We start from the raw sequence: 54,766 nt of genomic DNA on the forward strand, positions 1-54,766 counted from the left end.
CCACGCGATGCTGTACCGCGATGGCTTGACGGCCGTCATGATCGAACCGCGCAGCAAGCTGAACGACAGGCTGCGCCGCGAACAGCTGCTGCTCCTGCCGATGGGCCTGCTGATGGCCGCCTTCATCGTCGGCATCGTCGTGTGGCTGTCGCGCCGGCGCCTATCGCTGCGCGGCGAACTGGAAACGGCGGTCGAGCGGCGCGAATTCTTTGTCCATTATCAGCCGATCATCGCGCTCGACACGGGCGTGTGCGTGGGCGCCGAGGCGCTGATACGCTGGCGCCGTCCCGACGGCAGCATGATACGGCCCGACCTGTTCATCCCCGTGGCCGAGGAAAGCGACCTCATCCTGCCCATCACGGACCAGGTGATCGCCTGCGTCATCGCCGACATGCGCGCCGCGCTACTGGCCGACCGCGAGCTGCACATCGCCATCAACCTGTGCGCCAGCGACATCGAGACGGGGCGGGTGCTCGACGTGCTCGAACGCGCCCTGGCCGGCACGGGCATCGAGGCGCAGCAGATCTGGCTGGAAGCGACGGAGCGGGGCTTCATCAACGTGGAAGCGGCCCGCGCCACCATCGAAAAAGCCAGGGCGCGGGGCCACGCCGTGGCCATCGACGACTTCGGCACCGGCTATTCCAGCCTGTCGAGCCTGCAAAACCTGCCGCTCGACGCCTTGAAAATCGACAAATCCTTCGTCGACACCATCGGCACGGACGCGGCCACCAGCAGCGTCACGCCGCACATCATCGACATGGCCCGCACCCTGAACATGCTGATCGTGGCCGAAGGCATCGAAACGCGGCAGCAAGCCGATTATTTATTGGAACGCAAGGTCGAATTCGGCCAGGGCTGGCTGTTTGCGAAAGCGCTGCCGGCCTTGGACTTCCTCGCCTTTTACGCAAGCCGCCGCCTGCCATCATCCACATGAAACAGCCACGCTTTCCCTATCCATTGCAGCCGCTGCGCGTCCCGGGCGGCTGGCACATCACCGTCAACACCCTGTTCGAGGTGGAGCCTGGCCGGGATACCATGCAATGGTTCAGCAGCGCGCTGCTGCTGTGGGGCAGCTGCCGCGACAGCGGTTACTGCTTCAATTCGCACTTCGAGCCGGAAGACGATCCCGCCGGCGAATTCGTGCTGGAAATGGGCAAGGTGGCATACGACCGCCACGGCAAGATCGTCCAGGGCAGCGACGCCTTCCTCGGTGAATTCCGCACGCGCAGCAAGGCGCAGTTCGTCGCCAGGGTCGAGCAATTCATGCTGGACCCGGCAGCCTAGGTTTTACTGCTTGCGCGGCAAGACCACGTCCTGCCCGCCTTGCGTGAGCACGGCGCCGGCGATCTTGCCCGCCGCATCGCGCGTAAACGCCAGGTCCGCCTCGATGGCGCGGAAGAAAAATGCGTCTTTCGCGCTGGCGAACAGGGCGGCCGAACCGACGCCCGTGCCGGCCGCTTCCAGGCCGTGCTTGCCCAGGCTCACCGTCAACGTGAAATCCTTGTCCAATGGATACTCGCCCACGTACTCGGCCAGCGCGGCGCGCGGCAGTTCGATGGCCGCTTGCGGTTTTTTCAGCGGCGGCAAGGGCGTGCCCGGCAGCAAGGCGGACACGCCCAGGGCGTCGATATCGCGCGCCGCGTTCGTCAAGACCACCACGCCCCGCTTGCCATCCGTCGTGAACGCCGCATAGCTGGTGTAGCCGCCCGTCTGGCCGCTGTGCCAGGCGTAGCTTTGACCCTGCCGCTGCTCCAGCAGCCAGGCCAGGCCGATTTTCGTCTCGCTGTCCGGCGCCAGCGCCCGCTGCGGCTGGATGGCCAGCGCATACGGGCGCAGCGGCTTGAACATGTACGCTTGCAGGTAGGCGACCATGTCGCGCGCGCTCGAATACACGCCGCCGGCCGGCGCCACCACGTTCAAATCCCAGGCGGGAGTCGGCTCGCCCGACAGCAAGTGGCCGGGCGCCAGGCGCGCCAGCATGCCGTGCGTGGGCGTGTTCGAGGTCGAGCGCATGCCCAGCGGCACGGCGATGCGCTTTTGCAGCAGCGCTTCATAGCTGATGCCGCCCTGTGCCGCCAGGGCCGTGCCCAGCACGGCATAGCCGATGTTCGAGTAGTCAAATTTGGTGCCCGGCGCGCGGGGCAACTGGTAGGCGGCGAGAAACTGCCGCTGTTGCGCTTCCGTGTAGTCCGCATACGGATTGGCGGGGTCTTTCGGCGCGAAGTTGTCGGGCAGGCGCGGCAGCGAGGAGTAATGCGTGGCCAGGTCGAGCAGGCTGATCTGCTTGCCGTCGAAGGCCGGCATGGTATAGCCGGGCAATACAGTCGCCACCGGCTCGTCGAGCGTCACCTTGCCTTCGACGACGGCGTCGGCCAGCAGCAAGGCCGTCATGGTCTTGGTGACGGAACCGATCTGGTAGACGGTGTCCGCGCCCGGCTTGGTATTCTTGCCGGCATGCACGCTGCCAAAACCGTAGATGGCGCTGGTCTTGCCGTCGATCACGGCGATGACGATGCTGGGGAGCATGCCCGTGCGCGTGAGTTCCTCGGCGCGCTGGCGCACGGCGTCGTCCAGGACGGGCGCGGCCAGGGCGGCGCCGCCGAGCAGGCAAAGGGGGAGAAGGGCGAAATTGGGTGTCATGGGAAACCTTGTCCAGGGTGGGCCATAGGCGCCAGCGCCTGGATAAGGCGGCTGGCATGTCAAGTAAAGGATACGGCGCCAACATGAAGGTTGCCTGAGTTTTATGTTTGCTGGTATGGCAACGCTTGCGCTTGCTCAATGTTCAGCCAGCAGGCCCGCCAGCTGCGCGCGCATGCCGGTGGCCATGCCGAGCAGCAATTCGCCGCGTCGGCGCGCATCGGCGCGTTTCTTTGATGCTACCCCGGCCAGATCCGGCACGCGGTAGGCCGCGCAGGGCAAGTGATAATTGCCGTCGCGCATGCGCAAGGCATGCAATTCCTGCCACGCCAGGTCGTAATCGGCGGCGATATGGCGGCGGCGCCGGGCATTCAGGGCGATGCGGTTGTCATTGCTGATCAAGAACAGGTTATTGCAAGCGAAAAAATCGCCGAAATCGCGCAAGGCCGTCACCATCAGGTTTTTCGGACGGCAACCGTGCAGCGCCCGCGTGGCGTCCTTGACGGCCAGCTTGCCTGCTTCCGAGCGCAAGCCTTGCAGCGCGCCCAGCTGCAAGGACACGCCATCGGCACGGGGCAGGAACAGAAAGCTGGCCAGGTAGATCGCTTGGCCGCCGCGCGTCAGGCGCAGGCACAGTTCGCCCTCGCGGTAGCTGTCGTGGATGGCCGTCAGCTGCAAACGGAATTGCGCCCCATCCTTGCCGTCGAACGCGGCCAGCACCACGGCTTCGCGCGCGGCCCGTTCGACCAGCGCGCGCGCACCCGCTTGCCACAGGAAGCGGTAATGTCCTTCCAGCAAGGCCAGGCGATCCGCGCAGCCCAGCTGCCGCGAGGCATAAGGGCGGTAGATCTTGAAGCGCAGGCAGGGATGCAGCTGCGCCAGCGAATTCAGGCCCGGCATGCTGCCGAGAAAAGCTTGCCAGCGCGTGCGCTGGCGGGGAAAGAAGAGGGCGCCCAGGGCCGCTTTCAGGCGGTGCCCGCTGGCGTGAGGTCGTGGCACGGCGGCGCCGTGGTGCAAGGTCAAAGCGATATCATTCATGGTTCTGCGGGAAAATGGCAGGCGCTGCACACTGAGGGCCTTGCCAATTTGAATGCTACGCGCGCCAGGTGAATTTCATATTAAGACGCTATTCCCAAGGGAATGTAAAGGATGAGAACTAATCATTTGCCTTATAGCAAGATTGACGGTTATCCTGCCAGTACCTAGGCCCGATGACTGATACCGCCCCATGAAACTCCGCCATTTGCTTGCCATCCCGATGCTGCTCGCCGCGCAGTGCGCCCACGCGCGTCGTCAAGATGGCGGCGGGGGAGCGGCCGGTATCGACGGCCGACGGCTATCGGCTGATGTTGTTCCGCAGGAGCCGCTTGCCCCTCGTGAATCTGAAGATCGAGCGCAGCGCCGCAGGCCAGTTTGCCGCCGACCGCGAGACCATCGTGGCCTACATGCAGGAGATGTCGGCCAGCAGCAGGCCGCCGTGCGCGCGCTGATCAAATTGGCCGTAAAACTCACCTTCGCCAAGGGCGCCGCCTTGCCCGATCCGGCCGGCCTGTTCAATTCCAGCCTGGACGGCAACACGCGCCGGGCCATCGACATCCACGAAGGCGAGCATCTCGATGCCGCGGCGTTCAAGGCGCTGATACGCGCCGCCGTGGCTTTGAATACGACACCCAAACCGAAACGAACGACCACTTGAGACATTATCTGTATATCTGGCACGACCCGGCCAAGCGCATGCTGGTCGCTTCCGGCATCGAATTCAAGGATTTTCTCCCGGCCCTCGGCGAGTCCGGCGGCATCGTGCTGCGCAAGGGCCGCGCCGGCACAATCAAAAAGCCTGCCGCCTGGCAGACCTTTACGCGACAACAATTGGCGGCCTTGGCCCAGGAAGACCTGTACGCCTGCGGCAGCCATGCCTGGGCCGATTGGCAAGACACAGCACCCGCTTTGCATGACGCGGACGTGGCCGCGATGCTCGACCACCGTGGCGCGCTCACGCCGCCTGCCGCCTTGCGTGGCCGCTTTCTCGCCTTTGCCCACGACGACGGCTGGTACCTGAAACTGCTGTATGCGGCATGGGACGATGCGGCGGCCTTGCTTGCCGGCGTCATCCCGCCAGCGCTGGGCACGCTCGACATGGGCGCGCTGCAGCGGGGAGGCGACGGCTACTGGCTGCAGGACGGCGCGGTTCAGGTCGAGCTGAAAACCCACGATATCGACAGCGTGCTGAACCGCCGCCTATGAGCATAGGTTCGGACGCGGCTCCCGGCCCGTCTGGGACCATCATATAGATCCCACACCATGTAGACGGGGTTCAAACATCGCGTTTCCCCTTGTTGTGCAACGCCAGTCGCGCGGCCATGCCGGCATTGTCGCGCAGCAAGCCGTCGCGTTCCAGCGCCAGCGCTTCGGCGCGCTGCTGCGCCGCCTGGGTATTTTCCGTCAGCATGTCGAGCTGGCGGTCCTGTGCAGCCAGCGCCACCTTGGCGTCGTTCAGCGCCAGCAAGGCCGTATCGAGCTTGGCCAGCAGGGCGTCGGCCGAGGCGGCCGCCTGCAGGTATTGAAATTCAAACTGGTCGCGTTCGGGGCGCACGGTGGCCAGCGCCGCGCGGTCCGCGGCCGCCTCATCTGCCAGGCGCGCGTGTTCCGCCTGCATCTGTGACAGGCGCATCTCTTGCTGCACCAGGGTCGCCTGCTGTCCTTGCAGGCGCTGCTGCAGCTGCGCGTTGTCCTGCTCCAGACGGCTGATCCGTTGCTCCGCCTGGGCCCGCTCCTCGCTGCGCTGCGCGGCGGCCGCTTCCTGGTAATGGTCGAACTGCGAGCGCACCTGCGCCAGTTGGCGGTTCAGGGCCGCGATTTCCTCGCCGCGGTCGGCCAGGCGCTGCGTCAGGCCTGCGTTATCGCTGTGCAGGGTCGCCAAGGTGACGGCGCGGAAATGGTGTTCTTCCTTCAGTTGCGCCAGCGCATGCTGGGTGGCGCGTAATTCCTGGGTGAGGGCGGCGCGCGCCTCCGTCAGTTTCAAGCGTTCGCTTTCCGTCTTCTTGAGTTTTTCCAGCGCCGCGTCCAGTTCGGCGCGGTTCTGCTGCATGCCCGTTTCGAGCTGCTGCGCCACGTCGCGCTGCTGCTTCTCGTACACGCCGCGCATCGCTTCCATCAGTTCGGCCGGTAGGCCTGACTCCGTTTTCACGGCGCCCGCGCCCTGGAACTCTTCCTTCCAGCGCTTGAGCAGGGGCGCGATCGTGCTCTTGCTGCCCGTGCTGCCCAGCGCTTCGCGCACATTGTCGACCGTGGGATTGCGCCCATCGGCAGCGACGATTTGGGCTGCTTTCATAACATCAGAGTACAAAATACCGGTGCGGGCCATGAAATCACCTATGAGCGAAATTTAGTAACGTATTACATGATACGTAATATCCCATAATATTACGATATAAATTTTGATGGTTATTGAAAAATATAACTCACGATAAGATTGCTTATCGCGTGTTATGGGGGTGTTTGGCATGCTATTCTGTGACCCTCCCAGTACAAAACCGCGATTTCGCTGCCGCCATGCCCGATTTGCCCCTCCTGAAACGCCGTGTTGGCGTGTCAAAGAACGCCGCGATCGCTGATGCGCCGTTACACGGCGCCCTCGTCGATGCCGAGCTGGCCGCGCGCCACCAGGCGTTTCTTGCCGCCGCCACGTCCGACAACACGCGCCGCACCTACCGTTCCGCCATCCACCACTTCCAGGCCTGGGGCGGGGCGCTGCCCGCCGAGGAGTCCACCGTCATCCGCTACCTGATGGCGTATGCGGACAGCCTGAACGCGCGCACCCTGGCCCTGCGCCTGACGGCCCTGTCGCAATGGCATGTGTACCAGGGCTTTGTCGACCCCGCGTCCACCCCCACCGTGCGCAAGACCCTGGCCGGCATCGCCCGCCTGCATGGCAAGCCGAAAAGGAAGGCGAGGGCGCTGCCCCTGGAAGACCTGGAACTGATCGTCGCCAGGCTGGCCGCCCTGGGCACCAACAAGGCCTTGCGCGACAGCGCCTTGCTGCAGCTGGGCTTTTTTGGCGCTTTCCGCCGCAGCGAACTGGTGGGATTGAGGCTGGAAGACATCAGGTGGGAGCCGCAAGGCCTGGTGATCACCTTGCCCCGCTCGAAAACGGATCAACTGGGGGAAGGTATCGTCAAGGCGATCCCGTTCGGCGACGGCGTCTGCTGCCCTGCCACGGCCTTGCGCGCCTGGCTGGGCGTGGCGGGCATCGCCAGCGGCCCGCTCTTGCGCACCGTCAACCAGTGGGGCCATGTGGGCGGAAAGGGATTGCACGCGAGCAGCATCAACACAATACTGGAAGGCTGCGCCCGGCTAGCCGGACTCGATTACGTGCCGGAACTATCGAGCCACAGCCTGCGCCGCGGCATGGCCACCAGTGCGCACCGCGCCGGCGCCGATTTCCAGGCTATCAAGCGCCAGGGCGGCTGGCGCCACGACGGCACCGTGCATGGCTATATAGAAGAGGCGGGGCGGTTCGAGGAAAATGCGGCGGGGAGTTTGTTGAAGGGGAAGAGGAAGCCGGTGGGGTGAGGCGAGCGATAACGCCTTGCCGGACACCTTCAGCGCGTCTGCATTCGCCCCGAAGCAGGCATAGATCTGACGCATTCGACATATGCCACCGCAGCAGATTAAGGGTCGTGATAAACAACGCCGTATGTGTCGAACATAGCTCCAGCTAGCTCGACCATGCTTAAGCCGCTGCGCTCCCAAAAAAACAGAAAGTACTCCAACTTGTCGTAAGGTGCTTCAGCGTCCATGCCGTGCAGCGCACAAATCGTGGTTCTGATACGCAACACCTCAGGGTCATCCGACATATCGCGTCCTCGGATGGTCTCCCAAAGCCTCACCCGGACAGCTAAGGCCTCGCTATCCGTTGCCGCGCCCTCAAGATATCGTTTAGCAGCCAAAACAGAAGACTGCGCGGTAACGGGTAGACATTCGATCACCCGAGCCAGGGCGTTAACCATAAAGCGTTGAGCATCACCGTGCGCTACCGGATCATCCAGATCAACGGTGGATGAAATAACATCAAAAGGATCACGGTGAGACATGCTGACTTTCTGAGTAAAGCTTAATTGGTCAATTGCCGACTGTCCGCTTCTGGCCGAAAGCAGACGGCCAGGATGAACCAGGCTTCGGCCATGGCGCCGATCAATATCAAGCGGCCGCTTGCTCCCGCGGCCGGATGATCATGCAGGTGGCCGTCGCGTGCGCGTACACTTTGCCGGCTTCGTCGCGGATTGTGCCTTCCGAAATAACCAGGTTGCGGCCCGCATTGATGACCTTGCCTTCCGCAAAGACCGTCACGTTGAAGGGCAGGGGACGGCACATCTTGATGTTCAGGTCCGTCGTGCCGTAGCTTTCGCCGGCCGGCAAGACCGTGTGCGTGGCGCAGCCCGTGACCGTGTCGAGCACGGTGGCGGCGAAACCGCCGTGCACGCCGCCCATGGGATTCGTATGGTTTTCATTCGCCGTCGCCGTGAAGATCACTCTGCCGTGCTCGATCGTGTGCGCATCCATGGGCATGGTCTTGGAAATGCCGGGCCGGGGGAACAGGCCTTGCGCGAATGCTTGCATCAGTTGCAAGCCTGTCATGTCTTTCGGGTGCATGGGTAACTCCTGTGGTGGTGATGTGGGGATAAGTCAGACGTCCTGCGCAAAACGCAGGCGCGAGGCGTGCAGCAGGAAGCGGGCGACGATGGCCAGTTCTTCCTCGCTGAAACCGGCTTTCAGTTGTTCGTTCAGGCTGTCGAGCAGGGGCAGGGCATGAGCCAGCACCTCGCCGCCCTTGGCCGACATGTGCAGGGTGCCGGCGCGCGCGTCGAGTGCCGACTGGCCGCGCACGATCAGGCCGTTTTCTTCCATGCGCGTCACCAGGCCTGTCACGGCCGAGTTTTTCAGCTGCAGCGCCCGCCCCAGATCCTTCAATTGGCAGCCTTCCTCGCCCTTCAGGGCAAACAGGGCGACGACTTGCGTGCCGGAAAAGCCCAGTTCACTGCTAAACACGGCGTCGGCCGAGCGGAACAGGTTCTGGCGCGCCAGGTTGAGCAGGTTGAACAGGCGCGGCGAACGCTCGCCCAGTGGGCAGGCGGCGGCATCGGGAAGGTCTGGCTGGGGGGAGGTATTGGTACGCATGCGAAGTATACTACTACGTATGCGTAATAAATCAAGCGCCTATTTTCAGTCGCGCTGGTGGCGCCCCACGTAGCGGGCGCGGGGGCGGATCAGTGCCGCGCTGGCGGCTTGCTCGGCGGCATGCGCGATCCAGCCGGCCGAGCGGGCCAGCGCAAACACGCTCAATGCCGCGCCCTCGGGCCAGCCGAACGCCAGTTCCATCGCGGCCAGCGCCAGGTCGGCATTCGGCCTGGTATCGAGCAGCTCGCTTGCCGTGGCGCAGACGGACAGAATGGCGGCCAGATGCGGGTACCCGGGCGACAGCGCCGACAAGATTCCCAGCAGATATGCGGCGCGCGGGTCGCCGTCTGGATACAAAGGATGGCCAAAGCCGGCAAATTCCGGCGCGACGGTCTTGTAATAGGCGACGATGGCGGCCCTGGCATCCGGCGCGGCCAGCGCCTGCGTCAACATGCGCCGGGCCGCCGCGCTGCCGCCGCCGTGCTTGTCGCCAGACAAGGCCGCCAGCCCGCCCATCAGCGCGGCGGGCAGGCTGGCGCCCGTCGAGGCGACGCAGCGCACGGCAAAGGTCGACGCGTTCAATTCATGGTCGGCCAGCAAGACGAGCGCCGCGCGCAGCAGTTCCGTTTGCTCTACATCGGCTTGCCACGCTTGCGCCAGCTGCAAGTGCAGCGGCAGTGCGGACGGCGCCGTCCGGAGCAGGGCGGCGGCCAGCAGGCGCATCAAGGCGGGGCCGGATTGCGGCGAGTGCGCCATGTCCGCCGTCGTCAGCATGGCCATGGCGAGCATGGCGCGCGCCAGCGGGGCCGCATCGGGCGCGCCAGCCAGCCCCTGCTGCAGGGCAGGCGCGTCCTGCTGAAAATGGTCGATGGCGCCATCGTCCCACAGCAGGCCGGCGGCCAGCTCCAGCGTCGCGTGCTGGGCCAATGCCGTCGCATCGCAGCCCCGGTACAGCAGTCGTCCATCGAGAATGTGGGAAATTTGCGTCTCCAGCACGGGCAAGCCCCAGTGCATGGCGGCCACGGCCGTCTGACCACCGCGCTTGGCGTCGTTCTTGCGGGCCGCCAGGCGCAGCACGTCTTCCTGCGGATAGCGCTTGCGGCGCGATGCGCCATTGCTGACGGAGGCCAGCAAGCCTCGGCTCACATAGGAATACAGGGTGGGCAGGCTGACGTTCAAGAGGCGCGCAGCCTCGGCAGCGGACAGATCGTTGTTCATGGCGGCCATTGTAGCGGCTGTCGCTTTATATTGATTGATGGAATCAAGATTGACGGGCCGGGCGGCGCATCACTAGACTCATGCCTTTCCAGGAGTCTCCATGAGCACACACACCATTCGCACCCTGCGCCCCGGCGATGCCGCGCCCTTGCTTGCTTTCGAGCAAGCCAACCGGGCCTGGTTCGAGCGCCATATCGACCGGCGCCCCGACGATTTTTACAGCGTCGACGGCATTGCCGCGCACGTCGCGCAATTCCTGGACGAACATGCACAGGGACGCTTGCACCCCTGCATCATCTTGGACGAACATGGACAATTGATCGGGCGCGCCAACCTCAAGGATATCGACGGGCAGACGCAAACGGCCGAAGTCGGCTACCGCATCGGCGAGCAGCAAGCGGGCAAGGGCCTGGCCACGGCCGCGCTGCGCCATTTGATTGATCTGGCGCAAAACGAATGGCAGCTGGCCAGCCTGTGCGCCTACGCCATCGACGGCAATGCGGCGTCGATCCGCGTGCTGGAACGCTGCGGTTTCGTGCAGGGAATGGCCGTGCCCGATATTGCCCTGGTGGAAGGCAATGTTGTCGATGGCCATGCCTATGCGCTGGAGTTGCGGGCGGCTGGGGTAGACTCTATCCTGTGATAAATAAACAAAGTTGGCAGAGATGAATCAGGAAAGCCCCAAACGTCCAGCACGCATCATCGTCATCGGCGCCGGCATCGTCGGCGCGTCGCTCGCCTACCACCTGGCCAGCAAGGGAGCACAAGTCACCGTGCTCGAGGCGGGCGGCATCGCGTCCGGCGTGACGGGCACCTCGTTTGCCTGGATTAACACGTCCTGCGCGGGGCCGGACCCCATTGCGGCCCTGCGCGGCGACGCCATCGCCGCCTGGCGCCAGCTGGAAACGCAGGTGCCGGGCTTGACGGTACGCTGGCACGGCGCCTTGTCGTATGGCACGCAAGATGGGCGCGTGTCGCCCGCATCCATCTTGATAGACCGCTCGCGCATCGCCCGGCTTGAACCGCAACTGCGGCGGCCGCCGCAACAGGCCGTCCACGAACCGGAACAGGGCGCCCTCGATGCCGTTGCCGCGACATACGCCTTGCTGGCAGCGGCCGAGGCGCTCGGCGCGACGGTCCGCACGCACACGCCCGTGCTGGGTTTTACCGTCCGGGACGCGCAGGTGACGGGCGTGGAAACGGCTGCGGACCTTATCGAGGCTGATATGGTCGTGCTGGCGGCAGGCACGGGCACGGCCAGCCTGGCGGAAAAGCTGGGCGCCAGCCTGCCGATCCACGCCTCGCCCGCTATCTTCCTGCGCTACCAGGCGCCGCCGGGCCTCGTGCGCGGCATCATTTCCAGCCATGCAATGGAAGTGCGGCAAGCCGAGGACGGGACCATGCTGGCAGCGGAAGATTACGTGGACGACGCGCCGGAAAACCAGCCGGCCGCCATCGCGCTACGCACGGCCAGCGCGATCCGGGAAGAACTGGAGGGGGCGGAGGCCATCGCGCCGGAATTCGCCTGCGTCGGCCTGCGCCCCATGCCCGCAGACGGCGTGCCCGTCATCGGCTCTCTGCCAAATATCAACGGAGTGTACGTATGCGCCATGCATCCGGGCGTGGTGCTGGCAGCCATCGTGGGCCAGCTGGCCAGCGGGGAAATTGTCACTGGCGAGCCAGCGCCGGCCCTGGACGCTTGCCGGCCCGCGCGTTTCCTGGCGTGCTGACTGTTAAGGCACAGCTACCGCGAAAACGGGCAGGACGAACGGCGCCGGCTCCTGCGCGTCGCAGTCCTCCGACGGCGCCTGCATATAATGCTCATTGCGCCAGTCCCCGTTCACCACGCGCTCGGCGATCAGCGCCAGATCCTGCGTTTCGCGCAGCGTGCAGCGAAACGGCAGCCGCCCATGCGAGCGCGACACCAGGCTGAAGCGCAGCTGGCGGCATTGCGCGTCGTGCCAGCAGTAAAACAGCATGTCTTCTCCATGGAGCGCGCTGCGGCGCGCCGCGATCACCTCACCGATGAAGGCAACGATATCGGCCGCATGGATCTGCGGCGTTTCCTCGTCCGTGGGCGAAAAGCTCCACATATTGGTCCTGGCTTCGTGATTGATGTCGTCGGGATCAATCTCGACGGCATCGTCTTTTGCCATGGTGAGCCAGTTGCTTACGACGGTTGAGTGAATCATGTAAAGCCTTCAGTGCTTATCAATATTTGTTTATTTACGTATCACCGGCTTGATTATGTCGGCGCATCCATTCATCCGCGACATCGCCCATGTTTTTGACGGCGCCATCGCATATCCAGGCCATGAAATCACGGCCCAGCTTGAATTCGGGGCCACACTGGTGAACTAGGAAGCGTCTGACGTTTTGCGTGTTCCGGTAGTTGTCATCAACGAGTGTGTGCCGGGTAATGACGCCGCCGTGCCAATTGAAGTCCATGCTGTGCTCCTTCTCGCTGTAACAGTAATGCCGACGTGCAGTGCAAGCTTGATGCCGACAGAGAGGTGAGATGAGATAGCATTGTATGCCGGCATCATCCCATTCAGCAATTTTTAGGACTAATCTTATATATGACAGAAATTATTCGTTTTAGGATAAAAGCAAGCGACATGCCCGCGTATCGATGACTCATCGTATCAAACACTCTTGAATATATATGAAACATTTTGATAAGAGTATAATTATTTCAGTAATTTTTTTCTCGACATCTATTGCTCTGCTATTTTTCCTATTGAGTGAATGTGCAATGATTTCTTACTGGTTGCTTGATTTTTCAATGCGCAATCCTTTCATTTTCAACGGAGTAATTATATTTTCAATCTTCTTGGCCTTTGTTTTTTTATATATTTACAAATCAAGAAAGAGAAAGGTTGAACAGGTAGAGCAATAGCCGCACTATCAAACAGATAAATTCATCTGCTTCTGGTATTCCTCGGAAATGGGGGACGCCCGCAAGCTATCGAGCAGACAGCTCGCGGCCTGTCACGGATGCCGCATTTCACCCCCGCGGCCCATCCGCCAGCAACTCCGCCAGCCTGTTCGTCAGCCACAAACTCGTCTCGCTCAGCTTCTTCCCATGGATCGATAGCCGCCGCACCGGCAGCCTGGATAAAGCCAGGGCAGGGCAGGGCACTTCCTGCAGATACCCCTTGTAGTTGTCGTAATTGGCGATGTTGAGCGGCAGAATCGCCCAGCCCAGCTCGTCCGCGACCATTTCCGCGATGCTGTAGAAACTGTCGGAAAACCAGACGGCGGGGCTGAAGGCGTGTTCGCGGTTCAGCTCGGAATCCATGATCAGTTGGCGGTAGCGGGTCAGCTCGTTGCGGCTCACTTCCTGGCCGTGCGCCATGGGGTGGCCCTTGGCCACGAACACGCCTTGCGCCACGCTGCCGATGTGCTGCTGTTCCAGCACGGGAGAAATCGGGCCGCGGTCGAAGTGAAAAGCCACGTCGGCCTGCTGCTGCTCCACGTATTGCGCCACCTCGGACGCCGTGGCGTTGAGCATCACCAGTTCCAGCGCCGGGTAGCGCGCCGCCAGCTCTTTTACCAAAGTGCCGATGGCCAGGTAGGGCAGGGCTTCGTCCAGCGCCAGGGTCAGCTGCGCTTCGGGCGCTTCGCTCAGCAGCTGGGCGCGCAGCTGCAAGCGCTCGGCCTGGCGCAGCAGTTCGCACGCTTCCAGGTGCATCACCTTGCCCGCCTCCGTCAGCACGGCGCTGCGGCGCGAACGGTCGAACAGTTCCACGCCGAATTCCGCTTCCAGCAAGCCGATCGAGGTGCTGACCACCGATTGCGCGCGGCCCAGCCGGCGCGCCGCGCCCGAGAAAGAACCGGCCGCGACGGCCGCCTCGAAGTAGCGCATTTGTTCCAAAGTCCATTGCATGGCATCCACCTATCTGTTTTACAGATGGATTTTAACTTGAATGCCATTCAGGGGCGACATAAAATGCTTTTACTAATTCAATAACACGAGATCCGCCATGAAAAACGCCCAAGCCCATACCCCCGCCATCAGCTTCAGCTGGTGTCACGACGCCACCGCCGAAGATGCGCTGTGCAAGCTCTATCTTGACAACGTCAGCGCCGACTATATCTCCCATTCGGAGCTGCAGGGCGAACGGGCCGATGCGCCCGGCAACTGGCGCGCGGACTTGCCTGAAGTCATACGCGGCGAAATCCGCGCCGCCCTGTCGCACGACTGGGCCCATGGCGATTCGACCCTGCTGGCCGTCGTCACCGCCGGCGAGGCCATCGTCGGCATGGCCCTCGTTTCCATCGACACGCGCCAGCGCGCCTCGAAATCGTTCGCCGCGCTGGACGACTTGGTCTTGCTGCCTTCCGTGCGCGGCAGCGGCATCGGCAGCTTGCTGGTGGAGTGGGTGGCCGATGAGCTGCGCGGCCACGGCATCGCCCGCCTGTTCCTCGAATGCGGCGCGCACAACCTGACGGCACAACAATTCTTCCAGGGCCGCGGCTTCAAGCAGGTGTCCGTCGTCATGCTGCGCGAACTCGACGCAACTGCAGCGAGTGCCGCCGTGGATGACAAGGATGGCGACCGTGGCTGACGCCCGCCGCCCCCGACAAGGCCAGGCCCGTGGCAGCCTGGAACGTAAATATTTGCGCAGCACCCGTTTCATCCAAACCGACAGTTGTTAAATAATACATGAGTTGTTTATGCATCCAATGAAAAAATGGCTGACGCTGGCCATCGTCTCCAGCGCCCTGTTCCTGATCGTGGTCGACATGACCGTGCTCTACACCGCCTTGCCCGCGCTGACGCGCGACTTGCAGGCCACTTCCTCGCAAAAACTGTGGATCATCAACGTCTACGCGCTGGTCGTCTCCGGACTGTTGCCCGGCCTCGGCACCCTCGGTGACCGCTTGAGCCACAAACCCGTTTTCCTTGCCGGCCTGGCCGTGTTCGGCATCGCCTCGCTGTGCGCCGCGTTTTCGCCGGCCGCCGAATGGCTGATCTTTGCCCGCGTGCTGCTGGCCATCGGCGCCGCGCTGATGATGCCGGCCACCCTGTCCATCATCCGCCTGACCTTTACGGACAACCGCGAGCGCTCGTTCGCCATCGGCGTGTGGGCGGCGATCGCCTCGGGCGGTGCCGCGTTCGGCCCCGTGCTCGGCGGTTTCCTGATGGAACATTACTGGTGGGGTTCCGTCTTCCTGATCAACGTGCCCATCGTGCTGCTGACCTTGGTCCTGGCTGCCGTCGTCCTGCCGAAACGGGCCGGTAACCGCGACAAGCCGTGGGACTTGAAGGGCTCGCTGCAAATCATGATGGGCCTGCTTGGCGGCGTGTATGCGATCAAGGAACTGGGCAAGTCGCAGCCGTCGTATGCGCTGGCCGCCGCCTCGTTCGCCGTGGGCGCCTTCTTCATGTTGAAATTCGTACGCCGCCAGAAGCGGCAAGCCAAGCCGCTGATCGACTTCGCCCTGTTCCGCGAACTGCCGTTTTCCAGCGCCGTGGCCGCCGCCATGGTGGCGTCCGCCGCCCTGATCGGCATGGAACTGGCGCTGAGCCAGCACATGCAGCTGGTGCGGGAATTGTCGCCGCTGGAAGCGGGCTTGCTGCTGTTGCCGCTGCCGCTGGCGTCCGTGTTTGCCGGTCCGTTGACGGGTTTCATGCTGCCGCGCGCCGACAAGGCCAAGGTCTTGTGGGGTTCGCTGCTGCTGTCCGGTATAGGCATGGCGTCGTATCTGCTGCTGCATGACGCCGCCGTCTCGGCCCAGGTGGCCAGCCTGGTGATCCTGGGCCTGGGTCTGGGCGCCGTCATGACGGCCGCCTCGAGCGCCGTGATGCTCAACGTGGCTCCCCAGCAAGCCGGCATGGCCGCCTCGATCGAGGAAGTGTCGTACGAGCTGGGTGCCGTGATCGGCGTGACGGTGCTGGGCACCATCATGTCGGCCGTCTACAGCGCCACCCTGGTGATCCCGGAAAGCGCGGGCGTGTTGCCGAACGTGCATGACACCTTGGATGCGGCGCTGCTGGCCGCCGAGCAATTGCCGGCCGAACTGGGCTTGCAAGTGTCGGAACTGGCCCGTTCGGCCTTCGACAAGGCGTTTATTGTCGTGCTGGCAACGGCTTCCGGCATCCTGATGGCGGCTGCGGCCACCATCCGCCACCTGCATCTGCGGGCGCGCCGCGCGGTCTGATTATTCAGCGCTTCAGCAGCGGCGCCACCTGCTCGCGCAAGACCGTCCATTGGGCGTCGTGCACGGCCTCATTGGGGTCGTGTCCGGCCCGTTTCACTACCGTAAAACCCTTGGCCGGCGCCGTGATGCTGTCGAAATACGTGCGCGCGATGGCGGGCGAGGTCAGCAGGTCCGCTTCGCCCATCACGAAAAACACGGGCAAGTCGAAGCGCGTACCCAGCGCGGGCAGGTCGACCTTGGCAAACATGCCGTCGCCGCGCAGGCCGATGAACTGGATGTACGAATAATCATCGGCTGCCTCAGCGGCGGCCAAGGCTTGCGGCGTGGCGTAGAACGGCGCCGGCTGCCACCAGTGCTTCGGCGGCGCATCCGTTGCCAGTGCCTCATATTTGCGGTCGAAGCGGCGCAGGATGCCGAAGTTGCGCGGATCGGTCCATGGCGGTGCACCGAGCGCCGTCAGCTTGTCCACCGTGGCGGTATCGCCGGCCGCTTGCGCCAGCGCAAGCACTTCGCGGTACATGCCGGCCTCGTTGTCGCGCGCATTGACCACCTGCGCCGTGCCGATGTAGGCGTGGAATAGCTCCGGCTGCGCCTTGGCCATGTGCACGCCCAGGATCGAGCCCCAGGAACTGCCCATCAAGATGAGCTTGTCCTTGCCCAGGCGCTGCCGCAGATAGCGGGCCACGGCGATGCCGTCGTCGCGCATCTGTTCCACCGTCAAGGGCACGTCTTCCGTCGGACGCTGTTTCGCATACGTCATGCCCGCGCCGCGCTGGTCCCATTGCACCAGGGTGTAATGGCGTTCCCAGCCCGCATAGATGGCCTCCGCGTAGGGACTCAGCGCGTTGCCGGGGCCGCCATGGATGAAGAGGATCACGGGATTGCCGCAGGCGGCGCCCGTGACCGTGATCCATTGTTCGATGCCATTGATGGGCACATAGCCCTGTTCGCGCACGGCTTGCGCGGGCGAGGCGCAGATGGACGGCGCGGCGGGCGCCGCCGCTTGTGCCACGCCGAAACAGCTTAACAGCAGCAATGCCAGGCCTGTGATGCGCATATCATCCTCTTCTATATAGTAGGGGGGAACTACAGCGTGCAATCGCGCGCCGGTTTGCCGGCAATAAAACGGGTAGTGGCTTGCTCAAAACAGGCCGGCGCCGTCCACAGGATGAAATGCGGGGCGTTGTGCACGGTGGCCAGGGCCACCTTGCCCGCCTTGCGCTGCGTCAAGGCCTGCACTTGCGCCTGCGCGCCCGCGTACGGCGTCTTCGGGTCCAGGGTTCCCTGCAGCACCAGTGTAGTCGGCACTTCTGCCGGCAAGGCGCCGAAATAGGCGTCGCGCGGGTAGGTGGGCAAGCCGCCGCCCAGCAGGATGCGGGGCAGGGGACTGGTCAACAGCAAGTCCGCCTCTTCGCGCTCGAGGTCGGCGGCCGTCCAGCCGGGGCGCAAGGAGGGCTGCAGATTGTTTTCCGAATTGCTGATGATGCTGACCAGCGGAATCGACAGCGGCGACTGGGGATAGCTGCCCAGGCCGGCCGCCGCCTGCGTCAGGGTGGCGCGCACGGACGCCAGTTCCGTCTCGCCGCCCCGGTCCAGGTCGTGCAGCAGATACGGGATGCGGGCGCGGGCGGCCGGCACGTCGAGCATGCCGCCGACGAAGTTTTTCAGGTTCTTGCCGGGAATCTTCGCCAGCAGGGCAGGATCGGCTTGCGCCTTCTCCAGCACGCGGCGGTACAAGGCTTCGGCCGGCTCGCCCAATGCCGCATGGCAAGCCGCATCCGCGTCGCAACGGGCCAGCACCTGCAGGCCGACCTGGTTGACCACGTGCGAACGCTGGCTCAAGTCCCAGCGCGCATCCGTTTGCGGCGGCACCAGCGAATCAAAAATGACGCCCTGGACGGGCAGCGGCCCCAGCTGCAAGGTGCGCAAGACCAGCTGCGTGCCGTACGACACACTGTATACATACACGGGCGGCTGCTTGCGCTTGCTCTTGCCCCGTTCGCCCTCGATCAAGGCTTTCAAGTCGCGCGCGGCCGTGGTGATGGAAAACTGCGCCGCGTATTCGGGCATCAGATTGATGCCCTTGAAGCAGCTGGCCCATTCGGCGCCGGCCAGGGCGCGGCCGCCGGGACTCTGTTCCGACTCTTCCACCTTGCACAGGCGCGACGAGTGGCCTGTGCCCCGATGGTCAGGAATGAGGAATTCGAAACCGGGAAAGCTGCGGCGCAGGGTGGGCAGCAGGCTGTAGAACGAAGCGCCCGATTCGCCGGGGCCGCCCGCCACCAGCCACACGGTGCCCTTGGCGGGCTTGCCTGCAGGCACATCGGCGGCAAACTTGCGCACGAAGACGTGCATGGCATCCGCGTCGCCGACGGCGCGGCCCTGGGCATCGTAGCTGCCGGGCACGTTCAAGCCCGAGCACAGGCTACCGGGGGCGGCCGTATCGGAGCAGGGCGTGAAAAACATCGGTTCGGCATGCAGGGAGGTGCCAGCCAGCAGGGCGGCCAGCAGGGGCAAACGGGGCAGTAAGGTCATCGGCTACTTTGGCGGCGGTGGGAACAGCCGCCAAAGTAGCGTTTTTTACACCAATTGTCCAGATGGAAATATTTCTGCGCGAGACTATGCCTGCTTGTTATTGCGCAACAAGCGCAGCCCGTTGGCCACCACCAGCAGGCTGGCGCCCACGTCGGCGAACACGGCCATCCACAAGGTCGCCGTGCCGGCCAGCGCCAGGCCGAAGAACACGGCCTTGATGCCGATGGCAAAGCTGATGTTTTGCACGAGGATGCTGCGCGTGCGCTGGCTCAGGCTGATGAATTCAGGCAACTTGCCCAATTCATCGTCCATCAGGGCCACGTCCGCCGTTTCGATGGCCGTGTCGCTGCCGGCCGCGCCCATGGCAAAGCCGATGTCGGCCTGCGCCAGGGCCGGAGCGTCGTTGACGCCGTCGCCCAGCATGGCGACCACGCCAAACTGCTGCTGCAAGGCCTTGATTTCATCGAGTTTGTTTTCCGGCAGCAATTCCGCCTTGACCAGGCTCACGCCCACCTCGGCCGCGATGCGCTGCGCCGTCAGCAGATTGTCTCCCGTCAGCATCACGGTGGTCACGCCCAGCGCATTCAGGCGGGCGATGGCGGACGCCGCCGTGGGGCGCAGCACGTCGGCCACGGCGATCACCCCCAGCGCACCGGCCGGGGTGGCCAGCACCATGGCCGTGTAGGCTTGCTGTTCCAGCCGCGCCAGGATGGCTTGCAGTGCCGGCGTCAGCACGTTCAACTCCGTCATCAGGCGCGCATTGCCCAGATAATAGGTCTGGCCATTGATATTGCCTTGCACGCCGCGTCCATGCAGGGCGGCAAACTGGGTGACGGGCAAGTGGCTGCCGGCGGGCGGACCCGCCTTGACGATGGCGGCGGCCAGCGGGTGGGCGGAATTGGCGTCCAGGCTGGCGGCCAGCAGCAGGATGGTGTCGCGGTCGCTGCCCTCCATGGCAACCACGTCCGTGACGGCCGGTTTGCCCATGGTCAAGGTGCCCGTCTTGTCGACGGCGATGGCCTTGATGCGGTAGCCGGTTTCCAGGAATTGCCCGCCTTTCACTAAAATGCCGCGCCGCGCGGCCGCCGTCAGGCCGCTGACGACCGTGACGGGCGTGGAAATGACGAGCGCGCACGGGCAGGCGATCACCAGCATCACCAAGGCCTTGTAGACCCACGCCATGAAGGGCTGACCCAGCAACAAGGGCGGCAGCACGGCCACGAGGATGGCGAAGACGACCACGGCGGGCGTGTAGTAGCGGGCAAAATTGTCAACAAAGCGCTGCGTGGGCGCCTGTTTTCCCTGAGTTTCCTCGATCACCTTGACGATTTTCGCCAGGGTGCTGTTGCCGCTGTTGGCCGTCACGGTAACGTCGAGCAAGCCCCGTTCATTGATGGTGCCCGCATACACGACGTCGCCCACGGTCTTGTCCACCGGCATGCTTTCACCGGTGATCGGCGCCTGGTTGACGGACGATTCGCCGCTGGCCACCACGCCGTCGAGGGCGATGCGCTCGCCCGGTTTCACGCGCATGGTCGCGCCGATGGCCACGGTGGCGACGGATACTTGCTGCCAGGCGCCGCCGGCGTCGGCGACGGTCGCCGTGTCCGGCGCCAGCTGCATCAGGCTGTGCACGGCGTTGCGCGCGCGGTTCAGGGACAAGCCCTCGATCAGCTCGGCGATGGCGAACAGGAAGATGACCATGGCCGCTTCCGGCCACTGGCCGATGGCGATGGCGCCGAAGACTGCCAGGCTCATCAGGAAATTGATGTTCAGGGTGAAGGTCTTCAGGGCAATCCAGCCCTTTTTCAGGGTCGGCCAGCCGCCCGTGGCGATAGACAGCAGGGCCAGGGCGATGACGAGGGGCGAACTGTCTGCATGCGTGGTCCACGCCAGCGCCTCGGCACCAAACGCGGCCAGGCCGGAGACCACCAGCAAGCCTTTTTGCAGGCCGGGCAGATTGCCTTCGTTCGGGTCGCGCGCGACGGCAGCGTCCGCTTCCATGGGAATCGCCTGCATGCCGATGCCGTGCAGGGCCGCTTCCACCGTGGCCAGCGAGGCCAGGGTGTGATGCACGTCGAGCACGCGGTTCATCAGGTTGAAATCGAGGCCCACGACGCCCGCCATATTGGCCAGCTTGTTGCGGATCAGCCGTTCTTCCGTGGGGCAATCCATGTTGGCGATACGGTATTTGGCCGTGTTGGCGCCGGCGACGGGAGTGCTGGGCAGGGCTGGCGCAGCATTGACTGCAGGTGTGGACGAGCACGCATGCTGGCTGGAACAGCAGCTGGCCGCCTTGGGTGCATGCTCATGCTCATGGTCGTGCTTGTGCTCGTGGGTATGATCGTGGCTATCGTGCGGCATCGCATTCGTCCTTCCGGTTTGGTGTATGCTTCCATTAGAAACCCTGTAGCCGCTACAGGGTCAAGCGGAATTTGCAAGTTGGAATGAAAAAGGGGATGCCATGCGTATCGGAGAACTGGCCAAACGGACAGATTGTGACGTGGAAACCGTGCGTTACTATGAAAAGGCGGGCTTGCTGCAGGAACCGGGCCGCAACAGCGCCGGCTACCGCGAATACCGCGAAGAACACCAGGAACGGCTGCAATTCATCCGCCATTGCCGCTCCTTGCAGATCGGCTTGACGGATATCCGCGCCTTGCTGGAATTTAAGAACAATCCGGCCGAAGGCTGCCAGAGCGTCAACGAATTGCTCGACCACCATATCCTGCGCATCGCCGAGCAGATGGCGAATTTGCAAACTCTGCAGCAGCAGCTGGTAACCCTGCGCCACCAGTGCGACCAGCCGCAGCCGTCGCAAGACTGCGCGATTCTGCAAAACCTGTCCGAGGCGGCCAGCGGCCACGACTGCGCCTGCCATACCGAACTTCATTGAACCGATTGCTGCATGCTGAAACTGTTGCCTAAAAAAACTTTACTCACCTTGTCCCTGCTGTCGCCGCTGTGCCATGCGGCCGATGCGCCGGCCGCCGCCGGCCATTACCTGACCCTGTACGCCGTGCCCGGCGTGCCGCAAGACGATGATCCGTACACCTGGAGCACGGCGGGCGGCAAGCAGCTGACAAAGGGCGTGACCAAAGCGGACGGCCGCGCCTATCTCAAAGGGGAAGAGGGCGAAGAAAACTATATTTTGAAAACCGTCAGCATGCGCTGGCAGCTGAAGGTGCCGGCCCGGTGCTGGCAGGGCGCGCCCGAGGCTTTCCTAGATTGCGTCAAGCTGGCCAAGACCACGAGCCGCTATGACGAGGAGCAAGAGGCGCTCAAGCTGGCGGAGCAGCAGAAAGAATTGAAAATGCAGGCCAGAATCGCCGCCTATGCGGTGGAAGCCCGGGCCAACGACGATGCGCTGGCCTGGCTGGGCCGCCTGCCTTCGAGCTGGACCCTGGACGGCTATGGCAAGCGCCTGCTGGGCATCGGCGACAAGGTCTCCCGGTACATCGCCGACGAGTTCAAGGAGGACGGGCCCGACACGCGCCAGTTCGTCTGCCGCGCACCCGCCTACTATGGCCCCGTGCCGGACCAGGCAGCCGTCGAGGCCTGGCTGGGATCGCCTGACGAGGTGGCCAAGGTTCGCACCGGTCCCGCCTGGAATGCGCTGGTGGCGGCAGGCGAAAAGGGCAACTGGATGGCCCGTCTGGAGCTGTATTACGCCCTGTCCGGCGCCAATGTCAGCGAGCTGAGCTTGCTGGAACAGTACCGCATCGTGCAATTGATGGAATGGCTGCACAAGAAGAAGATTAGCGGCCTGTACAGTTATTTCATCGGCGCCATGCCCGTCGCTCCCGGCAGCAACTACAGTGCCGTCTGGCGCAGGCGGGATCAGGTTTTCCTGTATGCCGCCATGCTCGGTGATTACCATCAACAATTCCGCATGGGCAATGTCTTGCGGCGGGAAACCGACACCGCGCTGGTCAAGACAGGCAAGGCCATGCAAGCCTGTTCCCGGGCCGCCATGCCGCAGCGGTACTAGCGCGACTAGCGCGGCAGCAGCGGCGGGCCGCCGTCGCCCAGGCGGAAGGCGTCGACCACGCGCAATAGATCATGCGCCTGATCCTGCATGCTTTGCGCGGCGGCGGCCGATTGCTCGACGAGGGCGGCATTGCGCTGGGTCAATTCGTCCATTTCCGTGATGGCATTGTTGACTTCCTCGATGCCCTTGCTCTGGCGCTGGCTGGCCGCCGTGATGTCGTTCATGATTTCCGTCACCTGCTGAACGGAGGCGACGATATCGCCCATGGTGCGCCCGGCGCTGTCGGCCAGCTCGCTGCCTGTTTCTATCCTGGCAACGGAATCCTCGATCAACTGCTTGATTTCGCGCGCCGCCGTGGCCGAGCGCTGCGCCAGGCCCCGTACTTCCGTGGCGACGACGGCAAAACCGCGCCCCTGTTCTCCCGCGCGCGCCGCTTCCACGGCCGCGTTCAAGGCAAGGATATTCGTCTGGAACGCGATGCCGTCGATGACGGCGATGATGTCGACGATGCGCCCGGAACTGGCCTTGATCGAGCCCATCGTCTCGACCACCTGGCCCACGACGCGGCCGCCTTCCAGCGCCACGTTCGAGGTCGACAGCACCATCTGGTTGGCCTGGTGCGCGTGGCTGGCGTTTTCCCGCACGGTATCGGTCAGCGCATGCATGGATGACGCTGTTTCCTGCAGGGAATGGGCTTGCGACTCCGTGCGGGCCGACAAGTCCGCATTGCCCAACGCAATTTCACTCGCTTCCACCGTGATGGTGGAGCCCGCCTGACGTATGTCGCCCAACAAGGTGTTCCAGTTTTTCAAGACGGTGGCCAGCGCGCGCGACAGCTTGCCCACCTCGTCGTCGCCCCGCGCATCGATGCGCATGGTCAGGTCGCCGGCGGCCAGCGACTCGGCGGCACGGCAGGCTTCATCGATGGGCCGCACGACGGAACGGGCCACCCAGGTGGCGATCAGGGCCAGCAGGGCAAAGCCGATGGCCATGGTGCCCAGCGACAGCCAGCCGGCGCGCTGGCCCGCGTTTTTTGTCTCCTGCAGCGCGTCGACGGTGCGGTGGTCGAGGTTGAGCAACACCTGGCGCAGCTGCCCCCGCACTTGCTGGTAGTGCGTGGCGGCATTTTGCATCGCCGCCACGCCCGTATTCGGGTCCATCGAGGCCAGGTCCAGCGCCTGCGCCACGCTGGCACGGTAGCGCTCGAGGCCCGGCAGGGCCTGGTCCGCTTCCGTGGCGGCGCCCGAGAATTGCTTGAGTTCCTTCAAGCCTTGCGCGATGGCATTGAGCTGGCCATCCGTTTGCGCGCCGAATTGCTTGAACTGTTCGTCCGACAGGCTGGCGGCGATGGCGATCTTCGCATATACGTCGGCGTGGACTTGGCCCAGGGCAATGGCTTGCTGGTTGGCAAGCCGCTCCGCCGTCAGGGTGACGTCTTTCAGTTCGCGCATGCGGCTTTCGTTTTGCTGCATGGCGAAGTAGGACAAGGCCCCCATGGCCAGCAGGCAAGCCAGCGCGACCACCGGGACGATCAACATCTTTTGTGCGATTTTCATCGGAACCCATATCGTCAAGAGAGCGGAAAACCATCCCGGCGCGGCGGCTGGCTACAGGTAGATGCCGCCGCAGACGACGGTTTCGGCGAGTTTCTCGCAATACATCACCTTGGGCTCGATCTTCTTGGTTTCCGGATTCGTGAACTTGTATTCCTGCCAGAACGTCCCCTTGCTCTTGGCCAGGTCGACTCTCTCCTTGACGAAGGCCTTGCCGTCGATATCCTTGAGTTCGATCAAGTTCTTGCCCACCATTTTCGGGTTGGCGCCATGCGCGACCACCGTGCCGTCGAGTTTATACACGACCAGGTACAGGTCGTGCAGGATGAATTGCGGCGACTTGGCCGTGATCTCGCCATACGCCTTGGCGTCGCCGGCGCTCTTGATGTAGGACACGCCTTTCTTGACCATGGCTTCGGCATCGGCGCGCGTGGCGCCGCCTTCGGCAGCGCTGGCGATACAGGGCAGCATGCCGACGGCAAGCAGGAGCGGCAGGCAAATGGCAGGGGCGAACTTGGGCATGAGAATCTCCTTCACATTGCGGCAGGAAAGCCGGCGGGAAACCGGTGCGGTTGGGGGCGTGCTGACGGTTCATGGTAGCGCGATGCCAGTGGACATGCGCTGGTGCAACAGATTTTTTTTGAGTGGGGCGTTTTTGCAACGCCACGCGCACTTGGCCGCAATCGCGTTTACAGAGTGAAAAGCAGGGGCCAGGCTATCGTGGCGATAGTTTGGCGTCCGCGCCGCGCTACCAGTCGGACGGGTCTTCCGCCGCCGCCCTGGCCAGGTCGTCGGCCCAATCCTGCCGGACCAGCCGGTAGATATCGGCAAAGAAGGCGCGCGGATCGGCCATCTCATCCCACATGGCGGGCAGGGCGTGCGTGCTTTCGGGATCATGCTCGAGGATGGCCTGGAAATCGTAGCCGGGGTCTTGCAGCGCCTGCGCCAGCACGGCCACCAGCGCGTGGCGGTGGCGGTAGCTCAGTTCCTTGTATTGCGAGGTGATGTCGCGCCGTATCAGGGCCGCGCGCTGGACCGGGTCGTTCATGTCCCAGCTGTCCAGCTCCACACCCATGGTTTCTTCGCGGTCATACACGTCGAAAGGGCCGAGGAAATAGTGGAGCGTGGGGAAATAGGGAGCGTCGCTCCAGGGGCCTCGCAGCATGGGAGTCTTTCGTTTGATTGCTAAAGGGTTACGCGCATTCGGGCAAGGTCCAGCCTTCGTCGCCCATGTCCGTCGGGTAGATGGCGCGGGTCTGGTTCTGGCCCCAGCGCGCATGGTCGAGGATGCCGTCTTCATGCATGTCCAGCACCCATTCCGTGCTTTCCAGCAAGGTGCCATCCTTGTGGTAGACGCGGAAAAACGTGGACGTGCTCAGTGCGCGCACGATGTTCTGCGGCACGCCGTCGCCGTAGTGGGGCACATAGGTCTTGATGACGCACGTGCGCTGATCGTTCCATTCCTGGGCGTACACGGTGGCATTGCGGGCCGCCGCCACCTTGATGAACAGCCAGGCGGCCAGAACGATGGAGAACAGGAGGGCGGCGGCAATCAGGCCGGTTTTCTTGAGTAGCTGCATGAGGTCATGGCGGAGCCTGAAACTGAGTGAGCCGCATTGTATGCCAAGAGCGGAAATACTTGCTGTACAGCACGTACGGCAAGTATTTTCCCGTTTATTGCTGTATATGGCGATCTATTTCGGCAAGGCCGCCCGCAGGGTATTGGCCATTTCCAGATGGTGTTGCAACGCTGGCAAGGTTTTTGCGGCAAAGGCCTTGATATCGGGATCGCTCGCCTTCTGGCTGGCATCCGTGAACAGTTTCACGGCCTCCTTGTGCGCCGCCACGCCGATGCTGGCCGCATATTCCGTATCGAATTGCTTGCCTTCCAGGCGGCTCAGCTTGTCGATCTGCGCCTGGTGCTTCTTGCCGGGCTGGTCGCTGACCTCGATGTGCTTGCTGCTGGCCAGCTGTTTCAGCTCGTCGGCCACTTTCGTGTGGTCCGCCACCATGGCATCGGCGAATTTCTTCACTTCCCCATTGCTGCTTTTGCTTTGCGCCACTTTGCTGGCGGCAATTTCCGTGCTGCCCGCGTCGGCCGCCTTGCTGAGGAATTGCTTGTCGTACGCACCTGGCGCGGCGGCGGCGATACTGTTGATGGCGATGCCGCTGAGCAACGCCACGGCGGCGCCGATGGCCACGCTTTTCAGGGAGGGCGCGCGGGAACTGGTGGTAGGGATAGGCATGGAAACTCCTTTCGGGTGTGGTTTTTTCTGCAAGCTGATGACAATGTTAAGCCAGCAGCCTGCGCACACCCATAGGACAGTCGCGATCATGCCCGTAGGACTAGTCCTGTTCGTTAGCGCACAGTTCGACTTGCTTCAGGGCAAACAAGGCGGCGATGCCGGCATCGCGCCGCCAGGCGGGCATGCCGATATCGAGCCATTCCGCCATCGCGTCCAGGTGCGAGGGCTCCGAGACGCTGTGTTCGAGTTCATCGAGCACCGTGTCGCGGTCGATATACAGACTGTCCAGCCAGGCATCGAACGAGGGCGCCAGTGTCATCAGGCCGTGGGCGCGCTTGCCCGTCCAGTCCGGCAACTCCTGTACATAAGCCAGCACGCGGCCGCCGCCTTCCTCCGTCAAATCCAGATAAACCATGGAATTGCCGCCATCGCGGGCGAAGGGCAGGATTTTCACGGGCATGTCCGTATGCTGGCGGGCGGCGCGGATTTCGCCTACCAACGTTTCATCGCAGAAATCGCCTTCGTCGGCGCTGAAAAAGGTATTGAAACCCATTTTTTCCACGCCGCCATTGCCGTCCGGCACATCGCAGGTGTAATCAAACCAGGCGCCGTTGGCCGCTTGCAGGAAAGTCAGGAAGGCGGGCGGCAACGGTGCTTCCAGCAGGGTTTCGATGGCGGCGATCTGCTGCGCCGTGGGGGCAGGCTTGGCGCCCTCGAGCGCCAGGTGGCGGTACTGCGTGTAATAAGTCATTGATTATCCTTGTAAATTTCTGGCGGCCGCGATGCCGTCCTCGCAGCCCGTCTCCACCTTGGCCAACGCATCGACGAGTCCTGCGCGCAGCACGGCCATCGAGCGGGCCTTGTCGTCGATCTGGGCGATTTTCGTTTCCAGCATGGCCCGCTTGGTCTCCGCATCGAGGGCATTTTCCTGCCAGACGGCAATGACTTCGGCGATTTCCTTCAAGGTAAAGCCCAGCGCCTTGGCGTGGCCGATCAGCTCGATCCGCCGCAAGGCCTGCGCCGAATATTCCTTGTAGTTATTCGTCAAACCCGGCTGCGGCGCTTCGTCCAGCAGCCCCTGGCGCTCGTAGAAGCGCACCGTGTCCTTGCTGACGCCCGTCAGGCGGGTGATTTCTCCGATGCGCATCGATTCCCGTTGACCGTTGACTAAAGACCACAGTTTACAGTGAAAACCTCATTCACTCCACACCGCTGCCATGACCGCTTTCAATTACACCAAGCAGACCGTGCTGATCACGGGCGCCTCGTCCGGCATCGGCCGCGTCTTTGCGGAAACCCTGGCCGCACGCGGCGCGCATTTGCTGCTGCTGGCCCGCTCGGGCGCCGTGCTCGACAGCCTGGCCAGCGAACTTTCCCAACGCCACGGCATCCGCGCCCACGCGCTGGTGGCGGACCTGAGCCTGCCGGGAGCGGCGGCGCAAGCCCATGCACAGGCCTGCGCGCTGGGCATGCCGCCCGACGTGCTGATCAATAACGCGGGTTTTGCCACGCATGGCCGCTTCGAAAGCATCGATCTTGCACGGCAAGTTGGCGAAGTGACCGTCAATTGCACGGCCCTGATGGAACTGACGCACTGCGTCTTGCCGCACATGCTGGCCCAGGGACGGGGCGCCATCATCAACGTGGCCTCCACGGCGGCCCTGCAGCCCGATCCCTACATGGCGGTCTACGGCGCCAGCAAGGCCTTCGTGCTGTCGTTCTCGGAAGCGCTGTGGGCGGAAAACCGCAGCCGCGGCGTGCGCGTGCTGGGCTTGTGCCCGGGCGCCACGGACACGGCTTTCTTCGACGTGGTGGCCGCGCCCGAAGCGGCCGTGGGCCAGCGCATGGCGCCGCAAGCCGTCGTCGATGAAGCGCTGCGCGCGCTGGACCGGGGTCGCAGCAGCCACGTGGCCGGCCGGCCCAACCGGCTGCTGGCCTGGCTGCCGCGCTTGCTGCCCCGTCAGACCGTGCTGGGCATCGTGGAAGGCATGCTCAAGCCGAAGGCGGCGTAGGCATCAAAAGGCCATGGTGGCGAACATGGCCAGCACGGCCGTCGCCATCACGAGGGTGGCCAGCCAGCCCAGCGCCCGCAGGCGGCGCGAAATCGTCAAGGTGCCCATGATGGCGGGGTGCGAGGCCATCACCATCATCAGCACCATGATGGGCACGGAGATGACGCCGTTGATGACGGCGCTCCAGTACAGGGCCTTGATGGGGTCCAGCGGCGAAAAGCACAGGGCCGCGCCCAGCATGGTGGCGCCGATGATGATGGCGTAGAACTTCTTGGCCGCCCGGGGCGCCAGTTCCAGGCTGTTTTTCCAGTGAAAGGCGCCCGCCATGGCGTAGGCGGCCGAGCCGGCCAGCACGGGAATGGCCAGCAAGCCCGTGCCGACGATGCCCAGGCTGAACAGGGCGAAGGCGAAATCGCCCGCGATGGGGCGCAGGGCGGAAGCGGCCTGGGCGGACGTATCGATGTGCGTGATGCCTTGCGCGCCCAGGGTCACGGCCGTCGTCAGCATGATGAAGAAGGCCACCAGGTTGGAAAAACCCATGCCGATGGCCGTGTCCATCTTGATGCGCTGGAATTGCCGTGGCGCCTGTTCCGGCGTGCGGCGCAAGGCTTGCGCGCTGGCATCGGCCTGCAGATCTTCCACTTCCTGCGAGGCTTGCCAAAAGAATAAATACGGGCTGATCGTGGTACCGAACACGGCCACGACCATGGTCACGGACGCAGCCGACCAGGCGACCTGCGGCCAGACCGTGCGCAGCGCCACTTCACTCCAGGGAATATGCACGGTGAGCACGGTGGCCACGTAGGCCAGCAAGCCCAGGGTCAGCCATTTCAGGATGCGCACATATTGTTGATACGGAATGAAGACTTGCAGCAGCAGGGACAGTAAACCGAAGCCGACGGCGTACAGATGCGTGGGCCCGCCGATGATCAGGGTCAGGGCATCGCCCATGGCGGCCACGTCGGCGGCGATATTGATGACATTGGCCAGCAGCAGCAAGCCGACGATGGCGTACAGCAAGGATTTCGGGTAGTGGCGGCGGATATTCGTCGCCAGCCCATGGCCGCTGACCCGGCCGATCTTGGCGCTGATGACCTGGATACCTAGCATCAGCGGATACGTCAGGCACACCGTCCACAGCATGCCGAAGCCGAACTGGGCGCCCGCCTGCGCATACGTGGCGATGCCGCTGGGATCGTCATCGGCCGCGCCCGTGATCAGGCCGGGGCCCAGCTTGCCCAGCCAGGTGTCGGATGGGGCCGCGCGGCCGCTGTCGGTGTGCATGCGTGGCTCCTGCGTGATGGAGCGAGCAGCGTATCACAGGCGGGCGGCGTCCAGAAGGGGCGCCGCCCGGGAAATTCACGCCTCAGTAGCGCGCATCCTTGGGCTTGCCGCCCTTGGGCCAATCCTTGACCTTGTCGGGGAAGTCCGGACGGGGCATGTGCGTAAAATATTCCGCCACGTCGACGGCATCCTGGTCGGACAGGTTGCCTTGCCCCAGCGGGAATTTCTGGCCGTGGCCCATCACCATGTTCGCCTTGACGAAGCCGGCCGCCGTGTAGGTGCGGGCCATACCGGCGCCGATATTGAACGAGCGCTCGCCCCACAGCGGCGGGAAGGCGACGACGCCGTTGGCGCCCTTGATGCCTTCGCCATTCGCGCCATGGCAGACGGCGCATTGCTCGGCATACACCTTTTTGCCATGCACGGGATCGGGCAACAGCGCGCGGTCGATCTTCGCCACGCCCCGTCCCGCCACCTTGTCGCCCGCCTGCGTGGCGCCCTTCATCCAGTCGATGTAGGCGACCATGGCCTGCAGGTCGGGGCCGTCCACGGGCAGCGGCTTGCCGTGCATGGAGCGGCGGAAGCAGCCGTTGATGCGCTCACCCAGGCTGATGACCTTGCCGGCGCGCGGCGCTTCCGACGGGAAGAAGGCGGAAATGCCGAGGAAGGGCGAGCCGTTGGCCACCGTGCCGCCATTCAGGTGGCAGCTGCTGCAATTGAGGTCGTTGCCCACGTTTTGCGGCAGCCGGGCGCGCGTTTCCGTCATCAGCTGCATGCCGTGGATCAATTGACTGGCATTCGGATCGGCCGTCAGGGCGGCGAAGCGGGGCGTGACGAAGCCGCCCGCGTCCGGCGCCTTGAGCTTGAGCTCCTTGCGCACTTTGGCGATCTGCGCGGGCGTGACGGGTGCGCCTTGGTTGCCCCACTTGCCGCGCACAAAGGTGAGGATTTCCGCCAGTTCCGTGTCCGCCAGGCGGTCATACGCGGGCATGCCGAACGAGCGGGGCGAGTGCTGCGTGACGGCCGACTGCCAGCCCGTCAGCGCGATATGGATGACGGTGGTGGCGTCCTTCGACTGCACCGAGTCGTTCCGCGCCAGCGGCGGGAAAATGTTGTCCACGCCACGGCCGTCGCGGCGGTGGCAGGTGGCGCAGAATTGCAGGTAGCCCAGGCCGCCCCGCGTGTTGTACAGCGCATCGTTGCTGGCCGCCGCGAGCGGCGCCGTTTTCTTCGGCGGCGCGGCCGCGCCATCCTTGGCGGGCAAGCCGTGCAGGTAGTGCGCCAGCGCGTCGAGGTCGGCATCCGTGAAGTATTGCGTGCTGTGCGTGATGACTTCCGTCATGCTGCCGGCCGCCGTGCCGAAGCTGTTGCGGCCCGTTTTCAGCAATTGCACGATGTCGCCCGGCGTCCACAGGTTGCGCAAGTTCACCGCATGCCAGCCGTCGAAGGTAAAACCGGACAGGTAGAGCTTGCCGCTGCCGCCGTCCTGGCCCATGGTTTTTTCCTGGAAAGCCACGCCGCGCGGCGTGTGGCAGGAGCCGCAATGGCCGAGCCCTTGCGCCAGGTAGCTGCCCCGGTTCCACTGGGCCGACTTGGCACTATCGGGCTTGAACGGCGCGTCGTCGAGGAAGACGGCGTTCCACAGCGACAAACCCCAGCGCATGCTGAACGGCCATTTCATGTCCGTTGCGCGGTTTTGCTGCGCCACGGGCGCCACGCCCCGCTGCAGATAGGCGTACAGCGCCTGCATGTCGTCGGGCGTGATCTTCGCGTAGGAAGGGTAGGGCATGGCCGGATACAGATTATGCCCATCGGCCGCCACGCCCTTGCGCATGGCGCGCTCGAACTGGGCAAACGTGTACGTGCCCAGGCCCGTCTTGGCGTCGGGCGTGATGTTCGTGCTGTAGATGGTGCCGAACGGCGTTTTGAGTTCCAGGCCGCCGGCCATGGCGGCGCCATTCGGGCTCGTGTGGCAAGCCACGCAGTCGCCCAGGCGGGCGACGTATTCGCCGCGCTTGATCAGCTCGGCCGAGGCCGCGGGCATGTTGGCGGTCGCGGCCCTGGCGCCGGCACTGAAGGCCAGCATGCCCAGCAGCATTGCAGCCAGCCAGGCAGTGATCGAAAAGGAAAAAGCGGGAGGGCGGCGCGAACCGCGGTGCAGGATGGAAATGGCGTTCATGGTGACCCTTTATTATTACGCGCAAGCTTACGCAGTCGTCACCACGGCGAACATTGGGAATTTCTTTCGAACAACTAGGTAATCTTCCCTAGTGTTTTACAGCGGAAAATCGTGTAGCGGTGCCTGCAAGCTGGCCAGGATGCGCTCGCGCAGCCAGCGGTGCGCCGGGTCCAGGTGCATGCGCTCGTGCCAGACCATGGCCATTTCGTAGTCGGGCAGGGCCACGGGCGGCTCCCATGTGCGCAGCGCGCCCAGCGCCTTCTTCAGCAGGCGCGACGGGAGCAGGGCCACCATGTCGGACGCTTCCAGCAAGGGCGGCACGATCAGGAAATGCGGCACAGACAGCACCACCTTGCGTGTGCGCCCCAGCTTTTCCAGCGCCGTATCGACGTTGCTGCGAAAACCGCCGCCGTTGGGCGAGACGACGATGAATTCCAGCGCACAAAACTGATCGAGCTTGGGCTGCTCCTGCAGCAACGGGTGGTCGCGCCGGCCCGCCAGCACATAATGTTCAGTGAACAGCGTGCGGTGGCGCAAGCCGGGCGGCGCTTCTTCCTGCGCCAGGAAACCCAGGTCGACCTGGCCCGTTTCCAGGTCGTGCGCCATGCGCGCCGGCACGGCTTCGAACACGGCCATGCGCGACAGGGGCGCCTGCGCGCGCAAAGCGGGCAGCATGGGCAGCAGGATCGCATATTCGGCGGCGTCGGCCGCCGCCAGGTTCCAGCGCACTTCAGCCGTGGCCGGATCGAAGGCCGATTCCGGCTGCAAGACCTGTTCCAGCTGGGCCAGCACGGCTTGCAAGGGCGCGAACAGGGCCAGCGCCCGCGCCGTGGGCAGCATGCCGCGCGGACCGGGCAAGAGCAGCGGATCGTCGAAGGCCGCGCGCAACTTGCCCAGCTGCACGCTGACGGACGGCTGGCTCAGGTGCAGCCGCGCGGCCGCCCGCGTCACGTTGCGCTCGATCAACAGGGCGTTGAGGGTCAGCAGCAGGTTCAGGTCCAGCTTGCGTAAATTGTCCATGACTATACCTTGTATAACAACTATTCATTTCCACTATGATAGCGCAAGCCCTACAGTGGTTTCTGTGACTTTTACTCTTCACCTTTTACAGGAACTAACTGATGCAACTCCATGAATATACAAGCTTTGATGGCCTTGGACTGGCCCAGCTGCTGCGCCAGGGCAGCGTCTCTGCCGCCGAATTGCAGGACGCGGCCCAGCGCGCCTGCGCCGCCGTCAACCCGCAGATCAATGCCGTCGTCGAGCTGTGGCCGGCCGATTTGACTGCCATCGACAGCGCAGTCAGCACCGCGCCGTTCGCCGGCGTGCCATTCCTGATCAAGGATGTGGCCGTCACGATGGCGGGCCAGCGCAGCGAAGCGGGCAGCCGCCTGGGCGCCGGCCATGTCGCCGCGTTCGACTCCCACCTGATGACGCAGTTCCGCGCGGCGGGCCTGGCGACGTTTGGCCGCACCAGCACGCCGGAAATGGCGTTTGCCACCACCACGGAGCCCGTTCTATATGGCGCCACGCGCAACCCGTGGAACGTCCACCTGAGTGCGGGCGGCTCCAGCGGCGGCGCGGCGGCGGCCGTGGCGGCCGGCATCGTGCCGCTGGCCCATGCGACGGACGCGGCCGGTTCCATCCGCGTGCCGGCCGCCTCGACGGGCCTGTTCGGCTTCAAGCCCAGCCGGGGGCGCGTATCGAACGGCCCCGCCATGGATGAAATCTTCAGCGGCCTGGGCGTGCAGCTGGGCGTGAGCCGCAGCGTGCGCGACAGCGCCGCCTTGCTCGACTGCGTGCAGGCAATCATGCCGGGCGAGCCGTATGTGACGAATCCGCCTGACCACAGCTGGCTGTCGCAGGTAAGCGTGGCGCCGGGCAAGCTGCGCATCGCCGTGCAGCGGACCGCCAGCAATGGCGCCCGGCCCGTGCCTGCCGTCGATGCCGCGCTGCAAGACACCGTGCGCCTGCTGGAAGAGCTTGGCCACCACGTAGAAGAAGTGCAACCGGCGCTGGGCGTGTCGTGGCCAGCCTTCGTGCAGGCGAACGCCAGCATCTGGTGTGCCAACCTGGTGCCGTGGATAGACGGCCTGGCGCAGGAAAGCGGGCGCGCCGCGTCGCTCGATACGCTGGAACCAGCCACTTTGGCCTGCTACCGGTACGGGCAGACGGTGTCGGCCGTCGATGTCGTCGCCGCGCTCGGCGTGCGCAACACCGTCACGCGCCACGCCGGCGCCCTGTTCGGCCAGTACGACGTGCTGCTGACGCCCACCATGCCGGATATGCCGTGGCCGCTGGGGCGCTACGGGGAAAAGGAGGAACAGCTCGATGGGCTGGGCTGGACGGCGCGCCTGTTCGAGCATTCGCCGTACACGCCGCTGGCCAACGTGGCGGGCTTGCCGGCCATGTCCGTGCCGCTGGCCATGTCCAATGATGGCTTGCCGATCGGCATGCAGTTCATGGCCGGGTATGGTCAGGACGGAACCTTGCTGCGCCTGGCGGGCCAGCTGGAGCGGGCGGCGCCATGGCTTCCAAGGCGGCCGCCTGTGTGGGCGGGCAAGGCGTAAGCATGCCTTGCGGACGGCTGAAACCGGCCACCATAGCGGCTTTGGCCTGCGACAAGAAGCCGGGGTCGGACCCGCCGGGTCCGACCCCAGTCCTTGTTCTTGGGTGAACAGTATCAGCTGGGCATCGTAGCCAGCTGCGCCGCGCCCCGGCCTTGCATGCGGAAACGAAATCGTTCCCACAACCGGTCGTGGAAGGGCAGGACGATCACGTTGCAGATCGGCTCGACCACGGCCAGCAGGCCGCCGAAGGCCATGGAACCCGTGGCCCAGTACATGACGCCGAAGGCCACGCCCATGTGCATGGCCGTCTGGCTGAGTTTTTCGCCGGCCAGGGCGGCCAAGCCCAGGCGGCTGGCCGCGTGGCGGCGGCGGATCGCGTGCCAGGCTTTTTCATGCCACGGCAGCAGGCCCACATTGATGACCGGTTCGATGATTGCGGCCAAGCCACCGAGTGCCAGCGAACCCGTCAGCAAATAGGCAAGGCCGAAGGCGATCGACATGTGCGTGCACACCTGGCTGAATGTTTTGATGGCTGTGAACAAGGGACGTTCCTTTCTGTTGAATTCGCTTATCCTTGATCTAGATAGTAACGATTCTCATTTACAAAAGAAAGTAAAATATTTCAACTGAATCGATAGATATTGGCTATTGAAAATAGTAATATAATTGTATTTTATAAAATTGAGCATTTTAGCCGTCACACAGCGCCTGCGCTCCCTATACCAAGCAGGCCAGTATTTTCTGGTGCATGGGAGAAACAAATGACGACCCTTTTGGATGACATCCTGGCCACGTCGCAGCCGTGGTCGCAGCAACCGATTGCCGAATGGCGCGATATATTTCCTGCGCAACATGGTGCCAGCCTCGACGATTTCGTCGTGCGCGAATGCCGGCGGCGCGACGCGCACATGGACATGCGCAACGTGGTGGGCCAGACGGACCACTATGCGGGACAATCGTGGCGCGACGCGGTGCTGGAGCCGCAATACAGGCCGGGCAAGATGCGCGACGTCTTTGCCCAATTCGAGCGCAACCCCGACTATTATTTCAACGGTGAACTCGACAATGGCATCCAGCTCGGCTCCATCGATGGCGAGAATTGGTACACCGATGGCGGCGGCAATCACCGCACGGTGCTGGCGAAGTTCGCCTGCGACCGCATTGCGCGCCGGACGGGGCGGTATCCGCTGGTCAGCGGCGTGTCGACCAGCCACTATCAGCCGGACATGCAGGCCTGGTACCTGTTTTGCCAGCTGCGGGAACGCCACGCGGACCTGATTCAATTGTCCGTTACGCGTGAAGGTGGCGAAAGAACCGTTGTGGCAGGCGCGACGGAAGTCACCTGGCGCCTGCGGTTCTTCGTGCAGGATGGGCGTTTTGGCGGAATCGCGCGCGCCGAACATCTCGACGCTGCCCGCTTTTGCGCCTACGCCCGGCATGTACTGGCCCATGGCGGCAAGCCAAGCTGGCGCGACCGCGTGCTGCACCGCCTGGTCGGCGACCGGGACCGGCTGGTGTACCAGTCCCTGGCGTGAGCACGCCTATATAGATAGTGCAGGCCGGAGGAGGCGAGTCCTGCTCCGGCCCGCCTGGCGCCTTACGGCAAGGTTCTCAGCACGTTTTTCGTCGGCACGGAGAAGTTATAGCCATCGTGGCGGTCCCAGTTGATCGACCACGTCATCACGCCGCGGAAGTCCGGATACGCCTGCAGCGGCTTGATGGTGCCGCAGTTGAGCAGGCGCGTCAGGCAATTCAGGGCGTTGCTGACGTCGGCATTCGTCGTGAAGCCGGAGCCAGCCGAACTGCGGCCCGACGGCACGCCGAAGCCCACCTGGTCCGGACGCAGGCCGGCGAAGGTATTGCCGCCATAGTTAAAGCCCTCGATCAGCATGCGCGCCGTGGCCACCAGCTGGTCGGCCGAACCGGCCTTGATGGCGCCCGTGGCGTACGGCGTGTAGATGTCGCCGTTGTTGTAATACTGCGGGTGCAGGACCGTCAGCTCGCTGCGCAAGGCGTTGATGATGGGAATGTAGGCGCCCCAGATGCTGCCATAGCTCGTGTAGCCCCCTTCCACGTACACCCATTCCGGCGCCATCGACAGGTAAAAGCTGCTGCCGACCTTGGCTTTCAGGTTTTTCACGGCGATCGGCAGATACGTCTGGATGGCCGCGCCCTGCGCCACGCCGTTTTCCAGGTCCAGATCGATGCCGTCGAAGCCATATTTCGTGATGATGGCGTACAGGCTGTTGGTGAAATTCGTCGCTTCGGCCGTATTGCCGACGGAAACGGAACCGTTTTGCCCGCCCAGCGACAGGATGACCTTCTTGCCCTTGGCCCGCTTGGCGGCCACGTCGGCGATGAACTGCGCTTCCGTGCCCGCGCCCGGATCGATGGTCAGGCTGACATTGCCGCCACCCGCGTTGTCGCCGAACGAGACAACGATCACGTCCCACTCGTCGCTGACCTGGCTGATCGGATAGGTGGCGCCGCTGGGGTTGGTGAAGTTGTGCCAGTAGCCGATCAGCGCGTGCTTGGCCAGGCCGGTCGGCGTAGGCGTCGGGGTTGGTGTCGGCGTTGGGGTTGGCGTTGGGGTTGGGGTTGGCGTAGGAGTCGGTGTCGGTGTCGGGGTGGGCGTAGGCGTCGGGGTGGGCGTTGGGGTAGGAGTCGGCGTCGGCGTGCCGCAGTCTCCCACCACCGTCCAGGGCTGGCCGCTGCCGCCGCCGCCGCTGCTGGTCGACGGGTTATTGCCTTGCGTCCACCAGTTGGCCGTGTAATTGACGTTGTTGTAGCTGGCCTTGCCGCCGCCATTGTAGGCGGTGCCGCTGTTCCATGGCGTGTAGCAGGCGACCGCTTCGGTGGCGCCCGCCAGCAGCTGGCTCGCGCCTGCGCTGGAGCCGTCGCTGCCGCCGCCGCAAGCGGCCAACGTCCCGCCGAAGAGGGTAATGATGAGGGTATTCATGACTGTCCGGTTCATTGCATCTCCTTGTGTATTTTTTTCATGGCCGAGCCGGTTTATCACCGTCCGATTTTTCAGAGTGCAAGCATTGCAGGTGGTAGTCAACTGGTTTTATTCTTTGCGCAAGATCACAATACCAGTTGCGGACTTTCCCCTTCGAATGGGCGATGCGGGCCATACCAGTGCCTGTTTTCCGGTGCGCTGGTATGGTGTACGCAAGAGCGCCGGGAGCAGGGCGGGGAAGGGAGGAGGACGGCCGCGATGGCTAGGGTGCCAGCAAAGGACAGAAAACGTCGGCGATGCGCTAAAAGAAGCGCAGTGCGTGGATGCGAGTGGGTCATGCGGGTCTCCTGATTGCTCCTCCGATGTTGAGATTTCTCATTCAACATAGTTGGCAAGCACCTGATTTTATTGAAATTACATGGGCAGCAAACTGCCATGAGACAAGGCGATGGGCTGGCACTCATGGGGGCGTTTTTGTCTTTTTTCAAGCGCGCCGTGTTCCTTTAGTCAAAGAAAACCTGTAACTTCCTGCATGGCGGCGTGCCATGACGAAAGCGATAACGATGAAAAAGATATTGATACTGGGCGCAGGTGGACAGGTGGCGCAGTGGGTCATCCGCGCCTTCGCGGGCCGTGACAACATCGCCTTGACGCTGTTGCTGCGCAATCCCGGCAAGCTGCCAACGCCAGTCCCGGCCAACGGCAACGTGCTGGCCGGTGACGTGCTGGACCAGGCCTTGCTGCGGCAAACGATGCCCGGTCACGATGTGGTCTACGCCAATCTGGTGGGCGACGACATGGAAGCCCAGGCCAACAGCATCATCGCCGCCATGCGGGCCTCGGCCGTCGAACGCCTGATTTTCGTCCTGTCGATGGGCATCTACGATGAAGTTCCCGGCAAATTCGGCGAGTGGAACAACGCCATGCTGGCCGAAGACCTGAAACCATTCCGCCGCGCCGCCGACGCAATCGAAGCATCGGGCCTGGCATACACCATCGTGCGCCCAGCCTGGATGACGAACGAAGACGAAGTCGACTACGAACTGACCACGCGCCATGCGCCATTCAAAGGCACCGTGGTGTCGCGCAGGAGCGTAGCGGACCTGATCGCCAGCATCATCGAAACGCCAGACCTGCACATGCACGCCAACCTAGGCGTGAACAAACCGAACACGGACGGGGACAAGCCGTACTTCATGTAGCTTGTGCGCGACCGGCGACAGCGGCGCGCAAAGGGCCAAAATCGCATTTGCGATTGTATAAGTTCCAAAACGAGGGATTTGACAAATTCATCCATAACTTCGCATAATTTATATTATGTAAAATTGATGATGATAGGTTGGAGGTACTTCTGGTACTAATTATTGCACCAAAAAAATCGTTGTACCCCGCTCGTTGAGTGACGCTAACGCAGAACTTTTAGCGGGGTCTATAGAGGTACTTGCTCAGCAGCTAAATTAAGAGGTACAAATCCATGCACAAGTACCAAATCAGCCAAATGATTAAAATTAACACACAGCGTCCCAACTCGCCCGAAAATATCGTCTGTCCAAACAACAATTTGGCAGCTGCTATCAGACGCTGCTATCAGTCGGCTCGTAGAAGAATCTCTGAGATTCTGTAGCTCAAGCGATAGTTCACGACTCATCGAAACAATTTTATCGCGAGTATATAAATCATCTATGGTTGATTGGTCAGCCAACTCACCTATAAACTTTTCAGCCTCTAGCAAACTAGAATATCTAGACGGCTCAGATAAAATCATATGCACTGCTAGCAGTAGTTCAACTGCATGCGCCATTTGAGCGACGAAATTATCTACTGAGAAGCTAAGCACGCATTGAGACGACTGACTACCATTCTCACGGACGGCCTCAAAATCTAACTGAAGCACGTTCAACAATAGATGAAGGTTACTAAGCCTGGCAGATACAGCCTTGGTAAATCCAATGCTATCCGCAAACGAATCAGTCCAACTAACCGTGTGAGAAAAATTTAATGAAGAAATTTTCATCACGGGCATAGTAGCTATCTTTGTGGACTCAACTTTTGCCTGATGACCCTCCCCAAATATTGGGAGTACGCCATTGTATTGAGCCTTTACTTCAATTAAATCTACCTGAGGCTCTTGATGTGCAGCGAAAGTTTTCATCTTGCTTCTAGAACCATACGCTACTACTCCTTCCACCCCCTCCTTCATCAGAAGATAATCATTGCGACTATTCAAAATTAATATACTGTTTAATGCATTTTCCGAACATCGCAACAAGCTAGCTGCTTCCGACGTAGTTCCCAATGCAATTGCCAAGTTAGCCTGAACTTTTGGTTCGTTATGATTCAAATCTCTTTCTGTTGGATAAGGAACGGCGAGCCAACGCTGGTAATCAAGCGCTGCCCGTGATGCATGTAGACTTCCGCCGACAAGGTCAGATTGGATCATAACAACCCCTTGCGCTAGCCCAGCCTGAGTTCGATCACGTTTGACGTACTGTTGCCGCTGCACTTCCCGTCCAAATGGATACTCGCTTACTAACGCACCACCAGCTGCAAGAATCCTGTCAGCAAGTTTCTTATTGCGTGTAGGTGCGATCATTTGCAAGCCATGAGCAAGTACTGCGACAGTATGGCCGCCAGCATCAAGCGTAGCTTCGTGAGCAATACAATCACAGCCGATAGCCAATCCACTAACAACACTCCAATTCTCCTCAGCGAAGAATTGAGCAATCCGTTTTGCAATTACCTGCCCATGTGCGGTTGGCTCTCTTGTGCCAATAATCGCAACAGATTTATCAGGAGATTCTGCCAATGCACCGCGTATGAATAATAGCAATGGATCATCTTTTGTCGCCGCCAACAATTTAGGATAATTTGAATCAAGAACTGATATTATTTTGGCGTCGTATAAAGTAGCATCTTTTATCTGCCTCTCCGCAGCCTCTTGCGCTAATTCCCAAGCCGATGAAACATTCAGTGCCCGTGCAATTGGCGCACTCTCTGCAGCCAAGCCTTCAATTGAAAGGTGCCCGAATCCAGGTAAGCTAATGACCTTTTTAAGCGTAGCTGGTCCAACTCCCGCTAAAAATGAGAGTGCAAGAAGATGCTTTGTGGATTCGGAAATTACATTCATTTTAATATATCACCAACATTCTTTGCCATTGATAAAAGTTTAACGGTGGTGGCGCCAGCATCAACCAGATATTTATTCGAATAAATAAGAGATGCGCCCGTAGTTACGACGTCGTCAATAATTAAGAATCCTACTCTTGGACCAATCAACTCTGGTTGCTGGACAAACAGATGATCGTGGACGTTAGCGAAACGTTCTTCTCGGGTAAGGCGATCATTGTGCTGCGACCGCACTCCCGGCTTGTATGCCAACAAATTTGGCTGACATGTCACTTTCAAATTAGAAATTGGACTCGCTTGTATCGAAGTTGTCAGCTGTGTCAAAAAATTCTCCAGCCTAGCCGTTCGCCCAGGGCGGTGAGGAACGGTAGCAACGATCACTTCCGACTGAAAAAAAGAAGAAAAATTGCTTTCGATGAAACTTCGTACTGTAGTAACCCATTCCACTGGAAAAATGTTAGATTCTTTGTTTGCTTCAATCGACTGAGTCAAAGTATGCCATTGTCTACGATATTGTACAGAATCGTAGTTGGCGAAGGAGCGACCGCACACATAAATCTGATACGGGCTAGTGCTCTTAGGAAGAAAGTGTCCTAATTTGTCGAAGCGCGGAGGCCTTGTCGCCTGAAAATTCGGCACCAACTCCCTTTCTAGTATGGGTAAAAAGTCCGTCGGATTTGACAAAACGTCAAGAATTTGCGCCGGAGCGTCAATGATTGCATCAGGGACATGCTCTAAAGCCCCCCAATGCGCATACTCAAATTTGTATGGCCAAGCTCCCTTGTCTAATGCTACAACACAACCACAGTTGTACGCAGACCGAACATCTGTGTCGTTATCTCCGACAAGAATAGTACGTGGCAAAGATGGTCCGTTATACATGTTGAAAGCGCGCAATACATTGTCAATCCCCTCACCATAGGGCTTGGTTTTTTGTACATCTTCGTATGCAACCACGATGTCCCATACAAATCCAGGATAAGCCCATTCCAGAGCGGTAGCCGCATAACTTTTCGGAGACCTAGTAAAAATACCCAGCTTCATGAGCGGGAACCTCGTACGAATTTGCTGCAACAAGTCAATGCTATAAATATGCCGATCTTCGCGTCCATCGAGGCCATCTCGTACAGATTGCAGGTACGCTGCAGAATTATTATTTTTACCAGATTCGCGCAATTCTTTAATGTCATTTGTACGGATGAGTGTTTCATCTAAATCAAACAGGCAAATATCAAACATTTTTGCATCCTCAAAAGTAATAAACTAGCATTGCCGCAAATATGGCAATTCCCCAAAAAAAAGAAGATTTCCACATAAATACTACCGTATACTTACTGTGAAAATGAAGTTTATAATTTTGAAATATGCATTTCTTGACTAGATGAAGAAAATTTCGCACGTAGCGTTGTTTAAATGTTGAAATTCACAAATATTAACTTGACAATCCAATTAGAAATCGAAATCACCGCGTTTGGCACGTTCGCAAATTCCATGACAACGAAATTCGTCTCTAAAACATCGCTCACAGACTCGTAATCTTAGGCAATATCGAGCTTGCTGTACCGCCCATTTTGGCACACCAAGCATGTACATGAAGTCGCCCAGCATTCTGGTCCGGTTGACTGCCCGCCAGTTAGTCCGCCTGGAATTTCGAATAATCCAGTACTGATTGCGAAATTCATCTTCTATCTGCTCAAGTATCCGCAGTGAATTAGCGTCAAAATTTGCCATATCACTCCCTCCTCCCCATCAACGTCAAGGTGGAGTAATTGTCAGAACGGACAATCGTCCACCACTTGTGGTAATCCGGGCGCGGTCGCCAGGTACACGACGCCGAGATTGTTGTTGCACCAAGTCTGCAAGCCGTCCATGCAATGGCCGGAAAGCGCCTGAAATGCGACCTGCGCAGCGCGCAGCATGTTTGTACAAAACGGCACCCGCCATACGTCCACTTCCGGCACCACGATGCCCCTGGAGCGGAAGTAGCGTTTCTGGTCGAGCGCCCTGCATTGCATTTCCTTGCCGCAGTATTTCGCTATGTAACTGGCAAGCTTGTGCGCCCCGCGCACGCCGAAGCCAAAACGGTTCGGGTCGCGAACGTGGACTTGGCCCATCTGTTCACCGTTCGGGCCACGCCCCAGGATGCTTTGCCAGATCGAGCGCAGCAATGCATACATTTGCCTCCCCGCGACGGCCACATGGAAATGCAAAGCGCCACGGGCCTGTTCCTCAATCACCGCCACATAATGAAATTGTTTATGCTTACCAAGTTTTCGACAAAACGCCTTCCAGTGTTTTAATGCAAGTTCACGGTCCAGCATGTTTTCTCTGTAGGTCAACGTCACCATGCGATCGGCACCGATTTGCTTACAGCAAAGTCGTACATTCTTTTTTGCGCGCCTGCCTGCATCGTCGTCATTCGCCTCGCGCTGGCTCGATTCGCCGCGTTTTGCCCGTGGTTTGCGCTGTAGCGCTGGACCGATAAAGAAGCGTTCCTTAACGACAGTGACTTCGCACTGTCCGTCTGGAAATATACGGCGCCGTGCCGTGTAGGTATCGTTCCAGGTATTCTTAATACCATCATCGTTCCAATAGCTGGGCCTGCTTATATCAATATCTTGCTCAGCAGAAGAGAAATCTATTGACGAAATCGTGCCTTCATCATCTAATTCATTCATTCGGTACTCCTGTGTGGCAGGGTTATCGAAGGCTCCAAGCATTTTGCCGATGCTTGGAGTTTTTTTATGAAAAGAAAGAATTAAGTTCTTTAATACAAGTGCCGAATCTCCTGTGGTGTGCTTAAGTGTCCCTAATATAAATTTAGGCCGCCTTGCGGCGGCCGCCGCTGCAAGCAGCGCGACCGCCATTCGTTGCCTACTGATAATGTTGTCTTCATGGATGGGGCCTGTATTCGACGTGTGACACCTGAGAAATAAATAGAGGTAAAGTCTGCCCGCTAAAACTTTTTAAACTATGCGGGCCAGCCGCATCACATACCCACTCAGTTAATGAGCTGTTACCCCAACATCCACAGCCGATTCCTGACGCCCAAAAGATTTTGCCCGCCATGCGGGCCGCTTGTGCTGTCAAGGCCATCCCAGGCCGCTAATTGAGTGCGGAGGCCACGCGGGCGCTGAGGATCAGCACAAGGTCCGTATGCGAGTCGGAAGACGTGCCACCGCCCCAGGAGCGCGGCAGAAAGGAGAATCCACTGTGCGCCGTAGACGAGCGCGTGTCGTCCAGTCCGCCAATAATCACCACTTCGCCATCGGCTATGGTCACAGAGGTTTTCACCTGGCGCTTAAGCAGCGTGGGCGAACCCGTTACGCCATTGACGGTGGATTGAAAGGACGATACTTGCCCGTCGACGGCCAGCGACAGGCGCCCAGGGCCAGCGGCACGCGGCGTTACATCGAGAATCACGCCAGATGGCCGGTAGACGATGTTTTGCACGGCGTTGCCCTGATTGTCGCGCCCCGAACTGGCGATGGTGGGCGTTTCATCCCCGACTGTCAGCAATAAGTGTTCCGCTTCATCGCCCAGGACACGCGAATTCGACACCTGCTTAAAGCGGCCGTCAGCACGCAGCGCGTCAAGCACCAGCTGGAAGCCGCCCGCCGACACACTCAGCGAACCAGTGGACGTAGAGAATGCCGCGCCAAACCGAGCGGCCAGCGTAGAGGCGACCAGCGACAAGCCCCTTGAGGTGGAGTCGGAGCGCAGCACCTCGACAAACGACGCGGATACCTCGACGGTGCGGCCCCGCTCATCGAGCGATTCGAGCAAGCGGCGCGCATCGGCTGATCGTGCGGCGGGCACGGAGAGCGCCACGACGACACCGGCCAGCCGCGCATACGGCGCACCGAAGGCCGCATTGAGGGCCGCGACAAGGAATTCGGCGGGCCGGTGGCGCGGCGAATAAAGCTCGACCACATCGAAGGCGGCGCCGTCGCGTTCAGGCAGTGAGCCAGCGGTAGAAGCGGAAGCAAGGGCTGCTTGCGGTAAGTCGGGCGCGGCTTTATCAGCGCTGGCGGGCGCCATTTCCAGGTAATACACGCCGTCCTTGATGCGTGTTCGGATACCCTGCGCCCTCAACAGCCCGTCGACAAACGCGGGCACCTCTTCGACAGGCAAGGATTTGATGTTGATGCTGAATTGCCTATCAAGGGCCAGCACTTCCGGCGCAATCACATAGTCGCGCATCAGCAGGTTTTTATACGTCGCCTGCATAAAGGCTACAACAGGCACCGCGGCAAAATTGAGGGTAATGGTGGACGGTCCTAGCGGCTGCGCCGCAATGGGCAGCGAAGCTGCAAGAAAAATCATTGAAAAAAGCAGAACCTTTAACAGCCGATTCATTGCACACCTCCCCTCACCCATAAGTCTGGCGCGATTTGCGCCTCATACCCGCCCGGAAAAACCTTGAATTGCTGCGGCTGGAAAATCACCCGGCCGTCTGAAAGGAGCAAGGTAATCGCGCCCCCGTGATTGAAATAACCGCGCGCGGTGACGGTGGTGGAAAAGGTACGCGTGTCTTGCACTGGGGCGGCGGCGACAGCTGCGGACGCGCCGGATGCAGGGTCATGCAGGCCTTTGCCGCTAATCGTGCGCGTCAAAGTGGAATAGGCGCGGGGAACAAACACCACGCCGAGAGCCACGGCCAGCAGGGGGATAAAGACCCATATCGGCAAGCGAAAGCGCTGTTTGGTGTGGACTTCGGCCGACTTGTACCAGGCATAGGCCTTTTTCGGATAGGCCCAGTAACTCTTGACTGCATTCTTGAGCCCACCAAGGCCATCGTTGCACGCATCAAATTCGTAGACCATCGCACGCTGGCCACCGAACAGGCGACGGAAGTGCTTATGCTTGCCGACCAGGGCGCGCACCGAGCCGTCCATCAGTTTGGGATGTTGCGTGGTCAACCAAATATCGAACCCGTTGTGCCGGTGGACATTCAGCCAAGCGACATGCGGCAGCGGTTTTGATTGGGTGGAGCGTGGCGGAAACGCGCACTGGCATTCGTCGATAATGACGAGGGAGCCATGGGGCATGGCTTGCCAATCCGGGATGACCTCCGATAGTCCCAACTGCCCAACGGATACGGAGAGCAGCGGCATGGCAGCATGCGGAAGGGCTAGTTCAGGGATACCGTGCACGAAAATCGGCCGGGCCTCTTCAGGATGGCGCTCCCACCGGCCCACAAGCGCGGCCAGTTGCTGAACCATGGAGAGCGTTTTGCCCGAGCCGGGCACGCCAGTGTTTAGCTCGATCATGACGCATCCCGGCTGTCAGCTAGATTTCAGCACATAGCGTGCCGCGCCGACGCTGGCCCACATGGCCACACGCGCCACATACGCGCCAAACAGCATGCCAAGCGACTCAGGAATGCCGGACAAAGAACATAGCTGCAGAACGGCCAGGGGAATCGTTGACCAGCTGGCCTGCGCCGAGGCGATCAGCTGATTGACCAGCTCAGTCACGCCGGTGAAGACCACCGCCGTAAAGCCTAGCGCAATGATGGCCTTGACGACCAGAGGGCCGATCAGGGCCAGTAACCAAGCGGCAAGTTGCGTCATGATTTCAATCCCCGCATAAAGATAATCGCCGCGCCCGCAGCTGCGCAGGCCAGGAACAGCGGACGCAACTTTGTCATCAAGTCGCACATTGGCATGAAGGTAATCAGGCGCGGCCCGTACATATCAAAAGTGATCGGTGCCGGACAGGATGCGGACGAAGCGAAGGTAAGCGGCGTGAAGGTAACGGGCACGTTCTGGCGCGGGATGACGTCGGCAACGGGCGGCACGTCCAGTTCCGCGCACCCTGCCCTGCGCGGATTGTCCTGGCATGCGTTACGCATCGCCTTGATATCGGCGGCAATCGCTTGCTGCGTCGGTTCGCGGTTGTAGTCTGTTGGAAGATTGGTAGTGGCCGGAACGACTGGCGGCACATTCAAATTTGAGTTTTCTGTCGTTGTTGTGGTGGTAGGCGGGTTCGACGTTGATTGCCCGGTGTTGTTTGTCACCGTGGTGGTGGTCACGTTTTGTGTATTGTAGGTAATGCTGGTGGCGGCGCCGCTACCTGACTGTGTCGGCGTGATCGTGGTTTTTTCTTGCGTCGTTTTAGTCTGCGGCACGCCGCTTGCATCGGTGTAGTTCTGCACGGAAGTTGTCGTTTGCGGCGTGCTGACCGGTGGCGCATTCATCGTAGTTTGCGACGTGGTCGGCATCATCACATCGACAGGAACGCCAGGCTTGCCATTGGCGCGTGCAATTTCATTGACGGCTTCCGCCGCATCCCAGGCACGCTTGGCAGCAGCCGCACCGGTTGTTGGCGAGGCGAAGGCTTCGGCAAGTGTTGCGTCAATATCGGCATCGGTGGCAGGAGCGGAACCCGTTTGGTTGACACAGCCGAGCGGTGACAAGACTGCGCCAGAAGGGCAAACAACATTGTCGGGTTTCACTTGTGGAACATATGTATTGTGAAAACCGACCTCAACACAAAAGGTTCCAAGATTGGGAACAACAGCCGGCTTGTAGACACGAGGATTCCCGGCCGATGAAACTATCGGGCCATAAGCCTCGCAAACGGCAGCTGGAGAGGCCCCCGTCAGATAGGGGCCTGATATGGTGACAAACTGCCCACTTATAGGCGCGACAACCGTATTTTGCGCAACTTTGCATAGAAAGTCTGGCGGAGGGCACGGCGCCAGACCGGAATCTTTAACGACGTTGTAGATTTCCCATGCTGTGAGCGCCAACCCGACAGGGCCAGACAACCCACGTGCCAGCTTAAATGCACGGCCCGCAGCGATGGCAACATTAGGCTTGCTAATCAAGGTACTCAAAGAAACAGGAATCTTGATGTGGACGCCATTTTTAACGGCGATGGCAACGCCGTTGGCGTTCACGGACACGCCTGCATTCGATCCTGATGTGGAACCATTAGCCACAGCGAAACCGGTCTGACCTGCCGGGAAATAGGCGGAATATGGCCCTGCCACATTGCTTGGAGGGAGCAAGACCGTGCCTTGCGCATGGGCTGGCGGAATCCACAGCGCCAGTAACGATAAGGCAACAATACAAAGAATTTGAATTATTTTCATTTCTCAGCCCTCGACCATTCAAGGAACGAATAAACTTTGTAAGCGCTCCAGCAAAGAACAACCGCAGTGAGGGCGGCACCAAACACATGCATACCGGCGCTGACAATGGAATCGTTCTGGCATGGGGGAAAATCGATATGGTGGACGGCTGACACGGTGATCGCAGCGGCGCCGGTAGTTGGCGTGGTGGTAATGCGAAGCATGAGTCCACCGTCTGGCGTGGCCGAAGTACAGCTGGCCGATTGAATCCCGCTACCGTCAGCTAGCACGATGGTAGCGGGTGGAAATGCGGCACAGGCGGCAACCGCAGCATCCGCTGTACTAGCGTAACACCACGGGCCGACCTGATAGGCCATGTTACCCGCCCGCTTTCTTGCTGATGAACGAGTACACCTTGGTCACGCCAAAAATGGCGACGCTCAAGGCAATCAGCGCGCCGATCACGGCGAGAATTGCCGTTTGCGCTTCGGTAATGCCAGCGGTCATGGCTGCGGTATCAACGGCCGCGAAAGCAGGTACGGAAGATACTGCTGTCAGCACCGCAGGAACAACCGTTTTCAACGACATCATTTTTTTCAACATGATGACTCCCCTTCCCTTCTTATGCCGGAGATCGCCGGCGCGATTCGGCAAAATGCCGTAAAACAAGTTGATTAGGTGGCGGCAGCCGGCGCGCTCGATGCGTGGCGATGCGATGGCCGTTGTGGCTCGTCTTTGATTGCTTCGATGGAGAACACTTCGGCGCCCACGCGCTTATCCCGGGAAATGGCAACGTCAAACTCCACCTCATACGTGCCTGGCACTGTGTCTTTGAATTTTTCAGGCAGCAGCAGCTCACCGACGAGCGGTTCAACGAGATTGGTGGCGCGATTGATCTTGTGCACGATGCACTGCGCCATCCTCATGTCGTAATCGTTGCCCGTTTTTTTTGAACGACCAGCAACTTGAGTGATGTGGAGGATCTGGATAGTGTGTTTCATGGCTTGCTCCTTTTTCGCCCGCTAGAGCGATTGATGAAATGCCGGATTGGCGTGAAAAGTCAGAGGTAAACGCACTGCTATCGAGGAAGATTGATAGCGGGAAAGCTCTTCAATCACTGCATCGAGCTTTGCTATCTCTGCAAGTTGCAGATCAATCTGGTGCGTGAGGTCCGCTGGAAGCAAAGGAAGAAGAGCAAGCTGCTCCTGCCCTTCGGCACGGCGCGACAGGAGCGCCAAAATGGATTCGTTCACAGCGTCATCACTCAGGACAAATTGGCTAGCCATACTGCCCCCCGATTTCGCCCACTAGAGCGATTTGAAATATCTACGAATGTGCTAGGATGAAGAAAGGTACTAGACGAACCACTACTCCGCTTGTACCAATACAAGGTACTACTCCAAATGGAGTAACTCAAATGGATATTAGCTATGAAATATTCTGAATTGATAGAGTTGGCACTTAAGGGGCGTTCGGTTAATTCAATGGCCAGAACGTGGGGCGTTCCACAACCTACTCTCGCGAAATATATGCAGGGAAATAGATTGCCAGACTATGATCTTGCCCTAAAGATTGCTATTGAGGCTGGCGTGGAGCCAGGTGAGGCATTCGTTACTCTGGCTGAGGAGCAACGAAATTTGAAGTCCAAGAACTTCAAGTTACAACGAGGTTTTGTACAAACGGACCTGCTCCTTGCTATGGGAACGTGCGGAATAAGTGTTCTTGTATTTATATTATGTAAAATACCAAAGCAGTGCAGAATCAAAAGCGCGCTTTCAGTTCGCCGAAGTACGCCAACAGCATTGTGAGTATCCCCGCGACAGCATTCTAGGGCTACGACGAACGTTCGCTGAAAGGCCGGCGGCCATTGCGTATCGTTGCATCGAGCCAGTTCTCCTCGATTGCCGCCACATATTTACGATTGGCATCCTGCTCAACAAAACGCATCACATCGGCGCTCTCCCAGGCGATGGGGAAATCGAGCACCCTGGCCAGCCAGCGCAAATAATGGAGTTTATGCAGAAAAAAAGCTTCGTAATCGATGAAATGGACTACATGCGGGCTATTCATCAAATGCGCATAATAATAATCCTGCGCCATGCCCAGAGTCACCTGGCCTCCCACGCGCTGCTGCTGAACGGCATTGATATTCTGGTCCCTGACCACGATGGCGATCTCGACCTTGATACCGAATGATGCGGCCCGGTCCGCGACTTCCCGTATCCTGGGCAAATAGCGCGTGCCGTCATAAAAAAATGGACAGCTGACATTGGCGAGAAAATACTGAGCCTCCGCAAATGCCTGTTCATCCAGGCGCCCCGGATGGACCCAGTATTCGGCAAACGGCTCCTCATCGCTGGGCACCCAGTATTTCTCCTTCAGCGCCGTCCAGCCCTGCACGGCGGGATGCATGCTCAATATCCGGCTAAATAGATGATTGCCCGCCCCTTGCGGTCCCGTCAGGATTAATAATTTTTTAGTGTTCATGATTCGGCTGCCCGCGCTGTTGGCCAATATAGGTGCGCACTTTCAGGGCATTGACTTCATCCGTCGGACCGCAGCCCGAATCGGGAGCAAATACAAATAGAACGACCGGTACATCGCCGGTTATGAAATTATGCAATTCGTTCCTTCTCATGAAGAATGCGCTCCCCTCCTCCACATTAAACATTTCCTTGTTATTCAATTCCACCTTTCCATTACCAGAAAGAATCAATCCCACGCGATGACTCGGGTGTGTATGCAAGGTCTGATACATATTCGACGGAAAATGCACATAATTCACGACAGGATCCCCCAATCTTCCGGGATTAATCGCCGTAGTATTCGTCCCACCATCCATATAACTAAGATTTCCGATATCCAGATTCTTCTGCGTAAAATAACGCTGCTCTTCAAGTCTGAGTCCCGGATAACGGACGACAAACGCGCTGGCATTCATGCCGCAACTTACCTCATATTCCGTTTCAGCGCTGATCGCCAGGGCCCCATGCACGCCCTTAAAATCGACCTCTTGGCTGGAATAATTCGCATTCCTGAGCAATATATAATCCGTACCACTGGAGACAAACTGGCGCCGCTGTCCGGGAGCAATCGGGAATATATTAAACGGCCACCGGTCGGCAATAGAAATATCCGAACTTATTTTAATCATTTTCTTATCTCCACAGGAAAGGTATACCATCGACGTCCCCTTCTGCCCGATTCCCGAACAATTATTGAGCACCCATGGATAACCGAACGGAGACGATGCAGGGCGCCCATTACCGGCACCACCGGGGGCCGCCCGGAAGCCATGGGCAGCCGGGCGGCCTGCCTGCATCGGAACGCTTACCAGCCATAGGCCTCTTCAACCAGCTGCCTGGCCGCTGGTGCCGCAGCGGTATTGTGGCAACTGATCTCGAACAGGTCCCTGCGCATTTTCTTGATCAACCCTTCTGCATAAGCCTGGTCGGCTTCTGTTTTAAGTAGCTGTTCCAGCTTCATGCCACCGATATTGGCGTGAAACCCTTCGTCCTTGGCAATTTTTGCATATGTCCGGCGAATGAATTCGTCGTCGATGCAATTGGCCATTTCACTCCAGACGGCTTCTGCGCGGCCCTCGGCTACCAGCTGGTATGCAGCCAGGGCAATCGGATCAGTTTCGGCTTCGTATTTTTTCAGCAAGTCAGCGCCCTTTGCCGTCGGCTTGGCTGCTTCGGCAGCGATAGCCGCCTCGACATTCAGGGGTTTTCCCGTGATATGTTCGATCACGTCCTTGACCATGCGGAAATGATTTGCTTCGTCGTGCGCCTGCTTGGTGAGCAGTTGCAATTCCTCGACAGACGTGTCGGCCGGCAGCCTGGCCACGCTTTGCGCAATTTCCACCATATTCAGGCGTTCATTGACCATACGGCCGATGAAATGGTCGACCATTTCATCCTGCGATGGCTTGGAGTCAAAATAAGCCCGCACATTAATTTGACTGGCCTTGAAAAGCGATTGATTATTTTTTTTCAAACCTGCAACGAATTCTTTTGACGATAACATTTGATTCTCCTTGAATGATTCATTAAAAACCCATTTTCAAAAATAAACCAAAAATACAAAAGTTTCATGGCAGCGTGAAATCCCTGAAAATAAATGATGTCCCATGCCACCACTTATCAGATCACATGCCAGCAATAAATTTATCACCTATCCTGGTGTAGGTCAACGCGTTTACATGTTTAAAAAATATATTCATATATGATTTCCGATAGCAAACAACCGGCTGACATTCCTGCTGCTGTTATAATCTGCGCATATTGCACCGACAATCTCCGATTCATTTAATTCATCAAAAAATCACCAATATTCACGCCAGAACTCTAAAATTGAAACGCCCCTCCCAATAATCACAGAAACTATCACCACATAATCAAATCACTATCAAGTTGCTAGTAAATAGCATAAAAATATGCGCCCTCCGCCATTCCACAAGAGAGCGCATGGAATAAAAATATGGAAATAAAAATAATCTGAAAAAAAGTAATTTGTGCTATACCATACCTCTACACATTCTAGGATGGATGTGCATCGTAACTTTAGGAGGGTTATTATGTCTAGCAATGCAGCAGTACACCTGTCCGTGCAATCGGATACGATTGGCGACACCAAGCAATCGGTACATGATCTTGTCCATAAGGCTGATACGGAGCTTTTCCAGAAGTACGGCACGCCAGCTTCGATGAAACTGCTGGCCAACGGCCACGTGGAACGGACCTGGAATATCGGCTCCGGCACCTTGAATGTCATACATGACAAGACTGGCAAGGCTTCCGACGTCAAGTTTTTCTCGAAGATCACGGCCAAGGAGCTGGAAAGCATGACGCAAAATACCCAGGCATAAGCGGGTAGAACAGGATGGCGGTGGCTCCCCAAATGCCACGGCCATCTTATTCATCGGCAGGTCACCTTATTGCAGCATGCAAACGCACTGGAGATGCCTTGGTCAGCCTAACTAGCCTGCGCAACCGCTTGAACCTCGATGCAATCAGCGACACCCATGAATGTGCACTGGTGCTGAGCGTCGAGCCTGAGCTGCTCGATCATGTTATTGCCGAACGACATCGTTTTGGCAGAGATGAGGTGATCGCGCGCCAGCTTGATCCCCATATTACCCTGCTGTACGGCGGCTTCCAGCCTCTGGAGATACTGCGGCAAATGGAGCAGCTTGCCCTCTCGCTGGCAACGGCCCGGGTCAGCTTCGAGGTCGGCGACATCGCCACTTTCAGCAATCGCAACGGCTTCATCACCAACATCCATTTCCGCGTCCATTCGGAGCAGTTGCATGCCCTGCACCTCGACGCCCTGCGCCGCTATGGCGAGCTGGGCTTGAAGCTGCAGACCGCCTATGCCGGCCCCCACTACGTGCCGCACCTGTCAGTCTACGACCGTATTTTGCTTCCCAAAAATATAACAACCATGATCTCCAGGCCGCCCGCCACGCGCAGTTACCAGGCAGGCGCCTGCCATCTGGTTGGAGAGCCCAGATAGGCTTACGCCTACTGCCGGGCAAATCTTGACCGCAACTGGAATAGTCGGCAGTCCTGCCCTTTTGAAATGGAGACGTCCGTGTACGATCACATAGTCCTGTTGTCCATCGATACGCTACGCAGCGATTGCATCGGACGCAATCCCCTGAAACTGTGGCCCGCCAAATATCCCCACCTGAGCGCTCCCGACACGTCGGTGCTCGATGCCCTGGTCGACGAGGGTGCCTTCTTTGCCAACTGCGTCTCGGCCGCGCCATACACGTCGGCCTCGCACGCCTCCATCCTGAACGGCAAATGGCCGCTGCGGCATGGCGTCTACGAATTTTTCAACAAGAAACTAAGCGGCGAAACGCTGTTTACCCGCGCGCAGCGTTCCGGCTACCGCACCATACTGAAAAGCGATTTTCCGCTGATACTCGGTCCGACCCTGGGTTTCGACCGCGGCATCGATCATTTCCTGGTCGAAAACGACGACGCCTATCTCGCGGCGCTGGGGCAGGCGGAACGCTCGGTCAGCCTGGCCCATTTTGGCGGCGTGCATGTTCCCTACGGCTTTCACAACCTGCAATATGGCGGCGACGCCTACCGCAGCAAGCTGGCCGAACTGGAAAAGCGCGTCGGCACGTCGGCCAGCCTGCCCAAAGACCAGCTGTTCGAGACCTTGCGCGACGAAGAAGACATGCAGCATCTGATGCGCTACAAGCGCGTGATTCAGGAACTGTGGAAGGCTGACCGTGCCGAAGACATCTTCGGCCTGTATCTGGAGGGCATTGAACATTTCCTGCGCTACCGCTTTGCCCCGTTCATGGAAAAACTCAGGCAGCGCCTCGCAGGAAAGCGCTGGCTGATCGTGCTGTTCGGTGACCACGGCGAGGAATACGACGAACAGAGTTTCGGCCACTTCAATTCCGTGGCCGAGGGCGTGCTACGGGTGCCACTGCTCTTCATCGGCGACGATGTCGCGCCTGCCATCCATACCGAAAGGGTGCGCACGGTCGATATCCTGCCAACCATCCTGGACCTGAATGGCGACCGCAGGCGGCAGCGTGCCAGCATCGACGGCATATCCCTGGCGGCAACCGTGCGCGAAAGGATGCCCTATGCCAGCCGCCACGGCTATGCGCAGGCATACGTCGCCGACACGGCCCGTTTCGTCAAGTTTCAGCAGCGCATGCTTTCTCATGGCAAAAAGCAGGGACACCTGCCCCATCTGCTGTTCAAGGAAACTGTCTGGGCCGGCCAGCACAAATTCAGCCGCACGGTGGCCGACTTCGAACAATACCTGGGCGGCATGGCGCCGATCGATCCGATCAGCCGGCTCGAACGCTTCAACGACGCGCATTTTCCGCAACCGTCGAATGAAGCATCGATACAGCAGAAACTGGCAGAGATGTTAGTGCATTACAACACCATACGTGCCTGACGCCCACCTCACCGGACAAGGACCAGCATGTTTAAGGAAGACGGAGCAGATATTGTTTTTGTGGTGGGCACGCCAGGCTCGAAGTGGAGCG

The 54,766-nt window shown here is 60.4% G+C and carries 58 protein-coding genes and 1 pseudogene (2 of these 59 only partly in view); 21 read left to right on the forward strand and 38 right to left on the reverse strand.

The genetic code is table 11. The features are described 5' to 3' along the window. On the forward strand, positions 1–934 hold the 3' portion of the coding sequence (locus AC07VH_RS02225; protein WP_494786620.1) for an EAL domain-containing protein. The gene continues 635 nt to the left of window position 1, outside the view; 934 of the gene's 1,569 nt are visible here — the last part of the coding sequence; the start codon falls outside the window, past its left edge; its stop codon occupies positions 932–934. Beyond that, entirely contained in the window at positions 931–1,284 is a 354-nt protein-coding gene (locus tag AC07VH_RS02230) for a hypothetical protein (RefSeq protein WP_494786621.1), read from the forward strand. The genes AC07VH_RS02225 and AC07VH_RS02230 overlap by 4 nt, the downstream gene beginning before the upstream one ends. Before the next feature lie 3 nt (positions 1,285–1,287). Here the strand turns inward: AC07VH_RS02230 and AC07VH_RS02235 are convergent, their stop codons facing one another. Further along, a complete protein-coding gene (locus AC07VH_RS02235) occupies positions 1,288–2,640 on the reverse strand; it encodes a serine hydrolase domain-containing protein (RefSeq protein WP_494786622.1) in 1,353 nt (450 codons plus the stop codon). 135 nt (positions 2,641–2,775) lie between these two features. Beyond that, entirely contained in the window at positions 2,776–3,675 is a 900-nt protein-coding gene (locus AC07VH_RS02240; protein WP_475417638.1) for a VirK/YbjX family protein, read from the reverse strand. A gap of 329 nt (positions 3,676–4,004) precedes the next feature. Here AC07VH_RS02240 and AC07VH_RS02245 point away from each other — a divergent pair, with 329 nt between their 5' ends. From AC07VH_RS02245 to AC07VH_RS02255, 3 genes and pseudogenes are all read left to right on the forward strand, one after another. Beyond that, on the forward strand, positions 4,005–4,127 hold the full coding sequence (locus AC07VH_RS02245) for a hypothetical protein (RefSeq protein WP_475417639.1): 123 nt from the start codon (positions 4,005–4,007) through the stop codon (positions 4,125–4,127). 2 nt (positions 4,128–4,129) lie between these two features. Further along, positions 4,130–4,333: pseudogene (locus AC07VH_RS02250) on the forward strand (DUF1801 domain-containing protein); the annotation flags it as partial. Beyond that, positions 4,330–4,881 (forward strand): hypothetical protein, encoded by a 552-nt coding sequence (locus AC07VH_RS02255; protein WP_494786623.1) that lies wholly within the window; start codon positions 4,330–4,332, stop codon positions 4,879–4,881. The pseudogene AC07VH_RS02250 and the gene AC07VH_RS02255, both read left to right, overlap by 4 nt. 70 nt (positions 4,882–4,951) lie before the next feature. Here the strand turns inward: AC07VH_RS02255 and AC07VH_RS02260 are convergent, their stop codons facing one another. Then, entirely contained in the window at positions 4,952–5,968 is a 1,017-nt protein-coding gene (locus tag AC07VH_RS02260; RefSeq protein WP_475417641.1) for a DNA-binding protein, read from the reverse strand. Positions 5,969–6,150: 182 nt separating this feature from the next. On the opposite strand from AC07VH_RS02260, the gene AC07VH_RS02265 reads away from it, so the two are divergent. Next, positions 6,151–7,209 carry a site-specific integrase gene (locus tag AC07VH_RS02265; protein ID WP_494803966.1) on the forward strand — a complete coding sequence of 353 codons (1,059 nt, stop codon included), beginning with the start codon at positions 6,151–6,153 and terminating at the stop codon, positions 7,207–7,209. A gap of 98 nt (positions 7,210–7,307) precedes the next feature. Here AC07VH_RS02265 and AC07VH_RS02270 read toward each other — a convergent pair whose 3' ends face one another. The 4 genes from AC07VH_RS02270 to AC07VH_RS02285 form a co-directional block, all read right to left on the reverse strand. Then, positions 7,308–7,730, reverse strand: a complete 423-nt coding sequence (locus tag AC07VH_RS02270) for a hypothetical protein (protein WP_494786625.1) — start codon at positions 7,728–7,730, stop codon at positions 7,308–7,310. A gap of 106 nt (positions 7,731–7,836) precedes the next feature. Continuing rightward, positions 7,837–8,289 (reverse strand): PaaI family thioesterase, encoded by a 453-nt coding sequence (locus tag AC07VH_RS02275; protein WP_070310764.1) that lies wholly within the window; start codon positions 8,287–8,289, stop codon positions 7,837–7,839. A gap of 33 nt (positions 8,290–8,322) precedes the next feature. Further along, a complete protein-coding gene (locus AC07VH_RS02280; protein ID WP_475415069.1) occupies positions 8,323–8,814 on the reverse strand; it encodes a MarR family winged helix-turn-helix transcriptional regulator in 492 nt (163 codons plus the stop codon). A 45-nt stretch (positions 8,815–8,859) separates the two neighbouring features. After that, complete coding sequence (locus tag AC07VH_RS02285) at positions 8,860–10,032, reverse strand: citrate synthase family protein (protein ID WP_494786626.1); 1,173 nt, start codon at positions 10,030–10,032, stop codon at positions 8,860–8,862. A gap of 100 nt (positions 10,033–10,132) precedes the next feature. Between AC07VH_RS02285 and AC07VH_RS02290 the strand changes: the two genes are divergently transcribed. Both AC07VH_RS02290 and AC07VH_RS02295 read left to right on the forward strand, forming a co-directional pair. Beyond that, the gene (locus AC07VH_RS02290) at positions 10,133–10,675 is read left to right on the forward strand and encodes a GNAT family N-acetyltransferase (protein ID WP_494786627.1); all 543 of its coding nucleotides are present in this window, start codon (positions 10,133–10,135) and stop codon (positions 10,673–10,675) included. 22 nt (positions 10,676–10,697) lie between these two features. Then, a complete protein-coding gene (locus tag AC07VH_RS02295; RefSeq protein ID WP_494786628.1) occupies positions 10,698–11,762 on the forward strand; it encodes an NAD(P)/FAD-dependent oxidoreductase in 1,065 nt (354 codons plus the stop codon). A gap of 3 nt (positions 11,763–11,765) precedes the next feature. On the opposite strand, the gene AC07VH_RS02300 is transcribed toward AC07VH_RS02295, so the two are convergent. From AC07VH_RS02300 to AC07VH_RS02310, 3 genes are all read right to left on the reverse strand, one after another. Next, positions 11,766–12,188, reverse strand: a complete 423-nt coding sequence (locus AC07VH_RS02300) for a hypothetical protein (RefSeq protein ID WP_475415073.1) — start codon at positions 12,186–12,188, stop codon at positions 11,766–11,768. A 70-nt stretch (positions 12,189–12,258) separates the two neighbouring features. Further along, entirely contained in the window at positions 12,259–12,480 is a 222-nt protein-coding gene (locus tag AC07VH_RS02305; protein WP_475415074.1) for a DUF6434 domain-containing protein, read from the reverse strand. Between the two features lie 559 nt (positions 12,481–13,039). Further along, on the reverse strand, positions 13,040–13,921 hold the full coding sequence (locus AC07VH_RS02310; protein WP_175533229.1) for a LysR family transcriptional regulator: 882 nt from the start codon (positions 13,919–13,921) through the stop codon (positions 13,040–13,042). Between the two features lie 97 nt (positions 13,922–14,018). Between AC07VH_RS02310 and AC07VH_RS02315 the strand changes: the two genes are divergently transcribed. Both AC07VH_RS02315 and AC07VH_RS02320 read left to right on the forward strand, forming a co-directional pair. Beyond that, complete coding sequence (locus AC07VH_RS02315) at positions 14,019–14,603, forward strand: GNAT family N-acetyltransferase (RefSeq protein WP_475415075.1); 585 nt, start codon at positions 14,019–14,021, stop codon at positions 14,601–14,603. A 118-nt stretch (positions 14,604–14,721) separates the two neighbouring features. Then, complete coding sequence (locus AC07VH_RS02320; RefSeq protein WP_494787102.1) at positions 14,722–16,200, forward strand: MFS transporter; 1,479 nt, start codon at positions 14,722–14,724, stop codon at positions 16,198–16,200. A 4-nt stretch (positions 16,201–16,204) separates the two neighbouring features. On the opposite strand, the gene AC07VH_RS02325 is transcribed toward AC07VH_RS02320, so the two are convergent. The 3 genes from AC07VH_RS02325 to AC07VH_RS02335 all read right to left on the reverse strand — a co-directional run bounded on the left by AC07VH_RS02325 (position 16,205) and on the right by AC07VH_RS02335 (position 21,099). Then, positions 16,205–17,257 (reverse strand): alpha/beta fold hydrolase, encoded by a 1,053-nt coding sequence (locus AC07VH_RS02325; protein WP_494786629.1) that lies wholly within the window; start codon positions 17,255–17,257, stop codon positions 16,205–16,207. A gap of 29 nt (positions 17,258–17,286) precedes the next feature. Next, positions 17,287–18,735: an alpha/beta fold hydrolase gene (locus AC07VH_RS02330; protein WP_494786630.1), complete on the reverse strand. Its 1,449-nt coding sequence runs from the start codon at positions 18,733–18,735 to the stop codon at positions 17,287–17,289. A gap of 84 nt (positions 18,736–18,819) precedes the next feature. After that, entirely contained in the window at positions 18,820–21,099 is a 2,280-nt protein-coding gene (locus AC07VH_RS02335) for a heavy metal translocating P-type ATPase (protein WP_494786631.1), read from the reverse strand. A gap of 100 nt (positions 21,100–21,199) precedes the next feature. Between AC07VH_RS02335 and cadR the strand changes: the two genes are divergently transcribed. Continuing rightward, positions 21,200–21,631, forward strand: a complete 432-nt coding sequence (cadR, locus tag AC07VH_RS02340) for a Cd(II)/Pb(II)-responsive transcriptional regulator (protein WP_034787498.1) — start codon at positions 21,200–21,202, stop codon at positions 21,629–21,631. 12 nt (positions 21,632–21,643) lie between these two features. Continuing rightward, positions 21,644–22,726: a hypothetical protein gene (locus tag AC07VH_RS02345; RefSeq protein WP_494786632.1), complete on the forward strand. Its 1,083-nt coding sequence runs from the start codon at positions 21,644–21,646 to the stop codon at positions 22,724–22,726. A gap of 5 nt (positions 22,727–22,731) precedes the next feature. Here the strand turns inward: AC07VH_RS02345 and AC07VH_RS02350 are convergent, their stop codons facing one another. From AC07VH_RS02350 to AC07VH_RS02380, 7 genes are all read right to left on the reverse strand, one after another. Next, positions 22,732–24,282 (reverse strand): methyl-accepting chemotaxis protein, encoded by a 1,551-nt coding sequence (locus tag AC07VH_RS02350; protein WP_494786633.1) that lies wholly within the window; start codon positions 24,280–24,282, stop codon positions 22,732–22,734. A gap of 51 nt (positions 24,283–24,333) precedes the next feature. Next, entirely contained in the window at positions 24,334–24,801 is a 468-nt protein-coding gene (locus AC07VH_RS02355; protein ID WP_475415081.1) for a cache domain-containing protein, read from the reverse strand. 226 nt (positions 24,802–25,027) lie between these two features. Further along, the gene (locus AC07VH_RS02360; RefSeq protein WP_494786634.1) at positions 25,028–25,444 is read right to left on the reverse strand and encodes a hypothetical protein; all 417 of its coding nucleotides are present in this window, start codon (positions 25,442–25,444) and stop codon (positions 25,028–25,030) included. 28 nt (positions 25,445–25,472) lie between these two features. Continuing rightward, positions 25,473–25,859 carry a hypothetical protein gene (locus AC07VH_RS02365; protein ID WP_475415083.1) on the reverse strand — a complete coding sequence of 129 codons (387 nt, stop codon included), beginning with the start codon at positions 25,857–25,859 and terminating at the stop codon, positions 25,473–25,475. A 114-nt stretch (positions 25,860–25,973) separates the two neighbouring features. Then, complete coding sequence (locus AC07VH_RS02370) at positions 25,974–26,525, reverse strand: DUF4142 domain-containing protein (protein ID WP_494786635.1); 552 nt, start codon at positions 26,523–26,525, stop codon at positions 25,974–25,976. A gap of 100 nt (positions 26,526–26,625) precedes the next feature. Next, positions 26,626–27,276 carry an SMI1/KNR4 family protein gene (locus AC07VH_RS02375; RefSeq protein WP_494786636.1) on the reverse strand — a complete coding sequence of 217 codons (651 nt, stop codon included), beginning with the start codon at positions 27,274–27,276 and terminating at the stop codon, positions 26,626–26,628. A 3-nt stretch (positions 27,277–27,279) separates the two neighbouring features. Next, complete coding sequence (locus AC07VH_RS02380) at positions 27,280–27,672, reverse strand: MerR family transcriptional regulator (protein ID WP_494786637.1); 393 nt, start codon at positions 27,670–27,672, stop codon at positions 27,280–27,282. A 70-nt stretch (positions 27,673–27,742) separates the two neighbouring features. Here AC07VH_RS02380 and AC07VH_RS02385 point away from each other — a divergent pair, with 70 nt between their 5' ends. Beyond that, a complete protein-coding gene (locus AC07VH_RS02385) occupies positions 27,743–28,537 on the forward strand; it encodes an SDR family NAD(P)-dependent oxidoreductase (RefSeq protein WP_494786638.1) in 795 nt (264 codons plus the stop codon). Between the two features lie 3 nt (positions 28,538–28,540). Here the strand turns inward: AC07VH_RS02385 and AC07VH_RS02390 are convergent, their stop codons facing one another. The 3 genes from AC07VH_RS02390 to AC07VH_RS02400 all read right to left on the reverse strand — a co-directional run bounded on the left by AC07VH_RS02390 (position 28,541) and on the right by AC07VH_RS02400 (position 33,020). Then, positions 28,541–29,821, reverse strand: coding sequence for an NRAMP family divalent metal transporter (locus AC07VH_RS02390; protein WP_494786639.1), 1,281 nt, complete (start codon positions 29,819–29,821; stop codon positions 28,541–28,543). 82 nt (positions 29,822–29,903) lie between these two features. After that, positions 29,904–31,919 (reverse strand): c-type cytochrome, encoded by a 2,016-nt coding sequence (locus AC07VH_RS02395; protein ID WP_494787103.1) that lies wholly within the window; start codon positions 31,917–31,919, stop codon positions 29,904–29,906. A gap of 177 nt (positions 31,920–32,096) precedes the next feature. Next, entirely contained in the window at positions 32,097–33,020 is a 924-nt protein-coding gene (locus AC07VH_RS02400) for a LysR family transcriptional regulator (protein ID WP_494786640.1), read from the reverse strand. 101 nt (positions 33,021–33,121) lie between these two features. On the opposite strand from AC07VH_RS02400, the gene AC07VH_RS02405 reads away from it, so the two are divergent. After that, on the forward strand, positions 33,122–34,570 hold the full coding sequence (locus AC07VH_RS02405; RefSeq protein ID WP_494786641.1) for an amidase: 1,449 nt from the start codon (positions 33,122–33,124) through the stop codon (positions 34,568–34,570). Positions 34,571–34,683: 113 nt separating this feature from the next. Here the strand turns inward: AC07VH_RS02405 and AC07VH_RS02410 are convergent, their stop codons facing one another. Continuing rightward, on the reverse strand, positions 34,684–35,112 hold the full coding sequence (locus AC07VH_RS02410) for a DUF2061 domain-containing protein (protein WP_475415091.1): 429 nt from the start codon (positions 35,110–35,112) through the stop codon (positions 34,684–34,686). 219 nt (positions 35,113–35,331) lie between these two features. Here AC07VH_RS02410 and AC07VH_RS02415 point away from each other — a divergent pair, with 219 nt between their 5' ends. Then, a complete protein-coding gene (locus AC07VH_RS02415; RefSeq protein ID WP_494786642.1) occupies positions 35,332–36,105 on the forward strand; it encodes a hypothetical protein in 774 nt (257 codons plus the stop codon). A gap of 62 nt (positions 36,106–36,167) precedes the next feature. Here the strand turns inward: AC07VH_RS02415 and AC07VH_RS02420 are convergent, their stop codons facing one another. After that, a complete protein-coding gene (locus AC07VH_RS02420; protein WP_494786643.1) occupies positions 36,168–37,529 on the reverse strand; it encodes a chitinase in 1,362 nt (453 codons plus the stop codon). A 545-nt stretch (positions 37,530–38,074) separates the two neighbouring features. Here AC07VH_RS02420 and AC07VH_RS02425 point away from each other — a divergent pair. Continuing rightward, on the forward strand, positions 38,075–38,731 hold the full coding sequence (locus AC07VH_RS02425; protein ID WP_494786644.1) for an SDR family oxidoreductase: 657 nt from the start codon (positions 38,075–38,077) through the stop codon (positions 38,729–38,731). A 227-nt stretch (positions 38,732–38,958) separates the two neighbouring features. On the opposite strand, the gene AC07VH_RS02430 is transcribed toward AC07VH_RS02425, so the two are convergent. The 10 genes from AC07VH_RS02430 to AC07VH_RS02475 all read right to left on the reverse strand — a co-directional run bounded on the left by AC07VH_RS02430 (position 38,959) and on the right by AC07VH_RS02475 (position 49,022). Continuing rightward, positions 38,959–40,656 (reverse strand): DNA-processing protein DprA, encoded by a 1,698-nt coding sequence (locus AC07VH_RS02430; RefSeq protein WP_494786645.1) that lies wholly within the window; start codon positions 40,654–40,656, stop codon positions 38,959–38,961. Next, on the reverse strand, positions 40,653–41,894 hold the full coding sequence (locus AC07VH_RS02435) for an HAD hydrolase-like protein (RefSeq protein WP_494786646.1): 1,242 nt from the start codon (positions 41,892–41,894) through the stop codon (positions 40,653–40,655). Before AC07VH_RS02435 ends, AC07VH_RS02430 begins: the two co-directional genes overlap by 4 nt. A 533-nt stretch (positions 41,895–42,427) precedes the next feature. Further along, positions 42,428–43,522 (reverse strand): rolling circle replication-associated protein, encoded by a 1,095-nt coding sequence (locus AC07VH_RS02440; RefSeq protein WP_494786647.1) that lies wholly within the window; start codon positions 43,520–43,522, stop codon positions 42,428–42,430. A gap of 238 nt (positions 43,523–43,760) precedes the next feature. After that, entirely contained in the window at positions 43,761–45,014 is a 1,254-nt protein-coding gene (locus AC07VH_RS02445; protein WP_494786648.1) for a type II secretion system protein GspD, read from the reverse strand. Further along, entirely contained in the window at positions 45,011–45,928 is a 918-nt protein-coding gene (locus AC07VH_RS02450; protein WP_494786649.1) for a zonular occludens toxin domain-containing protein, read from the reverse strand. The genes AC07VH_RS02445 and AC07VH_RS02450 overlap by 4 nt, the downstream gene beginning before the upstream one ends. Positions 45,929–45,943: 15 nt before the next feature. Further along, positions 45,944–46,231: a DUF2523 domain-containing protein gene (locus tag AC07VH_RS02455; protein WP_494786650.1), complete on the reverse strand. Its 288-nt coding sequence runs from the start codon at positions 46,229–46,231 to the stop codon at positions 45,944–45,946. Beyond that, the gene (locus tag AC07VH_RS02460) at positions 46,228–47,757 is read right to left on the reverse strand and encodes a virulence factor TspB C-terminal domain-related protein (protein ID WP_494786651.1); all 1,530 of its coding nucleotides are present in this window, start codon (positions 47,755–47,757) and stop codon (positions 46,228–46,230) included. Before AC07VH_RS02460 ends, AC07VH_RS02455 begins: the two co-directional genes overlap by 4 nt. Positions 47,758–48,114: 357 nt before the next feature. Then, positions 48,115–48,339: a hypothetical protein gene (locus AC07VH_RS02465; protein ID WP_494786652.1), complete on the reverse strand. Its 225-nt coding sequence runs from the start codon at positions 48,337–48,339 to the stop codon at positions 48,115–48,117. 71 nt (positions 48,340–48,410) lie between these two features. Further along, positions 48,411–48,737 (reverse strand): hypothetical protein, encoded by a 327-nt coding sequence (locus AC07VH_RS02470; RefSeq protein WP_494786653.1) that lies wholly within the window; start codon positions 48,735–48,737, stop codon positions 48,411–48,413. A 21-nt stretch (positions 48,738–48,758) separates the two neighbouring features. Next, positions 48,759–49,022, reverse strand: coding sequence for a hypothetical protein (locus AC07VH_RS02475; RefSeq protein ID WP_494786654.1), 264 nt, complete (start codon positions 49,020–49,022; stop codon positions 48,759–48,761). 144 nt (positions 49,023–49,166) lie between these two features. Between AC07VH_RS02475 and AC07VH_RS02480 the strand changes: the two genes are divergently transcribed. Next, positions 49,167–49,544, forward strand: coding sequence for a hypothetical protein (locus AC07VH_RS02480; protein WP_494786655.1), 378 nt, complete (start codon positions 49,167–49,169; stop codon positions 49,542–49,544). Between the two features lie 25 nt (positions 49,545–49,569). Here the strand turns inward: AC07VH_RS02480 and AC07VH_RS02485 are convergent, their stop codons facing one another. The 3 genes from AC07VH_RS02485 to AC07VH_RS02495 are packed head-to-tail and all read right to left on the reverse strand — an operon-like array spanning position 49,570 to position 51,765. Continuing rightward, positions 49,570–50,223 (reverse strand): hypothetical protein, encoded by a 654-nt coding sequence (locus AC07VH_RS02485; RefSeq protein ID WP_494786656.1) that lies wholly within the window; start codon positions 50,221–50,223, stop codon positions 49,570–49,572. After that, positions 50,213–51,058 carry a cupin domain-containing protein gene (locus AC07VH_RS02490; RefSeq protein WP_489627311.1) on the reverse strand — a complete coding sequence of 282 codons (846 nt, stop codon included), beginning with the start codon at positions 51,056–51,058 and terminating at the stop codon, positions 50,213–50,215. The genes AC07VH_RS02485 and AC07VH_RS02490 overlap by 11 nt, the downstream gene beginning before the upstream one ends. Before the next feature lie 8 nt (positions 51,059–51,066). Beyond that, a complete protein-coding gene (locus AC07VH_RS02495) occupies positions 51,067–51,765 on the reverse strand; it encodes a ferritin-like domain-containing protein (protein WP_494786657.1) in 699 nt (232 codons plus the stop codon). 550 nt (positions 51,766–52,315) lie between these two features. On the opposite strand from AC07VH_RS02495, the gene AC07VH_RS02500 reads away from it, so the two are divergent. The 4 genes from AC07VH_RS02500 to AC07VH_RS02515 form a co-directional block, all read left to right on the forward strand. Continuing rightward, positions 52,316–52,606: a hypothetical protein gene (locus tag AC07VH_RS02500; RefSeq protein WP_494786658.1), complete on the forward strand. Its 291-nt coding sequence runs from the start codon at positions 52,316–52,318 to the stop codon at positions 52,604–52,606. A gap of 98 nt (positions 52,607–52,704) precedes the next feature. After that, positions 52,705–53,253, forward strand: coding sequence for a 2'-5' RNA ligase family protein (locus tag AC07VH_RS02505; RefSeq protein WP_494786659.1), 549 nt, complete (start codon positions 52,705–52,707; stop codon positions 53,251–53,253). A 78-nt stretch (positions 53,254–53,331) separates the two neighbouring features. Further along, positions 53,332–54,675 carry a sulfatase-like hydrolase/transferase gene (locus AC07VH_RS02510; RefSeq protein ID WP_489627307.1) on the forward strand — a complete coding sequence of 448 codons (1,344 nt, stop codon included), beginning with the start codon at positions 53,332–53,334 and terminating at the stop codon, positions 54,673–54,675. 27 nt (positions 54,676–54,702) lie between these two features. After that, positions 54,703–54,766 carry the beginning of a hypothetical protein gene (locus AC07VH_RS02515; RefSeq protein WP_494786660.1) on the forward strand. It continues 641 nt past the right edge of the window, so only the first 64 of its 705 coding nucleotides appear in the window; the start codon lies at positions 54,703–54,705; the stop codon falls past the right edge of the window.

It is taken from the genome of Janthinobacterium sp. GW821-FHT03C10 (assembly GCF_059420865.1).

Coding starts and splice junctions, on each gene's coding strand:
- AC07VH_RS02230 (WP_494786621.1), top strand. CDS start 931: ATGAAACAGCCACGCTTTCCCTATCCATTGCAGCCGCTGCGCGTCCCG.
- AC07VH_RS02235 (WP_494786622.1), bottom strand. CDS start 2,640: ATGACACCCAATTTCGCCCTTCTCCCCCTTTGCCTGCTCGGCGGCGCC.
- AC07VH_RS02240 (WP_475417638.1), bottom strand. CDS start 3,675: ATGAATGATATCGCTTTGACCTTGCACCACGGCGCCGCCGTGCCACGA.
- AC07VH_RS02260 (WP_475417641.1), bottom strand. CDS start 5,968: ATGAAAGCAGCCCAAATCGTCGCTGCCGATGGGCGCAATCCCACGGTC.
- AC07VH_RS02270 (WP_494786625.1), bottom strand. CDS start 7,730: ATGTCTCACCGTGATCCTTTTGATGTTATTTCATCCACCGTTGATCTG.
- AC07VH_RS02275 (WP_070310764.1), bottom strand. CDS start 8,289: ATGCACCCGAAAGACATGACAGGCTTGCAACTGATGCAAGCATTCGCG.
- AC07VH_RS02280 (WP_475415069.1), bottom strand. CDS start 8,814: ATGCGTACCAATACCTCCCCCCAGCCAGACCTTCCCGATGCCGCCGCC.
- AC07VH_RS02285 (WP_494786626.1), bottom strand. CDS start 10,032: ATGAACAACGATCTGTCCGCTGCCGAGGCTGCGCGCCTCTTGAACGTC.
- AC07VH_RS02290 (WP_494786627.1), top strand. CDS start 10,133: ATGAGCACACACACCATTCGCACCCTGCGCCCCGGCGATGCCGCGCCC.
- AC07VH_RS02295 (WP_494786628.1), top strand. CDS start 10,698: ATGAATCAGGAAAGCCCCAAACGTCCAGCACGCATCATCGTCATCGGC.
- AC07VH_RS02300 (WP_475415073.1), bottom strand. CDS start 12,188: ATGGCAAAAGACGATGCCGTCGAGATTGATCCCGACGACATCAATCAC.
- AC07VH_RS02305 (WP_475415074.1), bottom strand. CDS start 12,480: ATGGACTTCAATTGGCACGGCGGCGTCATTACCCGGCACACACTCGTT.
- AC07VH_RS02310 (WP_175533229.1), bottom strand. CDS start 13,921: ATGCAATGGACTTTGGAACAAATGCGCTACTTCGAGGCGGCCGTCGCG.
- AC07VH_RS02315 (WP_475415075.1), top strand. CDS start 14,019: ATGAAAAACGCCCAAGCCCATACCCCCGCCATCAGCTTCAGCTGGTGT.
- AC07VH_RS02320 (WP_494787102.1), top strand. CDS start 14,722: ATGAAAAAATGGCTGACGCTGGCCATCGTCTCCAGCGCCCTGTTCCTG.
- AC07VH_RS02325 (WP_494786629.1), bottom strand. CDS start 17,257: ATGCGCATCACAGGCCTGGCATTGCTGCTGTTAAGCTGTTTCGGCGTG.
- AC07VH_RS02330 (WP_494786630.1), bottom strand. CDS start 18,735: ATGACCTTACTGCCCCGTTTGCCCCTGCTGGCCGCCCTGCTGGCTGGC.
- AC07VH_RS02335 (WP_494786631.1), bottom strand. CDS start 21,099: ATGCCGCACGATAGCCACGATCATACCCACGAGCACAAGCACGACCAT.
- cadR (WP_034787498.1), top strand. CDS start 21,200: ATGCGTATCGGAGAACTGGCCAAACGGACAGATTGTGACGTGGAAACC.
- AC07VH_RS02345 (WP_494786632.1), top strand. CDS start 21,644: ATGCTGAAACTGTTGCCTAAAAAAACTTTACTCACCTTGTCCCTGCTG.
- AC07VH_RS02350 (WP_494786633.1), bottom strand. CDS start 24,282: ATGAAAATCGCACAAAAGATGTTGATCGTCCCGGTGGTCGCGCTGGCT.
- AC07VH_RS02355 (WP_475415081.1), bottom strand. CDS start 24,801: ATGCCCAAGTTCGCCCCTGCCATTTGCCTGCCGCTCCTGCTTGCCGTC.
- AC07VH_RS02360 (WP_494786634.1), bottom strand. CDS start 25,444: ATGCTGCGAGGCCCCTGGAGCGACGCTCCCTATTTCCCCACGCTCCAC.
- AC07VH_RS02365 (WP_475415083.1), bottom strand. CDS start 25,859: ATGCAGCTACTCAAGAAAACCGGCCTGATTGCCGCCGCCCTCCTGTTC.
- AC07VH_RS02370 (WP_494786635.1), bottom strand. CDS start 26,525: ATGCCTATCCCTACCACCAGTTCCCGCGCGCCCTCCCTGAAAAGCGTG.
- AC07VH_RS02375 (WP_494786636.1), bottom strand. CDS start 27,276: ATGACTTATTACACGCAGTACCGCCACCTGGCGCTCGAGGGCGCCAAG.
- AC07VH_RS02380 (WP_494786637.1), bottom strand. CDS start 27,672: ATGCGCATCGGAGAAATCACCCGCCTGACGGGCGTCAGCAAGGACACG.
- AC07VH_RS02385 (WP_494786638.1), top strand. CDS start 27,743: ATGACCGCTTTCAATTACACCAAGCAGACCGTGCTGATCACGGGCGCC.
- AC07VH_RS02390 (WP_494786639.1), bottom strand. CDS start 29,821: ATGCACACCGACAGCGGCCGCGCGGCCCCATCCGACACCTGGCTGGGC.
- AC07VH_RS02395 (WP_494787103.1), bottom strand. CDS start 31,919: ATGCTGCTGGGCATGCTGGCCTTCAGTGCCGGCGCCAGGGCCGCGACC.
- AC07VH_RS02400 (WP_494786640.1), bottom strand. CDS start 33,020: ATGGACAATTTACGCAAGCTGGACCTGAACCTGCTGCTGACCCTCAAC.
- AC07VH_RS02405 (WP_494786641.1), top strand. CDS start 33,122: ATGCAACTCCATGAATATACAAGCTTTGATGGCCTTGGACTGGCCCAG.
- AC07VH_RS02415 (WP_494786642.1), top strand. CDS start 35,332: ATGACGACCCTTTTGGATGACATCCTGGCCACGTCGCAGCCGTGGTCG.
- AC07VH_RS02420 (WP_494786643.1), bottom strand. CDS start 37,529: ATGAATACCCTCATCATTACCCTCTTCGGCGGGACGTTGGCCGCTTGC.
- AC07VH_RS02425 (WP_494786644.1), top strand. CDS start 38,075: ATGACGAAAGCGATAACGATGAAAAAGATATTGATACTGGGCGCAGGT.
- AC07VH_RS02430 (WP_494786645.1), bottom strand. CDS start 40,656: ATGAATGTAATTTCCGAATCCACAAAGCATCTTCTTGCACTCTCATTT.
- AC07VH_RS02435 (WP_494786646.1), bottom strand. CDS start 41,894: ATGTTTGATATTTGCCTGTTTGATTTAGATGAAACACTCATCCGTACA.
- AC07VH_RS02440 (WP_494786647.1), bottom strand. CDS start 43,522: ATGGCGGTCGCGCTGCTTGCAGCGGCGGCCGCCGCAAGGCGGCCTAAA.
- AC07VH_RS02445 (WP_494786648.1), bottom strand. CDS start 45,014: ATGAATCGGCTGTTAAAGGTTCTGCTTTTTTCAATGATTTTTCTTGCA.
- AC07VH_RS02450 (WP_494786649.1), bottom strand. CDS start 45,928: ATGATCGAGCTAAACACTGGCGTGCCCGGCTCGGGCAAAACGCTCTCC.
- AC07VH_RS02455 (WP_494786650.1), bottom strand. CDS start 46,231: ATGACGCAACTTGCCGCTTGGTTACTGGCCCTGATCGGCCCTCTGGTC.
- AC07VH_RS02460 (WP_494786651.1), bottom strand. CDS start 47,757: ATGAAAATAATTCAAATTCTTTGTATTGTTGCCTTATCGTTACTGGCG.
- AC07VH_RS02465 (WP_494786652.1), bottom strand. CDS start 48,339: ATGTTGAAAAAAATGATGTCGTTGAAAACGGTTGTTCCTGCGGTGCTG.
- AC07VH_RS02470 (WP_494786653.1), bottom strand. CDS start 48,737: ATGAAACACACTATCCAGATCCTCCACATCACTCAAGTTGCTGGTCGT.
- AC07VH_RS02475 (WP_494786654.1), bottom strand. CDS start 49,022: ATGGCTAGCCAATTTGTCCTGAGTGATGACGCTGTGAACGAATCCATT.
- AC07VH_RS02480 (WP_494786655.1), top strand. CDS start 49,167: ATGAAATATTCTGAATTGATAGAGTTGGCACTTAAGGGGCGTTCGGTT.
- AC07VH_RS02485 (WP_494786656.1), bottom strand. CDS start 50,223: ATGAACACTAAAAAATTATTAATCCTGACGGGACCGCAAGGGGCGGGC.
- AC07VH_RS02490 (WP_489627311.1), bottom strand. CDS start 51,058: ATGCAGGCAGGCCGCCCGGCTGCCCATGGCTTCCGGGCGGCCCCCGGT.
- AC07VH_RS02495 (WP_494786657.1), bottom strand. CDS start 51,765: ATGTTATCGTCAAAAGAATTCGTTGCAGGTTTGAAAAAAAATAATCAA.
- AC07VH_RS02500 (WP_494786658.1), top strand. CDS start 52,316: ATGTCTAGCAATGCAGCAGTACACCTGTCCGTGCAATCGGATACGATT.